Here is a 45788-nt window from a genome sequence, read left to right on the forward strand (position 1 = left end):
GGCAACCATATTTGAGCATTACGAGGAAACATATACCCCTCGGGCATTACACCGACAACATTATATTTCTCACCATTAATGCGCATAGATTGTTTAAGCACATCGTTCCCGCCGCTAAACTGGCTTTGCCATAGTTCAAATCCAATAACAACAACCTTTTCGGAGCCAATTTTTTCATCTTCACTCCTAAATGATCGTCCCAAAATAGGCTCTGTCCGTGTCAGTTGAAATATATTCGCTTGTGCCAATACCGCAGGGAACCTTATAGCGCCTTCTGTAGCAGATACCACAACATTCGCGTTGTTATAACCACCGTATTCTTTCAAACCTTTTACGCTGCGCATAATTTCAGCGTAATCTAGGGCATTAATTCTATAACCGTCTTGCTTGCCATTTACTGAGCCACTAATCATTACAAGAGAGGCTCCATCTTTAAAGTCTAAATCTTTAAATAAAATAGTATGAAAAAACGTGAACATATAGACACTTAAGCCAATACCAGTCGCCATCACTAATGTCGTCAATGCAGTAAAACCAGGTTTCTTTGATAACAACCTGATCGCATATTTAAAATCTTGCCATATCATAATCATGCTCCCTAAGCTGCTACTATGGTGTTTGATTTATTCTCTTTACTTAATGGTTTATCACTAATCACTTGTCCATCTAAAATATCAATATTACGAGCAGCTCGCTGCGCTGAACGAGGATCATGTGTGACCATACAGATAGTTGCACCTTCTGCATGTAATAAATCTAAAAGCTCCATCACAGCTTCCGCATTTTTTGAGTCTAAGTTACCTGTTGGCTCATCCGCTAAGATAATAGAAGGATTACCAGCAATAGCGCGTGCAACCGCAATACGCTGCTGCTGACCACCCGAAAGCTGAGAAGGGAAATGTTTCGCTCGGTGTGACATATTCACTTTTGCTAGAGCATTATCCACCATTGTTTTTCTTTGCGCTTTGTTAAGGTCTTTACGGTAAGTTAATGGTAATTCGATATTTTCTTCAACATCAAGGTCACTAATCAGATTAAAGGACTGAAAAATGAAGCCAATTTCCATATTACGAATTCGAGCGCGCTCTCTTTTAGAGATATTAGAAACATCATGTTCAGCCAATTGATACAAACCTTCAGTGCTGGCATCTAATAAACCTAATAACGAAAGCAATGTAGATTTCCCACAACCTGAAGGTCCTGAAATTGAGACATATTCACCTTTATCAATCGTTAACGTGATGTCTGATAGCGCATGGGTTTCTACTTCATCGGTAAAAAAAATTTTTTGAATATTCTCTAATTTTATTAATGTATTACTCATAATCTCATCCTTATGATGTGTTATTTATCTTATTTGGTTCACTAGGTATTTTTCTAGGGTAGTGTTAGTTAATTCTAATTTTTTGATATGTTTGCCAACTACTTGAATCTGATATGATTATTCTGTCACCAACAGATAAGCCTTCGATAACTTGAATTTGATTTGAAGAGCCCTTGCCTAATCGGACTTGAGTACGTTGGGCTATATTGCCATCAGAGCTTAATTTATAAAGTGTTGAGTTTGACTGTCTTTGAGAAAATATTGGACGGCTAACATACAAGGTATCAGCAATATCGGTAATTTTTATTTCGCCATCAACACTCAAATCAGGTCGAGCATCCGTTGGCAGTTGCTCAGTAAAGGTAACGTCAACTTGTACATTGCCATTAACTACGGCAGGATCAACGCGAGAAACAACCCCGTTTACTTTATTATTTCGTGTATCAATGGTTACCTGCTGACCTAACTTCACTTCACCGATTAATAACTCTGCGACTTGTAATTCTGCGATAAGTGAGTCTTGTTGAGCAAGTTTGGCTAAGTTGCTGCCCATATTTACTCGCTGTCCTGGCTCAACCGCAACATCTTGCACCACGCTATCTAAGCTGGCATAAATCATCAAATCCTTTACTTGTTGCTCTGCACGCTCTAGCGTTTTCTGCATTTTATTAATACGTGATTTACGCGCATTATCTTGAACAACAATGTTGTCGGTCATGCTGCGCAATACTTCTTCTTGAATTTGCCAACGCTGCTTAAACTGCTGTGTTTCTAATTTAGTTTTCTCGTAATCAATCTTAGAAACCGCGCCCGTTTTATTGTTAAATAACTCTTGCTGCGCATCTAACCTTAATTGACTACTTTTATAGTTTAACTTTGCATCAAGCATGCGTGCTTTTTGAAAAAGTAATCCTGATTTTTGCTCAGCTTGACTTGCTTTGCTCTCTGCGATCATGGCTTCAAGCTCCCACTTGCTTTCTTCCTGCAGCTGTTTTAATCTCGGGTTGCTTAATTCAATGATTAGCTCACCTTTTTTTACTGCTTTGCCAGGTTTTACCACAACGCGCTCAACATGGCCGTCAACACTAGCGGCTAGCCATTTTATTTTGTCTGGCACCAGTAAACCTGCACCTCGAACTGAAATTGAGAATTGCCCTTGCTTAACTTCACCATATACCAAGGTATCGTTATCAATAACAAAGTCAGCTTGTAATAAAAAGGCACTATATTTTATAGCGATAGCAATGATGGTCACAACAATGGCTATTGGCCAAATCTTTTTGAATATGGTTTTCTTTTGTTTATTAACGGCGATATCCAAGGGTTATACTCCAATAAATCTTCTTATTAAGAGTTACTGCAGCCTCTATACCACAATTAATAACCTATTGATAAATAAAACTTAAAACAACATACGGAAGGGGTTTAACAAACAGGGCGTGTCATAAATGGGAAAATGCATTTTTTTTACTTTCCCAATAATGGGAAAGACTTCTTTTTAAGGTGAGCTTTGAGAAAAAGAGCGGTTAAGGGGTTATTATGGAAAGTATAAACAGGCTCCGTCAGCAGAATCACTGACAGATAAACTAACATTTCAAACAGTAGCGCAAAATTATTGGGTTCAGTCTTTAGTTTGCTCTTTAGTGATACCAAAGTGTTGATAAGCTCTATCAGTGACAATACGTCCGCGAGGTGTTCGTTGTAAAAACCCTTGTTGAATTAAAAAGGGCTCTAAAACATCTTCAATCGTTTCACGCTCTTCGCCAATAGCTGCCGCAACATTATCTAAGCCAACAGGGCCGCCCATAAATTTATCAATAATGGCATGAAGTAGTTTTCTATCCATAATATCAAAACCTTCATTATCCACTTCAAGCATATCGAGTGCTGCTGCAGCCGTTGCTTGGTTAACCACACCATGAGATTTTACATCAGCATAATCACGCACTCGTCTAAGCAAACGGTTGGCAATACGTGGTGTACCACGAGAGCGTCTAGCAACTTCAAAAGAGCCTTCCTCATCTATGGTTAAATTTAGAAAATGTGCTGAGCGGCTTACAATACTTGATAAATCGGCAACATTATAAAACTCTAAACGCTGCACTATGCCAAAACGATCACGTAGAGGTGACGTTAGTGCGCCAGCACGCGTTGTTGCGCCAATTAAGGTAAATGGTGGCAAATCTAACTTGATAGAGCGAGCCGCAGGCCCTTCACCAATCATAATATCTAATTGATAATCTTCCATCGCTGGATACAATATCTCTTCAACCACAGGGCTTAGTCGGTGTATCTCATCAATAAAGAGAATGTCATTTTCTTCTAAGTTCGTTAGCAGCGCAGCTAAATCACCCGCTTTTTCCAAAACAGGACCAGAAGTGGTGCGTATATTGACGCCCATTTCATTAGCAACAATATTGGCCAGGGTCGTTTTACCTAATCCTGGCGGACCAAAAATGAGTAAGTGATCTAAAGGCTCGCCACGATTTTTTGCTGCAGGAATAAAAATTTCCATTTGCGCTTTAACATGCTCTTGACCGGTATAGTCTTGCAGCATTTTAGGACGAATAGCGCGATCAACCCCTTCATCTTCAACGCTAGCAACTGGTTCAATTAAGCGATCCGCTTCTATCATTTTTTATAATTCCTGTTCAAAAGCCATTTACACCATCGATTTTAACGCATCACGAATAATATCTTCGCTGGACATGCCACGATTATATACTGCTTTCACCGCTTTATCTGCTTGAAGTTGCTTATAACCAAGTGATACCAAGGCGTTAATCGCATCGCCTTTATTATCATTGACAAAAGTCGTTTCTGGACTCATCTCAGCAGAAAGTTGCTCTGGTATTACGCCATCATCACTGACGAGATGTATTTGCTGAGCTTGCCAGTCCTTCAAACGGTCACGCATTTCAATCAGTAAACGCTCTGCTGTTTTCTTACCAACACCTGGAATTTTCACAATAGCGCTAATATCATCATGGCGAACACAACTAACAAATTGATCTGCAGACATGTTTGATAAAATAGCTAGCGCAAGTTTAGGACCGACACCATTAACTTTTATTAATAACCGAAATAACTTACGTTCGACTTTATTGGCAAAGCCATAAAGCAATTGAGCATCTTCACGAACAACAAAATGCGTGTAAATAGTTGCCTGTTGCTCAAGCTCAGGTAAAGCATAAATGCTAGTCATCGGCATAGTTACTTCATAACCTACGCCAGCGCATTCAATTAATATTTCAGGAGAGATTTTTTCGACAAGCATGCCACGTAAACGACCAATCACAATAAGTATCCAAGGCTTTTATTAATGAGCCAGATACTAGCACTATATATTTATACAGTAAAGTACTTAACTTATTGAGCTCTAGTATGGTTTGTAAAACATTGAGTGTCGTGAACACCACGGGGCTGAACTGAATTAAAATACTCAGCGAGCTCAAATTAGCTATCGTAAACGACCTCTAACTGTCTTGGTCGCCTGACCTGTTAATTTAACGATACTAGTATGGCTGTGGCCATGACACAATGCGACAGCTAGTGCATCGGCTGCATCCGCTTGCGGTGTGCCAGGTAACTTTAAAATACTTTTGACCATATGCTGTACTTGGCTTTTATCAGCTGCGCCAGTACCTACCACCGCTTGTTTGATTTGTCTTGCTGAATACTCTGCGATCTCTAAGCCCGAATTAGTTGCAGCAACTATTGCAACACCACGTGCTTGGCCAAGCTTTAATGCCCCCCCTGGGTTCACTCCCATAAAAACTTGTTCAATAGCAAACATATCAGGCTTAAATTGGATAATTAACTCTGATACACCAGAAAAAATAGTTTGCAGGCGCGAAGCTAAGTCTTCACCTTGACTTAATGCTTTAATACAGCCACTACCAAGGTAAGTAAATTTTTGCCCTTGCTGCTCAATCACACCATAACCGGTAAAACGTGATCCGGGATCGATGCCTAAAATAATTGCCATTTAAACCCTTTATTAGCGCCTTATATAAACTCAAACTGAGTGTATAAAAAAAGCGCATTGATGGGAAACCCTCAATACGCTTTCTGTCAGCTATTCAATATTTAACTGTTAATTGACTACTCTTGTGAAGCAGCTTCATCTTGTTTTTCTTCTTCAAGCGTTGTCATACCTAACTCTTTAAGCTGGTCTGGATTTGCATTACCAGGTGCGTTAGTCAGTGGACAAGCTGCTGTAGTAGTTTTAGGGAAAGCCATTACGTCACGAATTGAGCTAGCACCTGTCATCAACATAACAAGACGATCTAAACCAAACGCTAAACCAGCATGTGGTGGAGCACCGTATTGTAGTGCTTCAAGTAAGAAGCCAAATTTCTCTTCTGCTTCTTCATCGCTAATGCCTAATATTCTAAACACTGCTGCTTGCATATCTTGGTTATGGATACGTACTGAGCCACCACCCAGTTCACAACCGTTTAATACCATATCATACGCATCAGACAAAGCACCAACAGGGTTAGCTTCTAACTCTTCTGCTGTTAAGTTAGTAGGCGCAGTAAATGGATGGTGAATTGCATGCATATGGCCATCTACTTCTTCAAACATTGGGAAATCAACGACCCATAATGGTTTCCATTCACCTTGAAGTAATTCAAGATCTTCACCTAGTTTAAGACGTAATGCACCTAGTGATTCACTGACTACATTGTACTGATCAGCACCGAAGAAAATAATATCGCCCGTTTTGGCATTGGCACGTTCAAGTAATGCAGTAACCTGATCTTTAGCTAAAAACTTAAGGATTGGTGATTGTAACCCTTCGCTCCCAGTGGCTAGCGCAGCATCGATGTCGTTTACTTTTAACCAAGGCATGCCTTTAGCACCATAAATGCCAACATACTTAGTTAACTCATCAAGACCTTTACGTGAGAATTTAGCTGCGCCTTGTGGAACACAAATTACCGCAACACGACCTTTCTCATCATTAGCAGGGCCAGAGAATACTTTAAATTCAACATCTTTTAAAATATCAGCAACATCAATGATTTCTAAGGGGTTACGTAAATCAGGTTTATCACTACCAAAGCGTCTCATTGCTTCAGAGTAAGGCATACGTGGGAAATCACCTAAATCAACATCAAGCATAGTTTGGAATAATTCACGGATCATTTTTTCCGTTACTTCCATCACTTGATCACTACTCATAAATGAAGTTTCAATATCTATTTGAGTGAATTCAGGTTGTCTATCAGCACGTAAATCTTCATCACGGAAACATTTAACGATTTGGTAATAACGCTCCATACCAGACATCATTAACAACTGTTTAAATAATTGAGGTGATTGTGGTAAAGCAAAGAATTGACCTTTATGTGTACGACTAGGTACTAGGTAATCACGAGCACCTTCAGGCGTTGCCGCTGTAAGGATAGGTGTTTCTATATCTAAAAAGCCTTGGCCTTCCAATGAACTACGCACCGCAGACGTTACTTTAGCGCGAAAGCGCATACGCTCAGTCATTTCGCTACGGCGTAAATCAAGGTAGCGATATTTCAAACGTAACTCTTCAGAGTTAGTTTGATTCGAATCAAGTGGTAATGGTGCTGACTTGTTCAAGATAGTAAGATCTAAACCCAGTACTTCAATTGCACCCGTTTTCATATCTTTATTAACTTGACCTTCAGGACGAGCGCGAACTCTACCTTTAATTTGTACACAAAACTCATTACGTAACGTATTGGCTTTTTTAATCACCTCAGGTAAATCTGGATCATAAACAACTTGTACAAGGCCTTCACGGTCACGTAAATCTAAAAAGATCACAGCGCCTAAGTCACGACGTTTGTTAACCCAACCACATAAAGTTATTTCTTGTCCAATGTGAGATTCATTCACCTCACCACAATAAAGACTACGCATGTATTTTTGCCTTACTAATTATGCTGTAACATATTAACAAGCACTTTACTGTGCTTGTTAGGATAATTTTGGGCATATTATAAAGCAAAGATTATTAATGTCACCCTAGAACAAGCGGATGGGTAAATTAAAGCACTTCAATGTCAGTTAATAAACACTTTGTTTGGGAGAGAGAATAACACTCAAAAGAAGAAGAGCATTTTTTCCTCAACTTGTGAAAAGTTTGTTAAAAGTATTATGAGCGTTAATACGCGGATTGATAGAACAAACTAGTTAAAAATATAATGATTTTTACCCGCCGCTTTTACCTTGTACATCATAGTATCAGCAATTTTAAGCAGATCTGTGTCGTTATCACCATCATTTGGATACATAGCAATACCAATACTACAGCCAATACATGCATTAATTTTGGAAAGTTCGAACTCTTTTTGCATCAACCTTAATACTTTTTCTGCGACATAAGCAGCTTCATTCGGACTATTTAACCCCGTCAGTAATAACACAAATTCATCTCCGCCAAAGCGAACTACGGTATCAGAACTCCTCACGCAACCTTGCAAACGAAGGGCAACTTGTTGTAATAATTCATCTCCTACTCCATGTCCATGGGTATCATTGATATTTTTAAAACCATCTAGATCAATAAACAACACGGCCATTTTTAGTGATTGCCGTTGATGAAACGCAATTGCGGTACTTAATCTATCTTTTAACAATACTCGGTTAGCTAGCCCAGTTAATTCATCATGAGTTGCCATGTGTTTCATTATTTTTTCTAGCTGTTCTCGGTGTTTTATTTCAACTTGTAATCGACGATTCCACATAACAATAACGCCGAGCACTAATAATATAATGACGCCAATTTGCGCCCCTACTTGTAAAACAACATTTTTATCAAGCCCCGTATTTATTGCTAAGGTAAACCAATTATCGTAAATGGCTTGTTTTTCTTTTTCAGTAATCGATAATAAACCTTTATTAATTATTCCTTTTAACAACGGCAAATTCTTATTTATTCCAAAATGGCTTTTCTCTAAACTGACATCCTCCATCATGGATATCATCAAAGTAACAATATTTTCCTGTTTTAGTAATTGCGTTGCCGAGGCCATCGTTGTGATGAATCCATCGACGCGCTCCTGCTGAAGTGCAACTAATGCTTGCTCTCTGTTATCCACTAATTTGAAGGTTATTAACGGATGCTTTTTCCTAAGGTTGGCAATGAGATAATAACCTTTAACGATAGCAACTTGCTTACCATAAAAATCCTCAAGTTTTGTTTTTCGCCCATAATATTGAGGATGCACCATTACCCATGGCATTTGCCAATAACTGTCTGTAAACATCAGCAGTTTTTCACGCTCAGCTGTTGGTGTAATACTACCGAGCATATCAATTTCATTGTCGAGTAATGCTTTGTAAAGTTGTTGCCAATTGTCAAAAGGCACATAGTTAAATTCAATACCGGTGCTGTCGCTAATCAAATTGGTAATATCACGATTAATGCCTGAAAATTGACCTTTTTCATCAATAAACTCAATCGGCGATAAATTATTAATAACACCTAAGTTGATTTTCCCATGGGAAGAGAGAAAATTTTTATCCGCCTCACTTAATATAATTTTTTGGGCTAGTTTTTTATAATAGTGTTCCCCTGCATTACCATTCAACCACCTATCTTCAACCTTGATAAGGCTATTAATGTCTAACTCGGTAAAACCTCTATTTATGATCTCTAGGAGTTTACTGTTTTTAAGATGACTCACTGGTGATAGTTTTATGGTGAGCAGCGGTGTTTCCAAACGATAAAAAAGTGTCTGTAAGTTACTTTGCACTAGCCTTGCATTAATTAAATCAACTAGCCCTGCTATGCCAGAGATTTCATTACGTTCCGCGGCATTTAACATAGCACTTAGACTACTAAAATAACGAACATTCAGTGTAGGGTATTGCGCTAACAACTGCGCCTTGAAAATAGAGTCTTGCCAAATACCAATGACGCCGCCTTTGTACTGTTGATTAAATTGCTCCAATGAGTCAAATGGCTTAGCTTCAATGTCTTTAATTCGATTATTGAGAAACACTTGAGCGTTAGAAAAGTATATGGGATTGGCAAAAGCAATATCTTTGGTGGTGTTAACATGGTTCGGATAAGCCAAGAGTATGTCAGCTTTTTGCTCCCTTATAAGGTCTACACCTTCAGACAAATCCCGTGGAACAAATTCAACATTTATCCCGACCTGTTTAGACCACAAGCGCCAAACATCAATCAATAACCCTTGCGGCTCTCCTGCCGGACTAACGCCCATATAAGGAGGGTAATGTGATGAAAAAGCGACAAGTAAACTGTCTTTTTGCTTATCTAACCCTAACCATTTCCGTTCAATTGTCGCACGCTCTTCGCTGGATATTTTTTCAAATCCTTGTTCGATGAAGTTGAGCAATTCGTCATTATTATTGGCTACCGCAACTCCATAATTACCTTGTTGATAACGTAAAACTTTATGCGCAGGAAAACGCTGTCTTAAGCTATCGTAATCAGTAAAATTATCCGCTAACTTTTCTAAACCGGTAAAGACTAAAAGCTCATTATTCAACGCTCCACGATATAAATCATGACGATTATCATAAGTCTTTAATGCAAATTCGGGGTGATTTTTTTGTAGATTTTCAATGTGGGCAGAGCCAGTGACTACTCCGATGCTGTAGGGTTTTAAATCGGCTAGGTTATTAACATTACTCAGTTGTCGACTTACATAAAGGTGGGTGTAAATTGAAAACAAAGGATTAGAAAACTGAAGCGTTTTTCGTCTTGACTCTATAATTGATAGCCCACCATGGATATCAACCCCCCCTGTAGCCACTTCATTTAATGTATCTAACCACGGCAGCACAATAAACTCTATTTCAACATCCTGCTTTTTCGCCCAAAGACGCCACATATCAGCCATCAAACCAATAGCATTCCCCTGCTTATCAATTGAGTGGTAGGGAAAGGAGGTTTCATTAATAGCGATAGTCAACGGTTGCTTAACTTCAGTAAAAACCTTATTTGCCAAGGCAATTTGGCTAAAAAAAGACAGAAACACAGTGATTAAAATGATGTAACTTGTCTGTTTATAAAAAAAATTCAAAAAAACACCCTATAAATATAGCGTTGCTAATGAGATCGGTTAAAATACACCATAATATACCTGCTGCCAAACAAGATACATGTTTCAACGTACTTGAGCAATTTCAATTCAAGACGTTGTAATCAAATAATGGCTAATCCATTATGAGTCATAACAAGGATGAAGAAATCTTCCTCTTTGAATGTTAACGGGTATCGATATTAACTTAACATAATAGTGAATACAGCAAAGAAAATGCATAATTCTGATACCGATTTAATTTACTCTCAAGCGCATAAACAAGTAAAAAACTTCACCTTTGATGCGCAAGTTGTTGAAGTTTTCCCCGACATGATATCTCGTTCTGTGCCCGGTTATAATACTATTATCGACACTATAGGTCGACTAAGCCAACACTTCGCGCAAGATGATAGTAACATCTATGATCTTGGTTGTTCGTTAGGTGCCGCAACTCTTTCTATGCGCAAAGGGATCACCGCAAATAACTGTAAAATCATCGGCGTGGATAATTCTATCGACATGGTGAAGCGTTGCAAAATGCATGTTGATGCCTTTAAAGGGAAAACGCCCGTTACGATTATTGAGGGTAATATCCAAGATATCAACATAGAAAACGCTTCTATTGTTGTTTTGAATTTCACCTTACAGTTTATCGATAAAACACAACGCCAAGCACTACTTAATAAGATTGCCCAAGGTTTAAAACCAGGTGGTTTACTCATTTTATCGGAAAAAATATCTAGCGATGATAACGTTATCGATAATGTTTTAATAGATTTGCACCATAGTTTTAAACGAGATAATGGTTATAGTGAACTTGAAGTTGCCCAAAAACGCAGTGCGTTAGAAAAAGTTATGTTAACAGACTCACTTGATGTACATAAACAGCGCTTAGCCCAAGCTGGTTTCCAACATAGTTCATTATGGTTTCAGTGTTATAACTTCACCTCACTTATTGCGATAAAGTGAAGTAGTTAGCAATTCTAGACTACAAACAAATATGCAATCTCCCTTTTAAGCGACTTATTAGAATCCTATGAAACAGTTCAACGAATTTTACCAACAAATTGCCACGAATCGTTTAGGCCATTGGCTAAATACTTTGCCTGCCCAATTAAATTATTGGCATGAAAATAACTTACACGGTGAATTCAAACACTGGCAGAAAACCCTTGATGCATTACCAATAGTCGATACGAATTCAGCGGTTGATATAGTTGATACCGTTAAAGTTGGCGCATTGGCTGACTTGGATCAAGGACAGTTTAAGCGCCTTGAAAATTTAATGAAAAAGTTTAAACCTTGGCGCAAAGGACCTTATCATATTCATGGTTTGCACATTGACACAGAGTGGCGAAGCGACTTTAAGTGGGATCGTTTAGCTGAGCATATTAGTGACTTATCGGGTAAATATGTTTTAGATATCGGTTGTGGAAGTGGTTACCACTTATGGCGTATGCGTGGAGCCGGAGCCAAATTTGTCGTAGGGATAGATCCAACGCAACTTTTTTTAATGCAATTTAATGCAATAAAACATTTTATTAATGATAACTCCGTACATTTATTACCCTTAGGTGTTGAACAACTACCCGATTTAAAGGCCTTTGATACCGTTTTTTCAATGGGCGTACTTTATCACCGAAGATCGCCAATTGATTTCCTTTATCAATTAAAGGCGCAATTGGTGAAAGGCGGGGAATTAGTATTAGAAACACTCATTGTCGATGGTGATGAAAATACAGTGTTAGTACCTGGTGAGCGTTATGCAAAAATGCGCAATGTTTGGTTCTTACCTAGTGAAAAGGCTATGTGCGCTTGGTTAGAGCGATGTGGTTTTAGTAATGTTCGTGTTGTCAACACGGATGTCACTGCATTAGATGAGCAAAGAAAAACGGAGTGGATTGATACTGAATCACTGCAAGATTTTCTTGATCCAGATGACAGCAGTAAAACGATTGAAGGTTACCCTGCCCCTAAACGCGCTATATTTATTGCTAATGCATAATGTTAATTCCTAACTACTAATAGCTAACTAATTGGTGTAACTTATAAAACTAGTGTTAAAAAAAGCTAGAATAATACTAACGCAACGGTAATATGTGAATAGTTAAATTGAAATAAGGTACGCTATGACTGATGTTTGGTTGGAAAGACGACTTAGTAAAGTAACAAAGAGACAGCAAGACCACCGAGATCCTTTTCAGCGTGATCGGGCTCGAATATTACACTCAGCTTCTTTTCGTCGCTTACAATCAAAAACTCAAGTGATGGGAAGTGGACAGAGTGACTTCTACCGTACTCGCTTAACCCATTCGTTAGAAGCGGCGCAAATTGGCTCAGGCATCACTTCACAACTTCGCTGCAAACATCCCGAGCTATGCAACGAACTTTTCCCAAACAGCGACAGTTTAATAGAGACCATTTGCTTAGCCCATGATATTGGGCATCCCCCTTTTGGGCATGGCGGTGAAGTAGCACTTAACTATATGATGCGAGATCATGGCGGTTTTGAAGGCAATGGTCAAACGCTGCGCATAGTTGCGCGCTTAGAAACCTTTAGTGAACACTTTGGTATGAATTTGACACGAAGAACACTACTTGGTTTGATGAAGTACCCTCAACTAATCACTTCGCTTAGCCTAGATAATAAACCAACAAGCATTAGTAACTTTCGACAGTTAAAAGCTGAAGAGTGGCGCCCAGCTAAAGGGTTATATAGCGACGATCTAGATATTATTGACTGGATACTGGAACCATTATCACGAACTGACAGGACTTTATTTCAGAGTATGAGAAGTGAGCCGATACTCATACAAGACAAAAAAAACCATAATAAAACTCGTTTCAAATCACTCGATTGTTCAATTATGGAGTTAGCTGATGATATTGCCTATGGCATACATGATTTAGAAGACGCCATAGTAACTAACGTCGTTAACCGTAACGATTTTGAACGTGAAGTGATCAACAAATTACAACAAATAAACGATCCTTGGTTACAAGAATACAGTCTAACATTAACCGATAAGCTCTTTAGTGAGCACCATCACTTGCAAAAAGACGCCATTGGCGGCTTAGTTAACTACCTGATCACTGCTATTACGTTAAGTGATTTAAACACACAGGCTGACATCAACTTTGCTGAACCAATATTACGCTATAATGCCACGTTATCGATAGCCACAGCACAAGTGCTAAAAATATTCAAAGACTTCGTCTATAACTATGTTATTAAATTAACGAGTCTTCAACGCATAGAATACCGAGGCCAACAAATAGTTATGGAGCTTTTTGAAGCATTATCATCAGACCCTAAACGTTTACTACCAAGTAATAGTGCTAAACGATGGCAACAAGCAATCGATAACAACACAAACTCACAGAGAATAATAGCTGACTATATCGCCGGTATGACTGATGATTACGCGACAAGACTTTATCAATCGCTATTTAATGCGCACGGTGCATCAGATTATCAATTAGGCTAATTAACAAGATTCTACTCGCTCAGTAAGAAATGACTATAATAATGCTATAAATAGGCTAAAAGAGATGATCTTTTTATTTAGCATGTAGAAAGGTTTTGTAACAGCCAACTATTGGTAGGGGAAATTAATTTAGTAGTGCTACCAGATTGTAATACTCAGCCCGCGACCACCAAATTTAAATGACTAGTTATTACGAGCAAACTTGAAGAGAATTAGCTAATTTTTGTTTTTGCTTGTCACAATACATCGCCTTATCTGCTCTTTCTAACATTTGCTCTATAGTTTCATTGCCACACATAACGATACCCACACTAATTCCTACTGGGCGTTCTAATTGATTTATTGCTTTATTTGTTCCTAGTAGTGTCGGTATTTCTTTTAATAATTGCTTTTTCCATTTTTGTGTCTGCTCCAAGTTGCAATTTATCAAAGCAACTAAAAACTCATCTCCGCCCAATCTGTACAGACCATCAGAATCACGGATACTCTTTTTTAGTGTACTGGCAAAATCAATTAAGAGTCGATCACCAACCTGATGACCTAATTTATCATTCACTAATTTAAAGTTATTCAAATCAATCATTGCTAAGCAAATAGCACTTCCACTTTCAACTAACGCTTGATATTTGATTAAATCTAAGTCCATTGAGCGTCGATTATTAATAGAAGTTAATGGATCTAAATTTGTTAATTGAGCAAGTTCTTGACGAGATTTTTGTAACTCTCTCGCCTGATTGAGAATATTTTTTTGCAATTTATCAAAATCAGAAAGTTTTACTGAATACCTTGTTATTTCATTATTATGTTCAATACGACTAATAATGCTAGATAACCCTTCAAGTTCTACCCTTATATATTTATTAACTATTTTTGAGATAATGAGTGCTGAGATAAATAAAAATAGGAATATAAAGACAAAATACCTTTTAGGGTATTTTAATATATCTAAAAAGTCTGATGCTGGAGCTTCTACTTTTAAGAGCCATTGGGTATTAGGAATAACAACTTGAGTATAAAGTGATTTACCTGCCTTTCCTTTTTCTGTAATAGTAGAATTTTCATCCCCTATAATTTGATAATAATAATCAGGTTCACCAAACGTCTTTAAAACATTGTCCAGTATGTTCAAATTAAAACTCACTAGAAGATAATACTGGCTGGAGTTACTTGTAAACGGCGAGGTTAGATCAAAATGAGGTGGTTTTTCAGGTGGTCTATGTATTGGAGGCGATTGAAATTCAGAAATTTTACTTATATGCTTTTTCATATCTTGTTGACATAAAAAAAGCACTTTTTGTTTTTTCGAATCTCCTAAAATCACTCCTTTATCATCAAAAAATGCCAAGCCAACAGTGTCAGGAAAAAGATTACGAACATATGATGTTTTATTGGTAATATCCGTTTTATCTAAAATTTCAATAGTGTTTATTAAGCTTTTGTCTTTTAATAACTCTTTAAGAACTGACTGTTTAATTTCTATTTGCAGTGAAAGAACTTTAGATAGAGTTACAGCGTGTATATTTAAGTCTGCATTTTGCTTTTCTTCATAAGCATCAAATACATAAGACATCATTATCAAGCCTGCTATTATAATAAAAAATATAAGCACGGCAAAGCTTTGTAATACTATTTTACGAATCGATATCATGGGCAGCATAATATATTGAGTGTATAACGATGTAAAACACTATTAATAATTAAAGCAATTAAATAATTAAACTAAACAAAAAAATAAAAATAAGCAAATAAATAAAATACTTATTTCTATAGCATTGAACAAAAAGAAATTTATATGGTGATTATTAATAATCCAATATAATATAATACTGTTTGTATTTAAAAAACATGCTCTTAGCCCGTTACATTATTTAAGTTTGGCAATCAATTATGCTCGATATTTTTGCAGGTGAAAACGCCTTAAAATCTATTCAAGAAAATGGATTTAAACAAGAAAATTTCATAAATTTTTTGGGCGCCTCAGGTGGACCCAAATGGTTTATCTTATTTGGTTTAGATAAATATCTCTTTGGCAACTTTTTCAAGGCTAGAAGCTCTGAGCTTAACTTAATTGGTTCAAGTGCTGGTGCTTTTCGCGCTGCCGCATTAACACAAAAAGATCCCGTTAGAGCCATTGAACGTTTAGCCTATACCTATGCCAATACTGTTTACTCAAGTAAACCCAGTCCACAAGAGATATCTACACAAGCCGTTCATATTGTTGAACAACTATTTGCTGAAAATGGTGCTGATGAAATCATCAACAATGAAATATTCAAGGCTCATTTTCTTGTTGCGAAATGCAATGGCTTAACCGACTCTGATAATAAAATTATGCAAGGCGCTGGTTTAATTACTAGTATGTTGCTCAATAAAATAGATAGAAGGTTGCTCAGCAAGCAATATCAACGTTATATCTTTCAACACCCAAGCAGCACCCTGACCATAAACGACCCTTATAATTTCAGCAACGTTTATCAGACTCTAAACCCTGACAATATTAAAAGTGCCCTACTCGCTTCAGGCTCAATTCCTATGGTAATGTCTGGTATCAAGAATATAGCAGGGTCAAAAAATGGCACCTACCGTGATGGCGGTATAATTGATTATCATTTTGACTTTTCGTTAAGCAATAATAAATCAGATAAACAGATTACTAGTGGCCAAAAATTAGAAGTAGACTGTAGCAAAGAAAAATACGGTTTAACACTTTATCCGCACTTCAGCTCCGAGCCAAAAGCGGGCTGGTTTGATAAAAGCTCAAACAGAAGAGTATTAGCCAGTAGTTATGAAAACACCGTTTTATTAGCTCCCTCACAAAGCTTTATACAATCATTACCTTTTGGAAAAATTCCGGATAGGACTGACTTTACCAAGCTTGATGCGCCAACAAGGATCAAATATTGGCTTAAAGTATTAGAGGAAACCGAAAAGTTAGCAGAATGCTTTAATGACTTTGTGATAAAACAAGACTTAACGAAGATAAAGGCATTTAAGCCTTAATCTTCAATCATAGTTAAATAATACCAAAAATGACCATATCGCCGCTGACATACATCAAAAATTGCCTTAATTTTAGTTAGCTCTAGACTCGAGCTAAAAACTTAGCAACTAGGCTCTGACTCGAAGCCGAAAGTGAATCATCTTTAACACCATCCATAGCAGATAGTATGCTTGTACCTAACTGTTTCCCTAATTCAACGCCCCATTGGTCAAAGGAATTAACTTGCCATAAAACGCCTTGAACAAATATTTTATGTTCATATAACGCAAGTAGAGCGCCCATAGTTTCAGGGGTTAACAATTCCATAACTAGCGTATTACTTGGGGTATTACCCTTCATGGTTTTATGATGAGCAATTCGTGATATTTTCTCGACAGATAAACCACTCACCTCTAATTCGCTTTTTACTTGTGCTAATGTTTTTCCTTGCATTAATGCTTCACTTTGTGCAAAGCAATTAGCTACAAGTACCTTATGGTTTTCGGTATATTGGCTTCGCCCTTTTAAAGCAACAATAAAGTCTGTTGGAATGATGTCATCACTTTGATGCATTAACTGCATAAAAGCATGCTGGCCATTAGTACCTTCTTGTCCGAATACAACTGGAGCCGTTAACCATGAGAGTTTATCGCCAGATTTGGAAACGGACTTACCATTACTTTCCATGTCTGTTTGCTGTAAATAACCAGGTAACGCTCTTAACGAATGGGCATACGGTAAAATAGCTAACGTCGGGTACTCAAGTGCATTACGATTCCAAATGCCAAGCAAAGCCATAATCACCGGCATATTTTGTTTAAAGTCGGTTGATTTAAAGTGCATATCCATTTCATAGGCACCTTGTTTCAGCTTACTGAAATTATCATTACCAATAGCGAGAGCAAGGGGAAGTCCTACTGCGGACCAAAGTGAAAATCGCCCACCAACCCAATCCCACATAGGCAATATATGCTTCTCATTAATACCAAAGGTTTCAACTGCTTCAAGATTGCTACTTACGGCAAACCACTGTTTATCGATAACAGAGGTTAAATTGTTATCTGCTGGAGATACTTCAGAGGCACACGATAACATCCACTGCTTGACAGCCTTTGCATTTAGCATGGTTTCTTGTGTAGTAAAGGTTTTAGAAATAACGACAACGAGCGTTGTTTCAACATTTAATTTTTTAAGCTTTTCTTCAAGTGCTCCACCATCCACATTCGCAATAACATGAACGGCTAAAGCTAAGTCACGGTAATGCTCTAAGGCTGACAAACTGACTTTCACGCCATAATAAGAGCCACCAATTCCTATCGCTAATACATCAGTAAAACGTTGGCCTGTATAACCAGTTAAGACACCTTTTTGCACACCTTCAACAATCTTCGCCATTTGCTGTTCGGCTGCTTCAACTTCATGTGCAAGTGTTTCGCCTAGAACCTGTTGCTTAACAACTTGAGGAGCTCTCAATACCGTATGTAAGACAGAGCGACCTTCTGTATTGTTAATCTTATGCCCGTCAAATTGATGCGTTATACTTTCTGACAAACCAACGTCTTGAGCTATTTCAATTAATCCATTCAGCTCAACCTCATTTATGTTTTGCTTGGAATAATCTAAATATAAGTGAGGTGTCGACAAAGAAAAATCATTTATACGTTCTTTTTGGTCAAACAATGAAATAATTGAACGTGTTTTAGCGCTTTTGGCTAGTGAGGTTAACTTCTGAATATTCATAAATTACTAATTTTATTGTGCAGCCTAGATCAGGGAAATTAAAGAAGGCTCAGCTATTATTTTGATTAAAAGACTAATACTTTATTTATTTCAGCTCATTTTATTCAGCTAATGAAAAGTGTCCATAAATTGTTATAGTTGGTTATAGGGAGTTTTGATCATTGATGGAAGAGGTATCTAATCGAGAACCGAATATTTATCTTCTTACATAGTCAGCTTACAATCCCTGTAAATGCATTTTCATAGTACTCTTCTCTCACTACGACACTCCCCAAAAGATCATCAGGAATCCGCTTACTTATTCCTTCTCAATGAGCAAAGCTTTTGTGGCCGCATTAATGGTATATCATTGTTACTGTTACGGTTAACCTATTACAAATCTGTATCACTAAAATTAGGTGCTTGAAGACTTATGTCTCGCTTTTCACCATTTATTGTAAATAAGCTTTAAAATCACTAGTTAATTCATCTGAACTGGGTTAACCATAATCTGATTTTATATTTGAACACTGGTATATCGAGGATAGATAACAATTCTTATTAAAGTTGCTTTAATAGTTAATAGCATGAATGTACCTAGACAGCCACAAGAATTATTTCCTTAGTTATTGTGCCATTAAACCTATTAAAGCTAAAGTAATTAATACTTTTCTTCTGCTTTAGCTTGCCAAACTAAGTCACATATTCCATCTTTAGGAACAAAACCGGTAGGAGCTTCTAGGAGTAACCTGCGAATCGTTTCATGGGAAAAGTTATGACAGGCATCATCAAGCCTAATAAGTAATTTTTCTAGAGCTTCCCATGTCAACATAGTCTCGTGAGCAGACATAATTCGACGATGATCTGTTTGTGTTACATCATCACCGATCAATAACTCCTCAAACAATTTCTCACCTGGCCTCAATCCAGTGTATTCAATTTCTATATCACCATCAGGATTATGCTTATCCTTAACATTCATTCCGCTTAAATGAATCATCTTAACTGCAAGGTCAGAAATATTAACAGGATCTCCCATATTTAAAACAAATACATCACCACCTGTTCCCATAGCTCCTGCCTGAATAACTAATTGTGCAGCTTCAGGTATTGTCATAAAATAACGAATAATGTCTGGATGAGTTACAGTAATAGGGCCACCAGACTTTATTTGATCTCTAAATAAAGGTACAACAGAGCCTGACGAGCCTAATACATTACCAAAGCGAACCATACAATAACGTGTACTGGACTCCTTCCGCGCTAACGCTTGCAAAATCAGCTCCGCCATTCGTTTAGTTGTACCCATAACATTCGTAGGCCTTACCGCTTTATCCGTTGATATAAGCACAAATGTTTCAACATTAGCTTCCATAGCAGCCTCGGCCGCATAAAGAGTACCAAACACATTATTTCGCACCCCTTCAACAACATTGTGTTCAACTACAGGTACATGTTTATAAGCGGCAGCGTGATAGACAGTTTGCACATTGAAAGTACGCAAAACAGTCATCATTCTATTTTTTCTTTGAACGGAACCAAGTAAAGGTACGACCTGACAATTATAACCTAACTCATCAGCTTGTTTTTGCAGTTCACCGTTAATTTGGTATAAAGCAAACTCTGACAGTTCAAATAAGATCAACTTTGTTGGTTTTTGTTTTAAAATTTGGCGACAAAGTTCTGAACCGATCGAACCACCGGCTCCCGTAACCATAACAACTTTTTCATGAATATTAGCTTTTAGTAGCAACTGATCTGGTTTAACTGGCTCACGTCCGAGCAGATCCTCAATAGAAACTTCACGCAGTTCATCAATTTTAGCTTTTCCACTAACTAAATCGGCAGATCCAGGTATGGAAAGTATTTCAACAGGCAGTGCTTCTATTTTATTTAAAACGCGGGCAATGCGCTTTTTATTTTCTCTTGGCATAGCAAGTAAAAGGCGAGAAATAGAAGACTCTTCAATCAGGCGAGAAAGATCATTACGTCGATAGACAGTAATGCCTTGTATCACACGTTTATGAATTCTAACGTCATCATCAATAAACGCAACTGGATAATATTCATCTCCATGCAACAAAGACTGCGCAAGTTGTCTCCCTGCTGAACCTGCACCATATATGATTACCTTTTCTTTATGTTTATTCTTTATTGGAGAGGATGCTATTAATGTTCGTATCAAAAAACGGCTTCCACCGACTAAAACTAATAAAAAAGCCGAAAATATTACAGGAACCGTACGAGGTAAGTCTATATTTAAAAAGAATGATAAGAAAACCAAAGCCCCTGTCGTAAAACATACTGACAAAGCAATACTTACAGCAGCTTTACTATTTATATATCTAAGAACAGCCCTATAGAGTCCAAGTTTAACATTAGCAATTAGGGCAATAGGGATTAAAAATGCCAGGAGTAACCATGAAGAAGAATGAGAAAAAATTGCTAATGTATCTAAACGAACAAGCATTGCTGCCCAAAAGGCAACACTAACAAATATAAGATCAGAAAAAAGCGATATAATACGTTTTACAAGTCTTGGCGCTTGAAATAAAAAATTCATATAAAAATCAGGCTTACTTAAGAAAATTTTTAATAGTTTCGGTAGACTACTAAAAAGAACATTAGAAAGAATGCCAGACATTATACACAAGCAATGCTATTTATTCCGCTTTATTAGTGATTATTTCCTACTAGCTATTTTTAGTACGTTATAAAGTACATCGCAAGTAGTAGCTACCTCATCTTTTGTTAGTGTGGGGTGTACTAAAAACATTAAACTTGTTTCACCAAGCTCTTTTGCATTAGTTAAGCGGTTTTCAGGTCTAAAGCCTGTTTGATCAAATGCTTTCTCTAAATAAACTTCTGAACAGCTGCCTTGGAAGCAAGGAGCTCCTGCAGAAACAATTTCATTTACAATACGATCACGATCCCAGCCTTCCGCCAAAAATTCAGAGTTAATGAACATATAATGTTTATATTCTGCATGCTCGCTATAATTTGGCACTTCTACTAAACGGATCAATTCAAATGCTTTAGCTGTTTCATCAAGTTGTTTGGCATAAACTTGCCGTGTTTCTGACCAAGTATTCATTCGTGTTAGTTGAATCCGTCCTATTGCCGCCTGCATTTCTGTCATGCGCCAATTAGTGCCAAAACTCTCATGTAACCACCTAAAACCTGGTGGGTGCTCACGGTTGTATATCGCATCCCATGATTTACCATGATCTTTATAACTCCACATTATTTTCCATAATGTTTCATCATTAGTAGTGACCATACCGCCCTCACCACCTGTTGTCATGATTTTATCTTGGCAAAAAGACCATGCACCAACATGACCGATAGAGCCTACACTTTTGCCCTTATACTTTGCACCATGGGCTTGAGCACAATCTTCAATGACAAAAAAGTTATGCTTCTTAGACAATGCCATAATCTCGTCCATCTCAGCAGGCATACCAGCTAAATGAACAACAATAACGGCTTTAGTTTCTGGTGTAAGTACCTCTTCAATACTTTGTGCCGTTATGTTTTGACTATTTAAATCAACATCCGCGAAAATAGGTTTGGCACCCGAGGTAACGATACTTGAAGCCGAAGCTAAAAAAGTGCGGGGTGTCGTTATAACTTCATCACCTGCACCAAGATCCAATGCTTTTAAGGCGAGATCTAATGCAAGAGTACCATTGCCTAATGCAACCGCATATTTGCTATCTGCAAAGGTTGCGAATTCTTTTTCAAACTCACGACCTTCCTGGCCAGTCCAATAGTTTACTTTATTTGATAGTAGAACGCGTGAAACCTCATCTGACTCTTCTTGGGTAAATGATGGCCAAGGGGAAAATTTTGTATTAAGCATAATTAATAGTTAAAAAAACCTTTTTTAGTCTTTCTTCCAAGATGATTTGCTCTGACCATTTTTCTTAGCATTGGATGTGCCCTATATTTAGGGTCACCTGTTTCTTTATATAGGGTTTCCATTATAGACAGATTTACGTCATTACCAATAAGATCGGCAAGTGCTAGTGGCCCCATAGGGTGGTGTGCACCAAATTTCATTGCTTTATCAATATCCTCTGCGGTAGCAACTCCTTCTGCTAAGATGCTAACGGCTTCATTAATCATTGGGATGAGCATACGATTTACCACGAAGCCAGGTGCTTCGTTAACTACAACAGGTGATTTACCAAGCTTAGTAGTAAAGTCTTTTAATTTTTGAATCACTGGTTCAGAACTTACATGCCCAGAAACTATTTCAACAAGTTCCATCACTGGTGCAGGATTAAAAAAATGAAGTCCGACTACATTTTCAGGCTTAGGAAATAGGTTAGCAAAAGCTGTGATTGATAAGGAAGATGTATTAGAAGCTATGATCATGTCTTCTGTGATATACGGTACTAATTTCTTATAAAGGTCTAACTTAATATCAAAATCTTCTGCAACAGCTTCAATAACTAAATCTGATGATTGAATTCCAGTTAAAGAGTCATTAATAGTTAATTTCTCAATAGTGCTTGATGCAAAAGATTCTGAAATCTTACCTTTCCTGACCATTTTGCTTAAACACTTCAAACAAGCTGCCTTAACAAATTCAGCCTTTTCAACTGTTCTTGCAATTATATTTAGTTTAACAACATCTTCACTTTGAATTAGGACTTGAGCAATTCCTATACCCATAGTACCTGAACCAATTATTGATACTTTCATATTTCTGATAACTCCTTAAGTTTCTTCGCTGGATTTCCTGCAAAAACGGCTAACTCTGATATATTTTTAGTTAGAATAGCACCCATACCTAACATTGCACCTCGGCCAATAGATAAACCTTGCCTAACTAAAGCGCCTGTTCCAATTTCAACGTACTTAGACAAAGAAACATTGCCAGAAACAGCAGCCATTGGAGCAATAGTTACAAAGTCGCTAAAGTTGCACTCATGACCAACGGTAACATTTAAATTAAGAATATTATGATTTCCAACCTTAACGTCAACGGTTAGTATAGTTCCAGCACAGACAATAGCACCTTTACCAAATTCAACGGTATTGGAATATTTTACACTGGGGTGTATTAATGTAGAAAATTGTGGATTGCCCTTTTCCAACATTTTTTCATAAACTTGAAATCGTGTTCTTGGGGAACCTATTGCGATAACAAACTCACAATCACTATATTCAACCCAAGAACTTATAGAACCTAACACTCTCGAACCCTGAATAATTGATTGGTGTGTCTCTTCGTTATCGTCCAAGACTCCTATCACTTTCCTATTGCAGTCATTGGCTAACCATAAAACTTCTTTCGCAAAGCCGCCACCACCAATAATTATTAAATCTTTCACTTTTTATTTCCTTCAAACTTTGACATAGTTACTTCGCCATCAGCGCTAATATCCTCGCGACAAAACACCTTTCTAACTGTTAAAAAAAGGATTTTAATATCTAACAAAAATGATTGATTTTCAACATACCAAATATCTAATGTAAACTTTTCTTCCCAACTAATAGCATTGCGACCGTTAACCTGTGCCCAACCAGTTATACCAGGACGAACATTATGACGTTTAGCTTGTTCATTTGAATATAGAGGTAAGTATTCTACTAACAAAGGCCGAGGACCAACCAAACTCATATCCCCTTTTAATACATTCCAAAGTCCAGGTAATTCATCTAAGCTAGATGATCGAAGCTTTAATCCAAAAGGTGTTATCCTATCAGAGTCAGGTAACGAATTACCTAACTCATCGATAACATCTCTCATACTTCTAAACTTGATCATTTCGAAGGTTTTACCTTTTAAACCAGGTCGTTTTTGTTTGAATAATACTGGTTTACCTAAATTATCAGCGATCTTACGGCTAACAATGAAAGCTATAGGGGCCAAAATGATTATAGCCATTAAAGAAACAACAATATCAAATAAACGCTTCATATAACTAGACATCTTTGTAAGCATCCAATATTTTTTTAGCTAAATCCTTAAACTCATAGTTTTCCATTAAAAAGTCATACCCTTTCTCACCCAAATGCGTTAATTCATCATCTGTACGGTTTGATAAATCAAGTATTGCTTCCTTAATTTCAAAGGTATCACCTGGTTTAACATTTACACCACAATTTGCTAACTCAACTTGATTTTGTGGAGAATTCAAAGCCTGTATAATCGGTTTTTTAGCCCACATGTAATCAAACACTTTATTTGGACTAACACCATATTTATACATAGAAATATCTTGCCAAGAAATTATACAAATATCAGCAAAACTCAAAACTCTTTGTATTTCATCTTTATTCACGGGAGGGAAAAAATAACAATTTGAGTTACAGTTACGCTTAATCAGATTCTTTTTTTCTTTACCATCACCAACTAATACTAAAGCTATAGAACTAACATCAATTGAATTAAATGCATCAATCACATATTCAAGTGCATTAGGCACCCCATGAGAACCAGTATATATAATTATTCTTTTATATTTATCTCTTAATCTTGTTAATTTCTCATCAAGTGCCGAGTTACTAGCTCTCTCCTGTGTTTTATCAATCCCATTACAGACATATAGGAACTTCCCTTCATCTAGGCCATGTTCTCTCATGTAAGGTTCGAGATTGATTGCTAAGGAAATTGTCTTATCCGTATATTTATGACCGATATATTGGAATAGTTGTAATAACAATGAAAAAGGATGCCACTTAGATAACCCTAATAATAAATTTAAACTTAACGGCCAGGGATCCCTAACTTCAAAAAACACTGGAACTTTATACTTTCTAGCCCACCTGAGCGCCCCTAACAAATGAAAAGGGTGTACTGAAGAAGCAATAATCAAGTCAGGCTGACTTAACCCTAAAGTACTTATAGGATCACTAAAAAGAACTTTAGCTCCAAATGTTAGCATACTCTTGATACGCGAAAGCCCATTTCCTGCATAGCTAGGAACTTTAATCCACGAAAAGTTAACACCATCAACATTTTTATTTATGAAAGATTCGTTTTGTTCAACAATTTCTCTATGCATATGGTGGGTCGAAGCACACACTACAGAGACTTCATGCCCCCAAGATAGAAAACCTTTTGAAAGGTAATAAGAGCGCCATTCTCGCGCAAAATTAACTGATCCGGAATAATGGTTATAATATAAAATGTTCAACGTATTATGTTCTATTTAATATCTTTGCAGGGTTTCCAGCAACAACTTTTCCATCAGGTACATTTTTTGTTACCACTGCACCTAAACCAACAATAGCATCATTGCCTATACTCAATCGTTGTTTCACACAAGCATTTGGAGCCACTCTCGAACGCTTACCAACGCTAACATAACCAGAAAGTTCAGCTCCTGCAATAATAAATGAATAGTCATCAATAAAGCAATCGTGTGCAATATGCACTAAATTATCAACTTTGACACTTTCCCCTAGGTAGGTATCATTAATCATTCCTCTAACCACACAAGTATTTGAACCAATTTCTACATTATCGGAAAGAGTCACACCACCAAGGTGAGGTTGTTTTACTAAACCTTTGCCAGTGTCTATATAACCATAACCATCCCCCCCAATTGATGCATGCGTTCTGATTAAACAATTCTTTCCTATTTTTGTTCCTGAGTGTATCACTGCATTATGTTCAATCACTGTGTGTTCACCAATTTCAACATTTTCTTCTATGACTACATTTTCACCAATTTTAACGGACGAAGGAATCTTCGAATATTGATATTTAGCTTCAAAGCCAATATTTGCCTTTATGTATTTAATAATATCAACAATAATTATTTGGGGATTTTCTACAACTACACAGTTATAACCACTGATCGCCTCTCTAACCAATAATATTAAGTCTTCGTGATTTTTAGGCAACTCACCTTTAATATAATCACAAATACTATTTGGGACGCCGTTAGAGCTATCCGAAATAAAATCAATTTTGATATCTTTATCTAAAATACTATGTAAATTTATGCCCTTAAAAATTTCACTCAACATTGTAGTTTTTTTAAGTTGGTTACTCATGATCTTCTCCTAGAATTTGCTCATATAAACGATTTAACTTTAACGATTCATTCTCCCAATTATAGAACCTTTGCACCACATCCCTTCCTTTATGAGATATTGAACTATATAAATCATCATTGTTTGTAAGGGTATAAATAATTTCGGCTAACGCATTAGTGTTTGACACATCCTGCCCAAAAGTAACTTTATGCTTATTTTGAAAGTTAGGCCAAGCTCCGTAATTAGGCGTTATGACAGGCATTCCATATAGTAAATACTCAAATAGCTTTAAAGGTGATGTTGAAACTTTATATTGTCCAACTGGATTGAATAATATTAATCCTAAATCAGCCTCTTGATAAACACTTGAGAGTTCACTCCTTTCTAGCAATCCCCGATAATCCACCTTCTCCCATCCAAGGTGCTTTTTTGCTTTTTCCTGTTCCATTTTACTGGCAAAGCCTCCAACCAAAATAAGCTGAAAACGTTCATCTAAAAATTCTACTAGATCAAGCATATTACTTAAACCACGATCATTTGATATAGTGCCGGAATATAGCAATTTAATATTTCGTTTATTTGATAAACCTTTCTTTGACTCAAAGTTTTTATACTCTGAAAGGCTGACATAGTTACTCAAGACCTCCACTTTTGTATTACTTTGTCCAAAGTAACTAACCATCTCCGCTTCCTGCGGAACAACGATGGCATCTAAACGTTTAGATACTCCTAACTCTATATATTCAAATATAGAGGAAGTTATATTACGTAATAATTTGGGTATATAAAATTTCCGTTTAATCTGTCGACCAGTTAATTCATGTGAATCAAATACAACATTAAAGCCCTTGAGTTTTAAGACCAATCCTACAAAGAGTAGTTCTGGATCGTGGAAATGGTAAAGACGTGCATTAAGTTCTACCGCTTTCTTGTAACACCAAAAAGAAGATAAAAGAATCCTTTTCAACCTCCCCTGCAGCTTACCAATATCATGTACTTTAACACCAGCAATTAAGTCATTACCTTTGCCATCAGCTACAACTAAATTAATATCATGCCCAAAATAGGCAAGACTCACACACTCTTTATAAAAAACCCTGATATCATTTCGAGGGTGCACGGTGGTTAAATGACAAATTTTCTGCATTTTAAAATCCAATTTCATTCAATTTATTACTCATAAAATTTAAAGTACGACTAATTTTTCAACTTAACGTTATAAGCGTGTTCCCACTTGGCGATAAAAAACATAAGCCAAATTGACTTATGATCTGTTACTCTTTTTTCATTTGTAATATTTTTAAGAATGGTAGAGTTAGCAATTGCATTTTGAATATAATACTTATGATCTTTTAACCAAATATCAGCAGGAGCCTCGAAGCCAATTTTATTTTTACGCCAAGTTATTGACTTTGGAAGATAGTCATCTATCGCTTTCCTTAATAAAAACTTAGTCCACCCTTCATTAATTTTATAATTGTTAGGTAATGATAGAGCCGTTTCAACCAATTGATAATCAATAAAAGGTAATCGCGCTTCTATAGAGTGGGCCATCGAATTTCTATCTTCGTATCGTAGTAAATGCGGCATTTGTGTTTCAAAAATCTCTAACTTTTGTAGCTTAAAAATATCCTTATAACTCTTTGCTAATTTATTTAAAAAATACCAATTCACTTTAGGAAAATACTCAGGTTTAATAAAGGAGTTTCTTTTTAAAAGTCTTTTTTTTCTTAGGTTTGCAGATAAAAAGTATGCGCAGTAGGCTAACAAACTGAATTTTGATAACTTAGAGTTATCAGATGCCTTAAAAAAACCTTTGCACATTTCTTTAAAAGAAAGTGATAATAAATAAGATGGGTAATACCGCTCATAACCTAAGAGGGTTTCATCGCCACCTTGTCCGTCGAGCATCACCTTACAGCCAGTCTCTTTGGCTTTCTTGAATACAACATACTGCATCACAATAGAAGGGCCGCCCACAGGTTCATCTTGTAGTTTCACAATTTCATCTATTTTATCAAGAAAATCATTATGAGACGGTTGTACAACATTCCAATTGAGCTTCGCATGTTTAACTACTTTCTCTGCATAACTAGTTTCATCATTTTTCGGATCTAATGACGAGGCGGTAATTGCATTAAATGGGTTTGGGGTTTCTACAGCATTTATTTTAGCTGCGATTGATGCCACAGCAGAACTATCTAAACCTCCGCTTAAACAAGTGCCCACTTTTACATCTGAGCGCAGCCGAAGCTTGACTGATTTTTGCAAAGCTTGTTGATATTCTACTACTGCTTCATCTTCATTAAGTCCAGACAAAGACGGGTCTATTTTGAGGTTATAATATTTTTCCACTCTATGTGTATGGGTTTTTAAATCGTATATTAAATTACTTCCCCCTTTTAGAGAATAAACCCCTTCAAAGAACGTTTGTTCCGTATGTTCGCTCAATCCCATAACTAAAAAGTCTAATAACATGCTTAGGTTAGCAATATTTTGTTCATGAAAAGGTAATAATTGTTTGATTTCAGAGCCAAAAACAAAATTATTATTTACTTCTGAATAAAAAAATGGTTTGACACCAAACCTATCTCTACTACAAAATATTATATCTTCAATCTTATTGTAAATAGCAAATGACCACATACCATTGAATTTCTGTACACATTCTTCGCCCCAAAAGTCGTAGGCAGCTAAAATCACCTCTGTATCTGTTTCACTTTGAAAGGTGTAACCATGCTGAATTAACTCCTCCTGCAGTTCAATATAATTATATACTTCGCCATTATATGTAATTACATATTTATCTTGAAAATTCATTGGTTGATGCCCACATGGGCTAAGGTCTAAGATAGACAACCGACGATGTCCAAACGCAAATGAGTCACCAAAGAAGAACCCTTCGCTATCAGGTCCTCTATGAATGATTAAATCATTCATATCTTGAATTACTTTAGCGTCAATACAATCGTTTTCTTTGTTTATTATTCCACTAATACCGCACATACATTAATACCAAATATTGAATTGAATTGAATTGAATTGAAAAATTAATGCTAGCACGTTAACCTTTGATAAATTTGAAGTAATTTTTCTTCCTGTTTTTCCCATGAAAACTTCTTTGTTTCCCGTAATTTAGCAACATTGTTTCTCATAGTGTCAAAATCCGAATCGATAATGGATTCAATTGCGTTTTTAAAACCTGCACTATCATCTGACAGGGCAACAATTCCAACACTTTCTTTTTCTACAATTTCTTGCATTAAAGGTCTAGCTGACACCAACACAGGCAAACCGGCCATTAGATATTCAAATAATTTATTAGGCATACAATATTTATAACTTAAACAGGTATCTTCAATGAATGATATTCCTACATCACAAGAAGCGGTATATGAATGTAATATATCTGGAGATACGGCTTCCCTAAATATAATGGATTCATATTTCTTTGAATACGATTTAATCATTCCTTCAAAAGGTCCAAACCCCATAAAAATCATGATTGCATCATTAGATTCTAACTTAGAAAACACGTCTAAAAGGATCTCTATTCCTCGCCCTTGTGCTAAGATCCCTTGGTATAAAAATATTTTTTGATCATCCCTAATACTAAATTCATCCCTTAAAACCGAAGTTGCTTCGACTTTACTATAATAAGGACAATTCAAAACTTGCTCTGGTGGATCGATCGAATACATTTCAGCATAGGCCTCTGCAGCCAAGCGGCTAGGAATTATATTCTCATCCGTAAACTTAATACATAGTTTTTCTAATATTCTCATGAGAAACTTACTTGATCGGCTTAACCCATGAACCTCGGTTTCAAATTCATGAGCATCATAGACAACTTTAACTCTTCCTAATGTTAACAGCTTAGATAAAATACCTATTGGAAGTGCATTTAGGTCATGGCAATGTATAACATCGGCACACTTACTATAGGAAAATAATACTCTTAAGATGAATTCAAAGTATTTAATTAATTGGATCGGCTTTATTTTGGCCCAACTACGAGTAGCCAATTTAATTCTATGGACATTCAAAGTATGCTCAATAGCTTTCTCAGGAAATCCGTTTTCATGAAGAGCAATGATTTTAACATTGTAACCTGCTTTTTTTAAGCTAATGCCCTCTTTAATCACTCTTGTATCATTCTTAAAATTATTTAAAACAACGGACAAAACCCTAATGGACATAAAAATTCCTTTATAAAAATAGTAAAATAAAGAAAGTAACTACTTTCTTAAAACAAACATTTAAAACAAGCTAGGTGTGACGTGAAAATCCAAATAAGCCAAGAGCAAACCAAAAAGGCATCCAAGCATAAAATGTAAAAAAAGAACCTAACAATAAAATAAATAAAATAATAGAAATTCTAAATAAACTGAAAGTTTGCCCTCCTGCCAAATTAGTACCTCTGAGCCTTTCTCTATACACAAAAAACATCATTAACCCAAAAAGTATTAAACCAATTAATCCAGTATGTGTAGCTAAAGACAATACAAAACTATGGATATATTCTCCTTTTGTATTTAATAATGTTTCAACTTCGGAGTGACCGAATATTGGGTTATAAGCTAGCTGATCTATAAAATTTTTCTTAATAATAGCAAATCGACTATTTACAGAGCTAGCCTCCCCACTGCCATATCCAGTAATCCTTAGCATGTCGAAAGGTATATCAAAAAGAGTAACCAGTAATGAAAAAACTAAAAATAAGGATAAAACTAACTTAATAGCAGCAAGCCAAAAATTACCTTTTCTATTTAAAAGTACTTTCGAAAGGTAAAAATCCACTCCATTAATTACTTTTTGTGTTTCTTTAAAAAAAACACAAAATAAGTAAATAATAAGTATTGCAAGGCAACCAACCAACCCCATATTACTGCCTAGCAACTGTGATACTAGTGATAAAGTCATTGCAACTATAGAAACACATAAAGCATTTATTGAAATAAAGGTGATAGTTTTATTCTTTTCATTTGCTACTAATGAAACAGCTGCTATAAGCATTAAACTCATAATCATCAAATCAGCAGGTCTCTGGTATGCACCTGCACTATCTAGAACCAATAGTTGCCTATCAGAAGAAGAACTCAATAAATTACTAACTACAAATACACATGCAAACAAAGTAAAAAATAAAAAAATATAATGCAAGGAGGTTCTAAGTCGATTCGACAGTGAAGTATTTCTAATAACATCAATGCATAACGAAAATATCCACCCAAAAAGAAAAGAGAACAATATTCCACCACTAGTGCCTATAGTGAGAGCTTTTAATTTTGAAAGATCCCAAGTATTTATAATAACTGATAGAAATATATATAAAAAAAATACAATTAGAAATATCAAACTTGCTACATTTTTTTTCCTAATCTTTATGATAACTTTAGGGCAAGTTGCAATAAATAAATACGTCGAAAGAAGTAAGATTACCCCCAGAAATGGGTAACCAACTCCGACTTGGCCTAGAGCAAGGCTATTAACTACCACGAATAGCACGAACATAAAAATAGCAGTGTAACTAAAAAAGTTTTTTATAAACACAGTCTTCTCTATACATGTTTATTTTTGGTTTTTGTTTCTTGTCTACTAAAATATAGTTCTTTGAAAACTTTCAAATTCAGCTTTCTAATCAAAAACCTAACACCATGCTTGTTTATTTTCTCTTCGAGGTTTATTTCTTCTGGTATTTTTTTCTCTATCCACGCTTTTAAAGGACCTAGAAACCAAAATTTTTCAGGTATAGGCCACCCCATTTTATCTTTTCTCCAAACAATTTCATCCGGAAGCTTACCATCAAAAGCTAATCTAGCAATATACTTAGTCCAACCATTATGCATTTTATAAGTTGCTGGTACTGAAGATAAAAATTCAATTAAACGATAATCCATAAAAGGCATTCTAGACTCTATACTATGTGCCATTGATGTATGGTCTGCATAATGAATAAGGTTCACTAAATTATGCTTAGTTGATTCTTCAAGTTGTTCATTTAAATTAGTATAAAAGTCTAGGCCTTTAAGTCGTTTTATACATTTTTTAAGCACTTTTTTACCGAAGATAGCTTTAAAATGAACCATCATTCCTGAGAGTATTATGCGTTTTTTTATTCCTGGAATTTTGATGAAATATTTAAATTCTTTGTAAAAATCTAATAATTTTAATGATACTAAATAAGTCATCACGTAATCTAGATATCCAGCCAATTGTTCATCAGCTCCCTGACCATCTAGAGTTACTTTAACGCCAGTTTCCTTAACTAATTGAAAAGTATGCCAAGCAGACATACATGTACCCTCAGGAGGATTTTCCATATGATAGATTACCTGCTTATGCTTAAATGGTAAATCTTCAACTTTAGGTTCAATTTGATGACTGTTAACATTAAGGCTTTTTGCAACCAAGTCAATAAATTCACTTTCATCACAATCAGTAGTACCTTCAGCTTTATATACCGAAGAAAAAGTTTCTTGTAATTCAGTTTTACCTAATGACTTTAGATATTGGTTAACTAGATATACTATAGAACTACTGTCTAACCCACCAGATAAAGCAGATCCGACTCTAACATCCGCACGTAAACGTAGACGAACCGCATCACTTAATATTTCATAATAGGTTTCTGCGTATTTTTTTGCTTTCTCTTCTGAGAATAGTTCTTCTTTTAAATTACTATTAAAAGTCCAAAATTGATTTATTTTGAAATCATCATTTAATTCTTCAGCACTACCTAAAAAATAACTCGAGACTGGGAATCTAAATATGCTCTCAAAAGCGGTTTCTGTATAATACTCCTTTGGACCTTTCAGTAAATATTGTTCTAAATACAGCTCATTAGGCATATTTTTTACTAGGGGGTTTACTAATATCGACTTGATTTCACTTGCAAAAACAAAATCATTAGACTCTCTATAATAATATAGGGGTTTAATACCAAATCTATCTCTTGAGATAAAGAAAATTTTATCTTTTTTATCGTATATTACAAACGCCCACATTCCATTAAATTTACTAAGGCATTCAACACCCCATTTATCAAATGCCGCTAAAATCACCTCTGTATCAGTATCACTATTAAACAGGTATCCTAATACCTCGAGTTCTTGACGAATTTCAGTATAGTTATATACTTCGCCATTATAAGTAATTACATACCTGTCCATATAGGACATGGGTTGATGACCTGCATTAGAGAGATCAACAATTGATAAACGCGTATGCCCTAATGCAACACCTGAAGAATAAAAATGCCCGCTACCATCAGGTCCCCGATGGTGTAAAACCTTTGTCATTTCTTTGAGAACTGATTTATCAACATTACTAGAAGTAATATAACCTGCTACACCGCACATTTAGTTTTTTTCCCTATGGATACTGCTGTAAAATAAATTAATAAAAAATAAGATGAGTAAAGAACTAATTCATGTACTACAAATGCTATTAATAGTTGCTTAATATCTTCTGTTGAAAAAATAATTAAAACTGAAGAAACTGTTAATAAATATAATGTTTGCCAAAGTACTGCTTTTTTCAAGTTTTCGCCTAATGACATAACGACACTAAGAGGGCTAACAATAAATCTAATTCCTGCTGCGTACACAAGAATTTGTGAAAGCTCTCCTGCCAATTGCCAACTTTTACCGAAGAAATAAACAAACAACATATCCCCATAGCAAGCTAATAAAAACGCGATCGGTAAAAAGATTGCGAACAATACTAACGCAATTTTAATCACTAGTGGTGCTATCTTATCTGGTTGTTCAAGGTGTGCTGTTGCAACCTTTTGATAAAAAACCTGAGATAATGCTGAAGATAATAATGTAGCCGGTATACTTAAAACTCTAAATGTTAGGCTGAAATAACCTGTAATTGTCGCCTCAAAAAAACGGGTAATTATTAGTATGGGCATCTGAACAGCACATGCATCACTTATAGCCCCAAAGATCCCATACTTGGGAAAACGATTATACTTTTTCATTAAAGATTTAGATTGCTTATAAGAGGCACCTTTTATTACAAGCCAGTTTTTCTTCTTTAAATTTTTGAGTAAAACTATTGAAGCAACTAATCCCCCCATTATTTGACCAAATATTAAACCTGGATAAGCTAACAGACCAACTCCTACCTGTGTAACAGACTGGCTACTTGATTGCACAACTCTAACTAAAGCCGTTGTGCGAAACAATTTTTTTCGGTTAAACCATGATGTATATGTTTGAATTATAGCTGTGATAACAATTGAAATAGGTAGGAAATATAACCATGGATATATTGCAGCGTTACCTAAAAAAAGCGCAAACTCCTTACCTAGAGATAAAACCAGTAGCAATAAAATACAACTAACAAAAAGAGAGATAACCATTGTTACTTTACAGAGAGCTAAAGCATCACTGTCATTTTTAGGTAACATAATAGCTTGTTCATATCGACCTGAAGAAACAACACCTATAATGGAGACAAGAGCAATATAAAGGGCTAAAACTCCAAATTGCTCGGGGCTATATATCCTTGTCAATAGAGGTAAAAAAACTAAGGGAATTAATTGAGAAATTCCCGCACCTAATGAAAGAGTTGCAATATTATTAAAAAAATTTGATTTCATCTAGATAACAATACTCACAATTAGTCAGCATTTAATATACGCACAATCTTATCAACATCAATATCATATCCATGCATTGGCAAGCTGAGTACAGTTTCTGAAAGATTCTCAGAAATATTTAGCTCATTTTTGCATAAATTAACTGGCTGAAACGCAGTTTGTTGATGCATACATTTCGAATAATATACAACCGAAGGGACTCCCTCATTCTTCAAGGCTGTTATTAGCGAATCACGATTATCCACTTTGAGAGTATATTGTGCCCAGGAGCTAACATAGTTTTCAGGAACAAAAGGACGTACAATTTTTTTTGAGATTATGCTGTCATATAGCTTTGCTATTCTATTTCTGTTTTTCAATTCCGTTGGAAATTCTTTTAGTTTCTCAATCAGAATGGCGGCTTGAATAGTATCAAGTCGGCTATTCATACCGATCCTAATATTATCGTATTTGTCGTTCCCTTTGCCATGCACTCGAAATGATCTAAGTAGATCGGCGTAGTCATCATTATTAGTGAAAACTGCTCCACCATCGCCGTAGCAACCTAATGGCTTAGCAGGGAAAAAGCTTGTTGTTGCAATGTCACCAAAGCTTCCAGCTTTTTTACCATTAATTTCGCCCCCGAAACCTTGGGCTGCATCTTCAATTAACTTCAAGTTATATTTTTGAGCTATTTTTTCTATTTCTGGATAATTTGCAGGTAAGCCAAACAGGTCTACAGCTATAATTGCTTTAGGTTGAAGTTTACCTTCTTCAATAACATCTTGAATACTTCGTTCTAAATCTAAAGGGCAAATGTTAAAAGTAGTTGGATTAGCATCAACAAAAATCGGTGTTGCCCCAAAAAAGGCTGGAGCTTCTGCGGTAGCAAAAAAAGTAAAGGTCGGACAGAAAACAGCGTCCCCTGGTTTTATATCCAAAACCATCATACAAAGTTGTAAAGCATCGGTTCCATTAGCACAAGTAATAGCATGTTTAACACCGACATACTCAGCTAAATTTCTTTCTAATTCTTCCACTTCAGGCCCCATGATATATTTACCATGACTGAGTACAACTTGAATACGCTTATCAATACGTTCTTTCAAATGTTGATACTGTGCTTTAAGATCAATGAATTGCATATTTTACTTACCTTTTCATCAACAGCTGAACTGTCAAAAGCCTTTAGATGTAACTATCTAAAGGCTTTTACAATTATTATCACATTGCTGATGATGTTAAAATTTGAAAACTAGAGGTTACTGATTATTTAATACTTTTTTTACAAAAGGATGTACATCAGAAGAATTAGTAACTATATCTTGATTACGGATATTGCTTACAATTTCAATACTTTTACGTGCCTCTTCTAACCCAAAGCCACCACCTTCAAGAATATGTTGATAGCTCTTTGTATGAAGGTCAGTAAATCCTCCTGAAAATTCAATTTCATTACCATCAACAGTTATTGAGCGGTAAGTTCTTTGCCCTGCGGTTTTAACTTCTTCAGGAATATACTCGTAGTTCACTGATAAGAACCAACGTACTTTGGCATGTTTAAACTCTAAATAACCAGCGTTAACATCTTCTTGCTTCAAATGCGCTTCATTTTTGACTAAATCACCAAAAACCCAACCTAGCATGTCATAAAAGTGCACACCTATATTAGTTGCAATTCCACCCGACTTATTATCATCACCTTTCCATGAAGTGAAATACCAATGTCCACGACTTGTTAAATAAGTTAAGTCAACATCAAATACTTTATTCGGATTTTTTTCTACTTCTTGTGCAACAAAAGCTTTTAAATCAATAATACTTTGATGTAATCGAAGTTGTAAAATATTGTAAACTTGCTTACCGGTTTCTTCTTGGACTAGTTTTAGCGCATCAATATTATGAGGGTTCAATACAAGTGGTTTTTCACAAATAGCATGAGCATTGTTACGAAGGGCAAAGCGAATATGAGAATCGTGCAAATAGTTTGGTGACGCAATGCTCACATAATCTATTTTGGTTCCACTTCTTTTAAGTAGATCTACATGGCGGTCAAAACGCTCATATTCTGTAAAAAAGTCAGCTTCAGGAAAGTGACTATCAATTATTCCAACAGAGTCATTCTTGTCTAATGCGGCAACTAAATTATTTCCGGTTTCTTTGATAGCTTTCATGTGACGTGGCGCAATATATCCGGCAGCTCCAATTAGTGCGAAATTTTTCATTTTTTTTCCTAAAATATAAATATTATAAAAGACTCCAACTAAATACAGCATTTAATAAGTGTCTTAATTAATTTGTAATCTGATTATTTATAAGCGCATATCTACTTCATCTTTTGGTAAAAGATATTTTAAATCATATAAAATATGATTATCTTTACCGAACCTACGAATATTTTCTCCGCCTAAATTTTTAAATTCATCATGCGCAACAGCCAAAATAATAGCATCATAATAATTGCTTTTTGGATGCTCTATATTTAAACCATATTCATGTTGTGTTTCTTCGTTTGAACACCAAGGATCAGCTATATCAACATTAATGTTATATTCTTTAAGCTCACTAACTATATCCACTACTTTAGTATTACGTAAATCAGGACAGTTCTCTTTAAAAGTAAGTCCCATGACTAAAACATTAGCGCCCTCTACTTGAATCCGTTTTTTTAACATTTTTTTAACAAGCTGTGAAACTACATAATTTCCCATTCCATCGTTTAATCGTCGACCTGCTAAGATCATTTCAGGATGGTACCCCACAGTCTGTGCTTTATGGGTTAAATAGTATGGATCTACCCCTATACAATGCCCACCAACAAGCCCTGGACGAAATGGCAAGAAGTTCCATTTTGTACCTGCAGCCTCTAATACTTCAAGGGTATCAATATTAAGCCTATTAAAAATAATTGAAAGCTCATTTATCAAAGCTATGTTTACATCGCGTTGAGTATTTTCAATAACTTTAGCAGCTTCGGCGACTTTAATTGAACTTGCCTTATGTGTTCCAGCAACAATAATTGAATTATAAAGTTGATCAATTATTTCAGCTATTTCTGGAGTTGAACCTGAAGTTACTTTTAAAATATTAGTGACCCTATGCTCTTTGTCACCTGGATTAATACGTTCAGGAGAATAACCTGCGTAGAAATCCTTATTAAACTTAAAGCCTGATGATTTTTCAACGATTGGCAAACATTCTTCTTCAGTTGCACCTGGGTAAACTGTAGATTCATAAATAATAACATCACCTTTATTTATTACAGTCCCAAGCATTTCGCTAGCTTTAATAAGGGGTGTTAAATCAGGTTGCTTATGCTCATTTATTGGTGTTGGTACAGTAACAATATAGACATTGGCACATTTTAAAGTTTCAATATCATAAGAGAAAGTTAAATTTGCCTCTGATAATTCAGTGCGCGACACTTCAAGTGTTGAATCTCTACCTGAGTTTAACTCTTTTACACGAGCTTTGTTAATATCAAAACCTATAACTTCAAATTTCTTTCCAAACTCTACAGCTAACGGTAAACCAACATAACCTAAGCCAATTACAGCAATTTTTCTATCAAATAAATTCATTTATAAAGTTACTTTACTTTGTGTTAATTTTAAGGAGAGAAATATTGAATTTAGTCAAATACCCATATTTCACATTACTTATAGAGATTTGGACTCAATTTAATTTATAATTATAAGTAATTTTAATCGGCGAACATTATACTAAATTATATTGTTATTGATAGTTATTTTCGATATTTCTTAACGGATAAATTTTGTTTTTTTACTTGATAACTTGCACCTAAACAATTGAGTGTTAAGGCTTCTGGGCAAGTCAAGACCTTTATGCCTTTCCTTCCTAATTAGTTGCATTCAGAACAATATAGATTACTTCTGATACAGATTTTTATTAGAATAAACGGTTACGACCAGTATTGCCTTAGAAGCATTAGATATATAGTCTTAATATAAAAAATTTATTCCATTATTTTGTAATAAAACACATCAATACCTCATATTTCATTAGCGGCAATAAGTATAGTCACATTAATCCTTTTACCACTAATACAACGATTTTTAGATCTTTTAAATGAGACGTCTACGTTTGTTAAAGGTTTAGTGAGCATCTAACAGAGAGGTATGTGAGGTCTAATTTATTTCTTAGTATAATAACGGGTAAGAACAATTAATATCGATAATATACCACCTAAAATAGTTCCTAATACAACAATTAAGGCACGTTTTGGTTTAGCTTTGGTATCGGGTACTTGAGCGGCATCTATTGTTTTCAGTACGTATTCATTTTTCACTTTCGTTAACATCATATTTTTAGTTTGCTCTTCTATTAATTGGTAAAAAACTGTTTCCATAGTTGAAACTTTGATGTTAACTAATTGCTCTGTTAAATAGTCAATTGAAGCTTTCGCTTCAATTTGATCTTGCTCACGCATAAACTCATTTATATCTTCAATTAACCAAGTTAACCATTGTTTGGCTATTGGTGGTGAGAAAAACTCAACACTAATATTTACCATAGAAGTTTTTTTATCTTGTGAAACGGTTAAAATATCAGAAAACTCTTTATAAGCTTCCCATGAAGAAGGTTCGGCCTTTTTAGGTGCTTTTACTTCTCGTATCCACTTTTTATTCGTTTTATCATATAACTCTTCATTTACTATTAGTATATTTGAGGTTATGTCCCAGTTTTTTGATGCCATTAATGGTACTAGTAAATCATGCTTGGTAATGAAATTTTCTATAAATGAACGAGATTTGATAACCTCTAGTGCTAGAGCTGTTTTATCTCCCCCACCTCCTCCAAGATTAATTCCAGCCATGCTAGCTAAACCGCCAAATTGACCTGCAAGTGCACCAAAACCACCGGCTCCACCTTCACTTGATGCAGGTGCTAATATCGCTGAAGCCTTATATATATTGGGTTTAGATAGCGCAAAGAAAACAGAAGCTATGGCAAATATCATACTTATAATGATAATTGTAAATTTACCAGCCCAAATTGCACGCCAAAGCTCTGCTAAGTCAATTTCTTCATCTTGGCTTTGGTTGTTTTGTATAAGTAGTTGTTGCTGCAGTAATTGTTGTTGTAACAATTGTGCGCTGACATTATTTGGTATCGCTTGAGGTTGTTCGGCTGAGCTCTCTACTGACTTTGACACTTATCACCATATCCGATTGGCATATATTGACCGTTTTGACTCAACGAGCAACAATAAATTTTCGGCATTATACGAATATTATTAGTAAAGTTAAAGGGGTCGCTTGTCATAAACCTTTAGGAATGAGAAACATGGATTCCCGATTAGAGACTTCGGGAATAACAGCAGTTATTGTTTAATCATCAATAATAGACAAAAAGTTGAATTAATGAATCCGTCCTATCCCACTTTTAAGCTTTGTAACAACCCCGCCAAACGTTCAATTTTTATATTACTCAACTGACGATAATCAAAATACGGACAAACGATAAGCTTATTTTCCCTATCAATAGCAAATTCATCATCTAGCCAAATTAAATCAGCCTCAAGCCTACCACTATTGACTAACGCTTTAGCATGGCCTTTACCACAAATAATATGCACTATTTCTTTATTAGGGGTTAATTGCGGTGATGAAAATAACAAAGCTGTTTTATTTTGTGCTTGTAATAATTTTTTATCACGATAATCTTGCCAAGTTAGTGCTTCATCTGAATAATTAAAATGTTTTTTATCTAAAGCATAAAGTAATTTAGCATAGACATTGAAGACTTTGCGCCAGCCATTACCACATGCGTGATTAATCACGGTAATCTCACCTTCAATAAGGGAAGTAACTTCACATAATCTTTGATATTCAACCATATTAGGTTTATTTGCTATATAAACAGCGAAATTAAAATCTTTATCACCAAAACCAATGTTAATAATTATTCTCCTATTTTACTCTTTGTTAGCTAAAATACTTTTAGTCACGTATTTATTCACAATCTTATCAATTCGATTTTATCCGATGTTCTCATTTATTCTTTATTGGTCACTATACCGACTGACTTTTGCTAGCTTTAAATGTTATTCTCTCTGCAGCTTAATAACTTTCAACGGGTTAACATATAGATGCTCTTATTCCTAAGAGCAATATGCATTTTAATTCAAAAGAAAGTTAGACTCATCTTACCAATAAATAAGTACCTAGAACATTATGGACATAAACACACAAGCTACCATACTTTGGCACGATTATGAACATCCCTTAGTTTTAAAGGGATAGAACAATAATTTAGCTCATGGGCTCACACATGGAGTCACATCGATGATTTACTACCATAAATTTCGAATAGACCGCATATCACCTTTAAAATCAAGCTCAAATTATCCTTTTCTTAAAGAAAGATCATAATCAATTTTCAAACTAAAGAAATTTCATCTCTTCAGTAAACTGAGTTTTCTGTCTCCAAAAGGTTAAGCGATTTCTATAAAAAACCATGTATCACCAACACTACATTCCAACCAGTGACTTTATATCTATTGGATATATTAGTTTAAACTTTTCGACAGAATACATCACCGAATTGATAAACGGGTTAGCTACCTTGAACCATTCTTAGGTTGAGGTGAAAATCATAACTAGGTGTTGCTTAGCAAACTATTGTTTTAAAAAGTTTGTAGCGAATAGATGAACGATATCAATTGTAAAATAGATATTTATTAGAAGTTAAACCTGCTCGCATTTCGACCAATACTAATCTATAGTTTGATTGATAATTTCCATCTATTTACTTTAGTAAAACTACTAGCAGTCTGTTGTATACACTATTGGAGGTATGGAACATAAAGATATTTGACTAAGGAATGGTTCATGAAAAGTTTAACCACGATGGTATCACTGGTATTTTTGTTAACTTCTCCCCTCCTTATAAGTTCTGAATTAAATTGCAGTTTGTGTGACCAACAAAAAGACTTTGAATGGTTTCCTCCTATAGTTTCAGCAATAGCTGGATTGGTTGTTGGAATATTGCTTGCGCTTTTCGCAGCAAATATTGGCAAAAAAGATCGTGAAAGAAACAGAATGATGGCTTATGAAGAGCAATATATCAATTGCAATGAAAAAGTCCGAGCATACGGCTATTTTATCAATATAAGTGAAGAGCCAGAATTAATGAGAACTTACTTTACAAGTAATGCTACTGTCCCACAGGAGATAGGAGATATTATCCGAGATGTTTCGAGTTTTATTACCGGTATTGAAACTATGATAAACGAAGCTGTCCACTCTACCGAAGGTATCAAGTATTTCTCCACTCCTCAAAATTTGGAAGGGTTACAAAAAATTTATCACGATTTTACGGTTATTGAACAATTAGATTACTTTGAGCATTTACGCTTTCCACACATGCCTCATTTGGCAAAGTTCTTAAAAGACAATGAATAAATTCCCCATAGGAGCACTATATGTTTAATCAAAATGAGCTAAAAGAAATTTTCGACCAAGTGATTCATCAATTAAATGACGTAGATGACGATGCACGTTATGAACTCACTAAAACACTTTACTTCAATCTGCAGAATATTCATGATTTGACTTCACATATCATCAATCGTCCATACCCCAACAAAGTACCGATTATTGATGTCTGTCGTGAATGTGGTCAAAGGCTCAAACCTAATAAACATAGCTAAAACTAGCTATTCCAAAATACAAAAAAGCAAAATTGTGATCTACTGGAGCAAACTGCAAGTTTGCCAGTGATATTTTGTCGTTGCTATTTTCCATTTTCTCCAGAACTTCCAATACTTTAACAAAGTAGATTGTTTGAATTACTTTCTAATATCTAATAAACCGACATTTAGAGTGTGATGTGCTCTGCGATATGAGTTGTTGATAAAATTTGTCAAGGAGTGATAAACATTAATTTTAAGGGTATTGTTTACCCTATATTGAACTATATATATGAAACAAATATTAATAAAGCATTTGATAGTTAGAGCCTGTAGTTTAAAAAGATCAAAGCTACCAGATAAGGTTTTATACGTTCCTTTTCAATTTGTCATGACCACTGTCAATACCATCCTACCAAACATCAATAGCACTAAATTATCTACCACCATTAGCGGTAAGCAACTCCTCCCCGTATCAATAGTACAACCCAATACCCACATCTTAGTACCCTTATTTCTCTCTATAAATAAAGAAAACATTAAGGGACAAACAATGAACAATACAATTTTCCAAACAAGCGCCTTCCGTGTAGACAACATTAATGAGTTTATGCAAAAACCTAGTGTGATACTTACTTGTAAAGCAATGACAATAGCTAAACTCCCATGGGAAGTTGGCAACGATTACATCTCATTCTGCTTAACTGACAGTATTATGAAACACTCTGATTTTGATGATGGCGATTTGCCAACCAAAGAAACTATAGTTGAACTTCTTGAATTAATTGAGAAGCACATTATTGAATCTTGCAGTGTTACCTATATCACCAATAAAATAGGCTGCATTGTAAATAGCTATTTTATGCAAATTACAAATAACTCCACCGTTGGTAAGTTTATAGCTATTGATAGTAGCAATGTCTATGGGACAATTACGCCTGAATTAATAGATGGCGTAACTCCTAATTAACCTAAACAATGAATAGCTTATTTACGCATCAAGCTTTAGCAGGGGTTGGTGTGTGGGGAGAAAAGTAAAAGCATCATTCGAAACTCAAGTATGAACCTGCTTGCAGGTGATTACTTGGGTAAGGATGCCTCGCTTTAGCGAGGTTTAATTAAAGCCATATTTTGTTTTTTCTTTATTACTTAATACAGGAATGAAATCTGGTTGCAATAAATCAACTATGAACTATGCAGCTTATTCGTGCGCCATCAATCATTCGACGAACAACTCTCAACCCTAAGTTTTTAGCAAGTTTGTTCACCTTTTTGGCACCTAAACAAAATTCTTCTGCTAACCAATCTGAAGGAATAACATCGCCTTCTTTGATTAATGATAATACTTCACGAATATCTACTGAGTGCGCCTTAACATTACTAGGGTCAAGACCTGTTATGTCATTTATGACACCAGCAAAATATTCATCAGCCACACCGCCTCGCTCAACCCAGTCATTAAGGCGATATACATTAGGTGTTACAACGTCAATTTTGCATGGAAGTGCCTCAGGAATAATCACTAGATGGTAATTCTCATTCTCCTTATTTCTATTGCCCATATTTCGACCAACAGCTTGTGAAGCATCACTGCTTACAAGTTATTCGCGAATAGTATCGTCATCATCAATTTTCAAACATCGCTTTGCCCTACTCATTCTGCTTGGGTCAGGGTAACTCAAGATAGTACAAAGCTCTTCAACACGTAACTCATTTGTGCCTTTATTGTTAACTAAATTCCATTCACTTTCACATTTATTGGCAATAACAGCATCAAAGTGCTTCTCAAGTGCTGAATACAATGATTTCCTTTTACCACCTGAAATAGCAGTACTTTTAATTCTAAAGATGGTTAAACCTTCGTCATACTCTTTTTTAATACCTGTACCAACAACCAATGGGAACATGTGATTGTTCTGCAATTCGATAAGGGCAATACGTTCAGCACTGGCATACATACGCTTTAATTGACGGATTTTCCTAACATCTCTTTTGCTTTCATTGAAAACCACTGTCCCCATTCGGTATTCATCAGAATATATAATTGAGTCACGAAATGGCATCCAGTTGTCGTTACTATTAGAAACAACATACTCCAACTTATCATGCGTCATTAATAAAGTTTTGCTTTTGCACTGCATATTTTTACTGTTGTCAGAATGCATTGCCACTGCTAAATCCTTCTCCTCTTTAGTGAGAAATTCGCACTCATTCAGTATGTTTTTAAATTCAATTATTGAGTTACCTTCTTCAATACTGTCATAAGCATGTTGAAAAACTTTTTTGACTAGTTTTACTTTTTTGAATTTTGTAGCAATTTGAACAATTTCTTCATTTCCAAATACAGTGAGGCAATCCTCTTTGCACTTAGATGCAAACTCATCTCTCAATTTTTTGCTTGGAAATGTAAAAATACGGTGTTTCCCGTCACTACGATTTGCCAGCATTACAAAAACTGAAGATTTACCCGTACCAGTACCTTCACTAAAGATCCCGCAATTATGTACTGACTCCTCCCATCTTTGAGCTTGAAAATATGCACTTTCACATTCATCATCAATTTTCTCTTTCGCTTCAGCAAAGTCGTTAGCCGTATAAAATATTGTTCTATATTTTGATTTTGATTCATCAATCACAGCATCCATATCACTTAGTGAATACAAGCTAGGATGTTTGTCATTATCATTGCGAAAAAATTGCCAACTATTTCCATAACGCTCACTAGGAATAAGCTCAGCCCATTGGTTAGTGACCATTTTTGTAAATTTACCATCAGATAAAGGGCTTGTAGCCTTACTTAGTAAGTTACTTTTACAATGTTGTTTTTTTCGATTACGGGTCACTACAGACTTTGATTCATCCCATAGTGCGTAATACTATGATGCCGATCGCTCAATACCATTCAAGCCGATCACTTTTTTGTCTGCCAGTAGACCTCAGTAAAATCTAACTTGAGTGATCGGCATCAGTCAAGGAATTTAGTTTTTTTCGCAT

At 35.6% G+C, this 45788-nt stretch carries 37 protein-coding genes (1 of these 37 only partly in view); 7 read left to right on the plus strand and 30 right to left on the minus strand.

Going from position 1 to position 45788, the window contains the following annotated elements; genetic code table 11:
- The 8 genes from ND2E_RS14890 to ND2E_RS14855 form a co-directional block, all read right to left on the minus strand.
- Positions 1 to 587: the beginning of an ABC transporter permease gene (locus ND2E_RS14890; RefSeq protein ID WP_052056320.1), read on the minus strand. It extends 1843 nt beyond the left edge of the window; the window shows 587 of its 2430 coding nt (coding positions 1-587); its start codon is at positions 585 to 587; the stop codon falls past the left edge of the window.
- 11 nt (positions 588 to 598) lie between these two features.
- Positions 599 to 1324, minus strand: a complete 726-nt coding sequence (locus tag ND2E_RS14885; RefSeq protein WP_033093079.1) for an ABC transporter ATP-binding protein — start codon at positions 1322 to 1324, stop codon at positions 599 to 601.
- A gap of 64 nt (positions 1325 to 1388) precedes the next feature.
- Entirely contained in the window at positions 1389 to 2645 is a 1257-nt protein-coding gene (locus tag ND2E_RS14880; RefSeq protein WP_033093080.1) for an efflux RND transporter periplasmic adaptor subunit, read from the minus strand.
- Positions 2646 to 2945: 300 nt separating this feature from the next.
- On the minus strand, positions 2946 to 3959 hold the full coding sequence (gene ruvB, locus ND2E_RS14875; protein ID WP_033093081.1) for a Holliday junction branch migration DNA helicase RuvB: 1014 nt from the start codon (positions 3957 to 3959) through the stop codon (positions 2946 to 2948).
- 27 nt (positions 3960 to 3986) lie between these two features.
- Positions 3987 to 4622, minus strand: coding sequence for a Holliday junction branch migration protein RuvA (ruvA, locus tag ND2E_RS14870; protein ID WP_033093082.1), 636 nt, complete (start codon positions 4620 to 4622; stop codon positions 3987 to 3989).
- 162 nt (positions 4623 to 4784) lie between these two features.
- Complete coding sequence (gene ruvC, locus ND2E_RS14865) at positions 4785 to 5312, minus strand: crossover junction endodeoxyribonuclease RuvC (protein ID WP_033093083.1); 528 nt, start codon at positions 5310 to 5312, stop codon at positions 4785 to 4787.
- A 116-nt stretch (positions 5313 to 5428) separates the two neighbouring features.
- Positions 5429 to 7228 (minus strand): aspartate--tRNA ligase, encoded by a 1800-nt coding sequence (gene aspS, locus ND2E_RS14860; RefSeq protein WP_033093084.1) that lies wholly within the window; start codon positions 7226 to 7228, stop codon positions 5429 to 5431.
- Positions 7229 to 7497: 269 nt separating this feature from the next.
- Positions 7498 to 10365: a transporter substrate-binding domain-containing protein gene (locus ND2E_RS14855; RefSeq protein WP_033093085.1), complete on the minus strand. Its 2868-nt coding sequence runs from the start codon at positions 10363 to 10365 to the stop codon at positions 7498 to 7500.
- Between the two features lie 234 nt (positions 10366 to 10599).
- Between ND2E_RS14855 and cmoA the strand changes: the two genes are divergently transcribed.
- The 3 genes from cmoA to ND2E_RS14840 all read left to right on the plus strand — a co-directional run bounded on the left by cmoA (position 10600) and on the right by ND2E_RS14840 (position 13853).
- On the plus strand, positions 10600 to 11334 hold the full coding sequence (gene cmoA / locus ND2E_RS14850) for a carboxy-S-adenosyl-L-methionine synthase CmoA (RefSeq protein WP_052056323.1): 735 nt from the start codon (positions 10600 to 10602) through the stop codon (positions 11332 to 11334).
- Between the two features lie 67 nt (positions 11335 to 11401).
- Positions 11402 to 12370 carry a tRNA 5-methoxyuridine(34)/uridine 5-oxyacetic acid(34) synthase CmoB gene (gene cmoB, locus ND2E_RS14845; protein ID WP_033093087.1) on the plus strand — a complete coding sequence of 323 codons (969 nt, stop codon included), beginning with the start codon at positions 11402 to 11404 and terminating at the stop codon, positions 12368 to 12370.
- Positions 12371 to 12494: 124 nt separating this feature from the next.
- Entirely contained in the window at positions 12495 to 13853 is a 1359-nt protein-coding gene (locus tag ND2E_RS14840) for an anti-phage deoxyguanosine triphosphatase (protein ID WP_033093088.1), read from the plus strand.
- A 190-nt stretch (positions 13854 to 14043) separates the two neighbouring features.
- Here the strand turns inward: ND2E_RS14840 and ND2E_RS14835 are convergent, their stop codons facing one another.
- Positions 14044 to 15426, minus strand: coding sequence for a GGDEF domain-containing protein (locus tag ND2E_RS14835; protein WP_033093089.1), 1383 nt, complete (start codon positions 15424 to 15426; stop codon positions 14044 to 14046).
- Between the two features lie 314 nt (positions 15427 to 15740).
- Between ND2E_RS14835 and ND2E_RS14830 the strand changes: the two genes are divergently transcribed.
- Positions 15741 to 16853, plus strand: coding sequence for a patatin-like phospholipase family protein (locus ND2E_RS14830; RefSeq protein WP_033093090.1), 1113 nt, complete (start codon positions 15741 to 15743; stop codon positions 16851 to 16853).
- A gap of 82 nt (positions 16854 to 16935) precedes the next feature.
- On the opposite strand, the gene pgi is transcribed toward ND2E_RS14830, so the two are convergent.
- The 19 genes from pgi to ND2E_RS14740 form a co-directional block, all read right to left on the minus strand.
- Positions 16936 to 18573 carry a glucose-6-phosphate isomerase gene (pgi, locus tag ND2E_RS14825; protein ID WP_033093091.1) on the minus strand — a complete coding sequence of 546 codons (1638 nt, stop codon included), beginning with the start codon at positions 18571 to 18573 and terminating at the stop codon, positions 16936 to 16938.
- A 640-nt stretch (positions 18574 to 19213) separates the two neighbouring features.
- Positions 19214 to 21115: a nucleoside-diphosphate sugar epimerase/dehydratase gene (locus ND2E_RS14820; RefSeq protein WP_033093119.1), complete on the minus strand. Its 1902-nt coding sequence runs from the start codon at positions 21113 to 21115 to the stop codon at positions 19214 to 19216.
- 120 nt (positions 21116 to 21235) lie between these two features.
- Positions 21236 to 22414 carry a DegT/DnrJ/EryC1/StrS family aminotransferase gene (locus ND2E_RS14815; protein ID WP_033093092.1) on the minus strand — a complete coding sequence of 393 codons (1179 nt, stop codon included), beginning with the start codon at positions 22412 to 22414 and terminating at the stop codon, positions 21236 to 21238.
- A 2-nt stretch (positions 22415 to 22416) separates the two neighbouring features.
- The gene (locus ND2E_RS14810; protein WP_033093093.1) at positions 22417 to 23262 is read right to left on the minus strand and encodes a 3-hydroxyacyl-CoA dehydrogenase family protein; all 846 of its coding nucleotides are present in this window, start codon (positions 23260 to 23262) and stop codon (positions 22417 to 22419) included.
- Positions 23259 to 23894 carry an acetyltransferase gene (locus tag ND2E_RS14805; RefSeq protein ID WP_033093094.1) on the minus strand — a complete coding sequence of 212 codons (636 nt, stop codon included), beginning with the start codon at positions 23892 to 23894 and terminating at the stop codon, positions 23259 to 23261. The genes ND2E_RS14810 and ND2E_RS14805 overlap by 4 nt, the downstream gene beginning before the upstream one ends.
- Positions 23891 to 24484: a sugar transferase gene (locus tag ND2E_RS14800; protein WP_033093120.1), complete on the minus strand. Its 594-nt coding sequence runs from the start codon at positions 24482 to 24484 to the stop codon at positions 23891 to 23893. The genes ND2E_RS14805 and ND2E_RS14800 overlap by 4 nt, the downstream gene beginning before the upstream one ends.
- 4 nt (positions 24485 to 24488) lie before the next feature.
- Positions 24489 to 25703: a glycosyltransferase family 4 protein gene (locus ND2E_RS14795; RefSeq protein WP_081961994.1), complete on the minus strand. Its 1215-nt coding sequence runs from the start codon at positions 25701 to 25703 to the stop codon at positions 24489 to 24491.
- A 4-nt stretch (positions 25704 to 25707) separates the two neighbouring features.
- On the minus strand, positions 25708 to 26568 hold the full coding sequence (locus ND2E_RS14790) for a UDP-3-O-(3-hydroxymyristoyl)glucosamine N-acyltransferase (protein ID WP_033093096.1): 861 nt from the start codon (positions 26566 to 26568) through the stop codon (positions 25708 to 25710).
- Positions 26561 to 27715, minus strand: coding sequence for a glycosyltransferase (locus ND2E_RS14785; RefSeq protein WP_081961995.1), 1155 nt, complete (start codon positions 27713 to 27715; stop codon positions 26561 to 26563). Before ND2E_RS14785 ends, ND2E_RS14790 begins: the two co-directional genes overlap by 8 nt.
- 32 nt (positions 27716 to 27747) lie before the next feature.
- Positions 27748 to 29556: an asparagine synthase (glutamine-hydrolyzing) gene (gene asnB, locus ND2E_RS14780; RefSeq protein WP_052056325.1), complete on the minus strand. Its 1809-nt coding sequence runs from the start codon at positions 29554 to 29556 to the stop codon at positions 27748 to 27750.
- Between the two features lie 50 nt (positions 29557 to 29606).
- Positions 29607 to 30749, minus strand: a complete 1143-nt coding sequence (locus ND2E_RS14775) for a glycosyltransferase (protein ID WP_052056326.1) — start codon at positions 30747 to 30749, stop codon at positions 29607 to 29609.
- A gap of 70 nt (positions 30750 to 30819) precedes the next feature.
- Positions 30820 to 31653, minus strand: a complete 834-nt coding sequence (locus ND2E_RS0121340) for an O-antigen ligase family protein (RefSeq protein ID WP_150113723.1) — start codon at positions 31651 to 31653, stop codon at positions 30820 to 30822.
- A gap of 458 nt (positions 31654 to 32111) precedes the next feature.
- Complete coding sequence (asnB, locus tag ND2E_RS14770) at positions 32112 to 33911, minus strand: asparagine synthase (glutamine-hydrolyzing) (protein WP_052056328.1); 1800 nt, start codon at positions 33909 to 33911, stop codon at positions 32112 to 32114.
- Positions 33899 to 35161: an oligosaccharide flippase family protein gene (locus ND2E_RS14765; RefSeq protein ID WP_052056330.1), complete on the minus strand. Its 1263-nt coding sequence runs from the start codon at positions 35159 to 35161 to the stop codon at positions 33899 to 33901. The genes asnB (ND2E_RS14770) and ND2E_RS14765 overlap by 13 nt, the downstream gene beginning before the upstream one ends.
- A 20-nt stretch (positions 35162 to 35181) precedes the next feature.
- Complete coding sequence (locus tag ND2E_RS14760) at positions 35182 to 36285, minus strand: DegT/DnrJ/EryC1/StrS family aminotransferase (protein ID WP_033093100.1); 1104 nt, start codon at positions 36283 to 36285, stop codon at positions 35182 to 35184.
- Between the two features lie 117 nt (positions 36286 to 36402).
- Entirely contained in the window at positions 36403 to 37365 is a 963-nt protein-coding gene (locus ND2E_RS14755; RefSeq protein WP_033093101.1) for a Gfo/Idh/MocA family protein, read from the minus strand.
- 87 nt (positions 37366 to 37452) lie between these two features.
- Entirely contained in the window at positions 37453 to 38721 is a 1269-nt protein-coding gene (tviB, locus tag ND2E_RS14750; RefSeq protein WP_033093102.1) for a Vi polysaccharide biosynthesis UDP-N-acetylglucosamine C-6 dehydrogenase TviB, read from the minus strand.
- Positions 38722 to 39293: 572 nt separating this feature from the next.
- A complete protein-coding gene (locus ND2E_RS14745; RefSeq protein ID WP_081961996.1) occupies positions 39294 to 40316 on the minus strand; it encodes a Wzz/FepE/Etk N-terminal domain-containing protein in 1023 nt (340 codons plus the stop codon).
- A 219-nt stretch (positions 40317 to 40535) separates the two neighbouring features.
- On the minus strand, positions 40536 to 41066 hold the full coding sequence (locus tag ND2E_RS14740) for a DUF6942 family protein (protein WP_033093103.1): 531 nt from the start codon (positions 41064 to 41066) through the stop codon (positions 40536 to 40538).
- 928 nt (positions 41067 to 41994) lie between these two features.
- Here ND2E_RS14740 and ND2E_RS14735 point away from each other — a divergent pair.
- From ND2E_RS14735 to ND2E_RS23065, 3 genes are all read left to right on the plus strand, one after another.
- Complete coding sequence (locus ND2E_RS14735; protein WP_033093104.1) at positions 41995 to 42567, plus strand: hypothetical protein; 573 nt, start codon at positions 41995 to 41997, stop codon at positions 42565 to 42567.
- Positions 42568 to 42587: 20 nt separating this feature from the next.
- Positions 42588 to 42815: a hypothetical protein gene (locus tag ND2E_RS14730; protein WP_033093105.1), complete on the plus strand. Its 228-nt coding sequence runs from the start codon at positions 42588 to 42590 to the stop codon at positions 42813 to 42815.
- A 532-nt stretch (positions 42816 to 43347) separates the two neighbouring features.
- Positions 43348 to 43764, plus strand: a complete 417-nt coding sequence (locus ND2E_RS23065) for a hypothetical protein (protein WP_033093106.1) — start codon at positions 43348 to 43350, stop codon at positions 43762 to 43764.
- A gap of 211 nt (positions 43765 to 43975) precedes the next feature.
- Here ND2E_RS23065 and ND2E_RS14725 read toward each other — a convergent pair whose 3' ends face one another.
- Positions 43976 to 44356 carry a hypothetical protein gene (locus ND2E_RS14725; RefSeq protein ID WP_150113725.1) on the minus strand — a complete coding sequence of 127 codons (381 nt, stop codon included), beginning with the start codon at positions 44354 to 44356 and terminating at the stop codon, positions 43976 to 43978.
- A 39-nt stretch (positions 44357 to 44395) separates the two neighbouring features.
- Positions 44396 to 45637, minus strand: a complete 1242-nt coding sequence (locus ND2E_RS14720; protein WP_033093108.1) for a hypothetical protein — start codon at positions 45635 to 45637, stop codon at positions 44396 to 44398.
- Positions 45638 to 45788 lie beyond the last annotated feature (151 nt).

The organism is Colwellia psychrerythraea, from assembly GCF_000764225.1.
GTDB classification, from domain to species: Bacteria; Pseudomonadota; Gammaproteobacteria; order Enterobacterales; family Alteromonadaceae; genus Colwellia; species Colwellia psychrerythraea_D.

What these genes read in the sequence shown, in the direction of transcription:
- cmoA (WP_052056323.1), top strand. Translation starts at nt 10,600, where the DNA reads ATGCATAATTCTGATACCGATTTAATTTACTCTCAAGCGCATAAACAA.
- asnB (WP_052056328.1), bottom strand. Translation starts at nt 33,911, where the DNA reads ATGTGCGGTGTAGCAGGTTATATTACTTCTAGTAATGTTGATAAATCA.
- aspS (WP_033093084.1), bottom strand. Translation starts at nt 7,228, where the DNA reads ATGCGTAGTCTTTATTGTGGTGAGGTGAATGAATCTCACATTGGACAA.
- tviB (WP_033093102.1), bottom strand. Translation starts at nt 38,721, where the DNA reads ATGAATTTATTTGATAGAAAAATTGCTGTAATTGGCTTAGGTTATGTT.
- ND2E_RS23065 (WP_033093106.1), top strand. Translation starts at nt 43,348, where the DNA reads ATGAACAATACAATTTTCCAAACAAGCGCCTTCCGTGTAGACAACATT.
- ND2E_RS14815 (WP_033093092.1), bottom strand. Translation starts at nt 22,414, where the DNA reads ATGCTTAATACAAAATTTTCCCCTTGGCCATCATTTACCCAAGAAGAG.
- ND2E_RS14730 (WP_033093105.1), top strand. Translation starts at nt 42,588, where the DNA reads ATGTTTAATCAAAATGAGCTAAAAGAAATTTTCGACCAAGTGATTCAT.
- ND2E_RS14840 (WP_033093088.1), top strand. Translation starts at nt 12,495, where the DNA reads ATGACTGATGTTTGGTTGGAAAGACGACTTAGTAAAGTAACAAAGAGA.
- ND2E_RS14755 (WP_033093101.1), bottom strand. Translation starts at nt 37,365, where the DNA reads ATGAAAAATTTCGCACTAATTGGAGCTGCCGGATATATTGCGCCACGT.
- ND2E_RS14830 (WP_033093090.1), top strand. Translation starts at nt 15,741, where the DNA reads ATGCTCGATATTTTTGCAGGTGAAAACGCCTTAAAATCTATTCAAGAA.
- ND2E_RS14790 (WP_033093096.1), bottom strand. Translation starts at nt 26,568, where the DNA reads ATGAGTAACCAACTTAAAAAAACTACAATGTTGAGTGAAATTTTTAAG.
- ND2E_RS14800 (WP_033093120.1), bottom strand. Translation starts at nt 24,484, where the DNA reads ATGAAGCGTTTATTTGATATTGTTGTTTCTTTAATGGCTATAATCATT.
- pgi (WP_033093091.1), bottom strand. Translation starts at nt 18,573, where the DNA reads ATGAATATTCAGAAGTTAACCTCACTAGCCAAAAGCGCTAAAACACGT.
- ND2E_RS14735 (WP_033093104.1), top strand. Translation starts at nt 41,995, where the DNA reads ATGAAAAGTTTAACCACGATGGTATCACTGGTATTTTTGTTAACTTCT.
- ND2E_RS14785 (WP_081961995.1), bottom strand. Translation starts at nt 27,715, where the DNA reads ATGAAATTGGATTTTAAAATGCAGAAAATTTGTCATTTAACCACCGTG.
- ND2E_RS14810 (WP_033093093.1), bottom strand. Translation starts at nt 23,262, where the DNA reads ATGAAAGTATCAATAATTGGTTCAGGTACTATGGGTATAGGAATTGCT.
- ruvB (WP_033093081.1), bottom strand. Translation starts at nt 3,959, where the DNA reads ATGATAGAAGCGGATCGCTTAATTGAACCAGTTGCTAGCGTTGAAGAT.
- ND2E_RS14725 (WP_150113725.1), bottom strand. Translation starts at nt 44,356, where the DNA reads ATGGGCAATAGAAATAAGGAGAATGAGAATTACCATCTAGTGATTATT.
- ruvC (WP_033093083.1), bottom strand. Translation starts at nt 5,312, where the DNA reads ATGGCAATTATTTTAGGCATCGATCCCGGATCACGTTTTACCGGTTAT.
- ND2E_RS14885 (WP_033093079.1), bottom strand. Translation starts at nt 1,324, where the DNA reads ATGAGTAATACATTAATAAAATTAGAGAATATTCAAAAAATTTTTTTT.
- cmoB (WP_033093087.1), top strand. Translation starts at nt 11,402, where the DNA reads ATGAAACAGTTCAACGAATTTTACCAACAAATTGCCACGAATCGTTTA.
- ND2E_RS14765 (WP_052056330.1), bottom strand. Translation starts at nt 35,161, where the DNA reads ATGAAATCAAATTTTTTTAATAATATTGCAACTCTTTCATTAGGTGCG.
- ND2E_RS14835 (WP_033093089.1), bottom strand. Translation starts at nt 15,426, where the DNA reads ATGATGTCTTATGTATTTGATGCTTATGAAGAAAAGCAAAATGCAGAC.
- ND2E_RS14820 (WP_033093119.1), bottom strand. Translation starts at nt 21,115, where the DNA reads ATGAATTTTTTATTTCAAGCGCCAAGACTTGTAAAACGTATTATATCG.
- asnB (WP_052056325.1), bottom strand. Translation starts at nt 29,556, where the DNA reads ATGTGCGGTATTAGTGGAATAATAAACAAAGAAAACGATTGTATTGAC.
- ND2E_RS14775 (WP_052056326.1), bottom strand. Translation starts at nt 30,749, where the DNA reads ATGTCCATTAGGGTTTTGTCCGTTGTTTTAAATAATTTTAAGAATGAT.
- ND2E_RS14760 (WP_033093100.1), bottom strand. Translation starts at nt 36,285, where the DNA reads ATGCAATTCATTGATCTTAAAGCACAGTATCAACATTTGAAAGAACGT.